The organism is Rhizobium sp. WW_1 (assembly GCF_003610155.1).
Lineage (GTDB): Bacteria > Pseudomonadota > Alphaproteobacteria > Rhizobiales > Rhizobiaceae > Rhizobium > Rhizobium tropici_A.
In genome coordinates, this window is sequence record NZ_RAIN01000007.1 from 335,997 (window position 1) to 390,304 (window position 54,308).

Annotated in this window: 61 protein-coding genes (2 of these 61 cut by a window edge); 28 read left to right on the plus strand and 33 right to left on the minus strand. The window is 61.3% G+C overall.

Going from position 1 to position 54,308, the window contains the following annotated elements; genetic code table 11:
* The 3 genes from sdhA to sdhC all read right to left on the minus strand — a co-directional run.
* Window positions 1–1,191, minus strand: partial view of a succinate dehydrogenase flavoprotein subunit gene (sdhA, locus tag BJ928_RS22335; protein ID WP_047630646.1) — the 5' portion only. Its footprint begins 666 nt before the window's first position; 1,191 of the gene's 1,857 nt are visible here — the first part of the coding sequence; its start codon is at window positions 1,189–1,191; its stop codon lies off the left edge, out of view.
* Between the two features lie 7 nt (window positions 1,192–1,198).
* Window positions 1,199–1,579 carry a succinate dehydrogenase, hydrophobic membrane anchor protein gene (sdhD, locus tag BJ928_RS22340; protein WP_047630645.1) on the minus strand — a complete coding sequence of 127 codons (381 nt, stop codon included), beginning with the start codon at window positions 1,577–1,579 and terminating at the stop codon, window positions 1,199–1,201.
* Between the two features lie 64 nt (window positions 1,580–1,643).
* The gene (gene sdhC, locus BJ928_RS22345; RefSeq protein WP_047630644.1) at window positions 1,644–2,042 is read right to left on the minus strand and encodes a succinate dehydrogenase, cytochrome b556 subunit; all 399 of its coding nucleotides are present in this window, start codon (window positions 2,040–2,042) and stop codon (window positions 1,644–1,646) included.
* 303 nt (window positions 2,043–2,345) lie between these two features.
* On the opposite strand from sdhC, the gene BJ928_RS22350 reads away from it, so the two are divergent.
* Window positions 2,346–2,747: a hypothetical protein gene (locus tag BJ928_RS22350; protein WP_047630643.1), complete on the plus strand. Its 402-nt coding sequence runs from the start codon at window positions 2,346–2,348 to the stop codon at window positions 2,745–2,747.
* A 7-nt stretch (window positions 2,748–2,754) separates the two neighbouring features.
* On the opposite strand, the gene BJ928_RS22355 is transcribed toward BJ928_RS22350, so the two are convergent.
* From BJ928_RS22355 to tsaD, 5 genes are read right to left on the minus strand one after another with little or no spacing between them, the layout of a single operon-like run.
* Complete coding sequence (locus BJ928_RS22355) at window positions 2,755–3,405, minus strand: methyltransferase (protein ID WP_047630642.1); 651 nt, start codon at window positions 3,403–3,405, stop codon at window positions 2,755–2,757.
* Window positions 3,406–3,423: 18 nt separating this feature from the next.
* The gene (locus BJ928_RS22360) at window positions 3,424–3,855 is read right to left on the minus strand and encodes an EVE domain-containing protein (RefSeq protein ID WP_047630641.1); all 432 of its coding nucleotides are present in this window, start codon (window positions 3,853–3,855) and stop codon (window positions 3,424–3,426) included.
* A gap of 3 nt (window positions 3,856–3,858) precedes the next feature.
* Window positions 3,859–4,152, minus strand: coding sequence for a YciI-like protein (locus BJ928_RS22365; protein WP_047630640.1), 294 nt, complete (start codon window positions 4,150–4,152; stop codon window positions 3,859–3,861).
* Between the two features lie 27 nt (window positions 4,153–4,179).
* Window positions 4,180–5,169 (minus strand): NAD(P)H-dependent glycerol-3-phosphate dehydrogenase, encoded by a 990-nt coding sequence (locus tag BJ928_RS22370; RefSeq protein WP_047630639.1) that lies wholly within the window; start codon window positions 5,167–5,169, stop codon window positions 4,180–4,182.
* A complete protein-coding gene (tsaD, locus tag BJ928_RS22375) occupies window positions 5,166–6,263 on the minus strand; it encodes a tRNA (adenosine(37)-N6)-threonylcarbamoyltransferase complex transferase subunit TsaD (RefSeq protein ID WP_047630638.1) in 1,098 nt (365 codons plus the stop codon). Before tsaD ends, BJ928_RS22370 begins: the two co-directional genes overlap by 4 nt.
* Window positions 6,264–6,347: 84 nt before the next feature.
* Here tsaD and hemC point away from each other — a divergent pair, with 84 nt between their 5' ends.
* The 6 genes from hemC to BJ928_RS22410 all read left to right on the plus strand — a co-directional run bounded on the left by hemC (window position 6,348) and on the right by BJ928_RS22410 (window position 12,429).
* Window positions 6,348–7,277 (plus strand): hydroxymethylbilane synthase, encoded by a 930-nt coding sequence (hemC, locus tag BJ928_RS22380; protein WP_047630637.1) that lies wholly within the window; start codon window positions 6,348–6,350, stop codon window positions 7,275–7,277.
* Between the two features lie 6 nt (window positions 7,278–7,283).
* Window positions 7,284–8,012, plus strand: coding sequence for a uroporphyrinogen-III synthase (locus BJ928_RS22385; RefSeq protein ID WP_047630636.1), 729 nt, complete (start codon window positions 7,284–7,286; stop codon window positions 8,010–8,012).
* An 80-nt stretch (window positions 8,013–8,092) separates the two neighbouring features.
* Entirely contained in the window at window positions 8,093–9,358 is a 1,266-nt protein-coding gene (locus BJ928_RS22390; protein ID WP_047630635.1) for a mitofilin family membrane protein, read from the plus strand.
* A gap of 128 nt (window positions 9,359–9,486) precedes the next feature.
* Window positions 9,487–11,094, plus strand: a complete 1,608-nt coding sequence (locus BJ928_RS22400; protein ID WP_047630634.1) for a heme biosynthesis protein HemY — start codon at window positions 9,487–9,489, stop codon at window positions 11,092–11,094.
* 113 nt (window positions 11,095–11,207) lie between these two features.
* On the plus strand, window positions 11,208–11,693 hold the full coding sequence (locus BJ928_RS22405; RefSeq protein WP_047630633.1) for a TerB family tellurite resistance protein: 486 nt from the start codon (window positions 11,208–11,210) through the stop codon (window positions 11,691–11,693).
* A complete protein-coding gene (locus tag BJ928_RS22410) occupies window positions 11,686–12,429 on the plus strand; it encodes a glutamine amidotransferase (RefSeq protein ID WP_047631004.1) in 744 nt (247 codons plus the stop codon). The genes BJ928_RS22405 and BJ928_RS22410 overlap by 8 nt, the downstream gene beginning before the upstream one ends.
* Here the strand turns inward: BJ928_RS22410 and BJ928_RS22415 are convergent.
* Window positions 12,415–13,035 (minus strand): poly-gamma-glutamate hydrolase family protein, encoded by a 621-nt coding sequence (locus BJ928_RS22415; protein ID WP_047630632.1) that lies wholly within the window; start codon window positions 13,033–13,035, stop codon window positions 12,415–12,417. The genes BJ928_RS22410 and BJ928_RS22415 overlap by 15 nt on opposite strands.
* Before the next feature lie 10 nt (window positions 13,036–13,045).
* On the minus strand, window positions 13,046–14,302 hold the full coding sequence (locus BJ928_RS22420; RefSeq protein ID WP_047630631.1) for an MFS transporter: 1,257 nt from the start codon (window positions 14,300–14,302) through the stop codon (window positions 13,046–13,048).
* Window positions 14,303–14,408: 106 nt separating this feature from the next.
* Between BJ928_RS22420 and BJ928_RS22425 the strand changes: the two genes are divergently transcribed.
* Complete coding sequence (locus BJ928_RS22425; protein WP_052227595.1) at window positions 14,409–14,732, plus strand: YggT family protein; 324 nt, start codon at window positions 14,409–14,411, stop codon at window positions 14,730–14,732.
* Window positions 14,729–15,046 carry a DUF167 domain-containing protein gene (locus BJ928_RS22430; RefSeq protein ID WP_047630629.1) on the plus strand — a complete coding sequence of 106 codons (318 nt, stop codon included), beginning with the start codon at window positions 14,729–14,731 and terminating at the stop codon, window positions 15,044–15,046. Before BJ928_RS22425 ends, BJ928_RS22430 begins: the two co-directional genes overlap by 4 nt.
* Here BJ928_RS22430 and ppa read toward each other — a convergent pair whose 3' ends face one another.
* From ppa to typA, 3 genes are all read right to left on the minus strand, one after another.
* Complete coding sequence (gene ppa / locus BJ928_RS22435) at window positions 15,047–15,583, minus strand: inorganic diphosphatase (RefSeq protein ID WP_047630628.1); 537 nt, start codon at window positions 15,581–15,583, stop codon at window positions 15,047–15,049. It abuts the gene before it with no gap.
* A gap of 161 nt (window positions 15,584–15,744) precedes the next feature.
* Window positions 15,745–16,251: an N-acetyltransferase gene (locus BJ928_RS22440; protein WP_047630627.1), complete on the minus strand. Its 507-nt coding sequence runs from the start codon at window positions 16,249–16,251 to the stop codon at window positions 15,745–15,747.
* A 199-nt stretch (window positions 16,252–16,450) separates the two neighbouring features.
* Entirely contained in the window at window positions 16,451–18,268 is a 1,818-nt protein-coding gene (typA, locus tag BJ928_RS22445; protein ID WP_047630626.1) for a translational GTPase TypA, read from the minus strand.
* A gap of 191 nt (window positions 18,269–18,459) precedes the next feature.
* On the opposite strand from typA, the gene BJ928_RS22455 reads away from it, so the two are divergent.
* The 3 genes from BJ928_RS22455 to chrA all read left to right on the plus strand — a co-directional run bounded on the left by BJ928_RS22455 (window position 18,460) and on the right by chrA (window position 20,800).
* The gene (locus BJ928_RS22455; RefSeq protein ID WP_047630625.1) at window positions 18,460–18,933 is read left to right on the plus strand and encodes a hypothetical protein; all 474 of its coding nucleotides are present in this window, start codon (window positions 18,460–18,462) and stop codon (window positions 18,931–18,933) included.
* A gap of 103 nt (window positions 18,934–19,036) precedes the next feature.
* Window positions 19,037–19,567 carry a hypothetical protein gene (locus BJ928_RS38575; protein ID WP_147413932.1) on the plus strand — a complete coding sequence of 177 codons (531 nt, stop codon included), beginning with the start codon at window positions 19,037–19,039 and terminating at the stop codon, window positions 19,565–19,567.
* A gap of 3 nt (window positions 19,568–19,570) precedes the next feature.
* The gene (gene chrA, locus BJ928_RS22460) at window positions 19,571–20,800 is read left to right on the plus strand and encodes a chromate efflux transporter (RefSeq protein WP_047630624.1); all 1,230 of its coding nucleotides are present in this window, start codon (window positions 19,571–19,573) and stop codon (window positions 20,798–20,800) included.
* A gap of 89 nt (window positions 20,801–20,889) precedes the next feature.
* Here chrA and BJ928_RS22465 read toward each other — a convergent pair whose 3' ends face one another.
* Window positions 20,890–22,953 carry a M3 family metallopeptidase gene (locus tag BJ928_RS22465; RefSeq protein WP_047630623.1) on the minus strand — a complete coding sequence of 688 codons (2,064 nt, stop codon included), beginning with the start codon at window positions 22,951–22,953 and terminating at the stop codon, window positions 20,890–20,892.
* 97 nt (window positions 22,954–23,050) lie between these two features.
* Window positions 23,051–23,692, minus strand: a complete 642-nt coding sequence (locus BJ928_RS22470) for a LysE family translocator (protein ID WP_047630622.1) — start codon at window positions 23,690–23,692, stop codon at window positions 23,051–23,053.
* A gap of 162 nt (window positions 23,693–23,854) precedes the next feature.
* Here BJ928_RS22470 and BJ928_RS22475 point away from each other — a divergent pair, with 162 nt between their 5' ends.
* Window positions 23,855–24,337 (plus strand): MarR family winged helix-turn-helix transcriptional regulator, encoded by a 483-nt coding sequence (locus tag BJ928_RS22475; RefSeq protein WP_047630621.1) that lies wholly within the window; start codon window positions 23,855–23,857, stop codon window positions 24,335–24,337.
* Between the two features lie 67 nt (window positions 24,338–24,404).
* Here BJ928_RS22475 and BJ928_RS22480 read toward each other — a convergent pair whose 3' ends face one another.
* On the minus strand, window positions 24,405–25,628 hold the full coding sequence (locus BJ928_RS22480; RefSeq protein ID WP_047631003.1) for an argininosuccinate synthase: 1,224 nt from the start codon (window positions 25,626–25,628) through the stop codon (window positions 24,405–24,407).
* 180 nt (window positions 25,629–25,808) lie between these two features.
* Here BJ928_RS22480 and BJ928_RS22485 point away from each other — a divergent pair, with 180 nt between their 5' ends.
* Complete coding sequence (locus BJ928_RS22485; protein WP_047630620.1) at window positions 25,809–26,663, plus strand: SDR family NAD(P)-dependent oxidoreductase; 855 nt, start codon at window positions 25,809–25,811, stop codon at window positions 26,661–26,663.
* A 64-nt stretch (window positions 26,664–26,727) separates the two neighbouring features.
* The gene (locus tag BJ928_RS22490; protein ID WP_047630619.1) at window positions 26,728–27,369 is read left to right on the plus strand and encodes a LysE family translocator; all 642 of its coding nucleotides are present in this window, start codon (window positions 26,728–26,730) and stop codon (window positions 27,367–27,369) included.
* Here the strand turns inward: BJ928_RS22490 and BJ928_RS22495 are convergent.
* On the minus strand, window positions 27,353–27,781 hold the full coding sequence (locus BJ928_RS22495) for a hypothetical protein (RefSeq protein ID WP_047630618.1): 429 nt from the start codon (window positions 27,779–27,781) through the stop codon (window positions 27,353–27,355). The two genes, BJ928_RS22490 and BJ928_RS22495, sit on opposite strands and share 17 nt — an antisense overlap.
* 5 nt (window positions 27,782–27,786) lie before the next feature.
* Window positions 27,787–29,022: a 23S rRNA (adenine(2503)-C(2))-methyltransferase RlmN gene (rlmN, locus tag BJ928_RS22500; RefSeq protein WP_047630617.1), complete on the minus strand. Its 1,236-nt coding sequence runs from the start codon at window positions 29,020–29,022 to the stop codon at window positions 27,787–27,789.
* Here rlmN and BJ928_RS38580 point away from each other — a divergent pair.
* Window positions 29,003–29,302: a hypothetical protein gene (locus tag BJ928_RS38580; RefSeq protein WP_147413933.1), complete on the plus strand. Its 300-nt coding sequence runs from the start codon at window positions 29,003–29,005 to the stop codon at window positions 29,300–29,302. The genes rlmN and BJ928_RS38580 overlap by 20 nt on opposite strands.
* 17 nt (window positions 29,303–29,319) lie before the next feature.
* Here the strand turns inward: BJ928_RS38580 and BJ928_RS22505 are convergent, their stop codons facing one another.
* The 3 genes from BJ928_RS22505 to BJ928_RS22515 form a co-directional block, all read right to left on the minus strand.
* Complete coding sequence (locus tag BJ928_RS22505) at window positions 29,320–29,868, minus strand: invasion associated locus B family protein (RefSeq protein WP_047631001.1); 549 nt, start codon at window positions 29,866–29,868, stop codon at window positions 29,320–29,322.
* Between the two features lie 334 nt (window positions 29,869–30,202).
* Entirely contained in the window at window positions 30,203–30,592 is a 390-nt protein-coding gene (locus BJ928_RS22510) for a YkvA family protein (RefSeq protein ID WP_047630616.1), read from the minus strand.
* Window positions 30,593–30,658: 66 nt separating this feature from the next.
* On the minus strand, window positions 30,659–30,964 hold the full coding sequence (locus tag BJ928_RS22515; RefSeq protein ID WP_047630615.1) for a 4a-hydroxytetrahydrobiopterin dehydratase: 306 nt from the start codon (window positions 30,962–30,964) through the stop codon (window positions 30,659–30,661).
* 35 nt (window positions 30,965–30,999) lie between these two features.
* Between BJ928_RS22515 and BJ928_RS22520 the strand changes: the two genes are divergently transcribed.
* Entirely contained in the window at window positions 31,000–31,482 is a 483-nt protein-coding gene (locus BJ928_RS22520) for a low molecular weight protein-tyrosine-phosphatase (protein WP_047630614.1), read from the plus strand.
* Here BJ928_RS22520 and thpR read toward each other — a convergent pair.
* Window positions 31,413–32,009, minus strand: coding sequence for an RNA 2',3'-cyclic phosphodiesterase (thpR, locus tag BJ928_RS22525; RefSeq protein ID WP_047630613.1), 597 nt, complete (start codon window positions 32,007–32,009; stop codon window positions 31,413–31,415). The genes BJ928_RS22520 and thpR overlap by 70 nt on opposite strands.
* A gap of 68 nt (window positions 32,010–32,077) precedes the next feature.
* Window positions 32,078–32,728 (minus strand): arylesterase, encoded by a 651-nt coding sequence (locus tag BJ928_RS22530; protein ID WP_047630612.1) that lies wholly within the window; start codon window positions 32,726–32,728, stop codon window positions 32,078–32,080.
* 82 nt (window positions 32,729–32,810) lie between these two features.
* Between BJ928_RS22530 and BJ928_RS22535 the strand changes: the two genes are divergently transcribed.
* From BJ928_RS22535 to BJ928_RS22550, 4 genes are all read left to right on the plus strand, one after another.
* Window positions 32,811–33,521, plus strand: coding sequence for an ABC transporter ATP-binding protein (locus BJ928_RS22535; protein ID WP_047630611.1), 711 nt, complete (start codon window positions 32,811–32,813; stop codon window positions 33,519–33,521).
* Window positions 33,518–36,064, plus strand: coding sequence for an ABC transporter permease (locus tag BJ928_RS22540; RefSeq protein WP_047630610.1), 2,547 nt, complete (start codon window positions 33,518–33,520; stop codon window positions 36,062–36,064). The genes BJ928_RS22535 and BJ928_RS22540 overlap by 4 nt, the downstream gene beginning before the upstream one ends.
* A gap of 194 nt (window positions 36,065–36,258) precedes the next feature.
* The gene (locus BJ928_RS22545) at window positions 36,259–36,999 is read left to right on the plus strand and encodes a Bax inhibitor-1/YccA family protein (RefSeq protein WP_047630609.1); all 741 of its coding nucleotides are present in this window, start codon (window positions 36,259–36,261) and stop codon (window positions 36,997–36,999) included.
* Between the two features lie 119 nt (window positions 37,000–37,118).
* Window positions 37,119–37,676 carry a GNAT family N-acetyltransferase gene (locus BJ928_RS22550; RefSeq protein ID WP_047630608.1) on the plus strand — a complete coding sequence of 186 codons (558 nt, stop codon included), beginning with the start codon at window positions 37,119–37,121 and terminating at the stop codon, window positions 37,674–37,676.
* A gap of 30 nt (window positions 37,677–37,706) precedes the next feature.
* Here BJ928_RS22550 and BJ928_RS22555 read toward each other — a convergent pair whose 3' ends face one another.
* The 3 genes from BJ928_RS22555 to acnA form a co-directional block, all read right to left on the minus strand.
* Complete coding sequence (locus tag BJ928_RS22555) at window positions 37,707–38,108, minus strand: DUF2794 domain-containing protein (RefSeq protein WP_047630607.1); 402 nt, start codon at window positions 38,106–38,108, stop codon at window positions 37,707–37,709.
* Window positions 38,109–38,438: 330 nt separating this feature from the next.
* Window positions 38,439–39,182 carry a thioredoxin family protein gene (locus tag BJ928_RS22560; RefSeq protein WP_047630606.1) on the minus strand — a complete coding sequence of 248 codons (744 nt, stop codon included), beginning with the start codon at window positions 39,180–39,182 and terminating at the stop codon, window positions 38,439–38,441.
* Window positions 39,183–39,440: 258 nt separating this feature from the next.
* Entirely contained in the window at window positions 39,441–42,131 is a 2,691-nt protein-coding gene (acnA, locus tag BJ928_RS22565; RefSeq protein WP_047630605.1) for an aconitate hydratase AcnA, read from the minus strand.
* Window positions 42,132–42,394: 263 nt separating this feature from the next.
* Here acnA and ccmA point away from each other — a divergent pair, with 263 nt between their 5' ends.
* The 5 genes from ccmA to BJ928_RS22590 all read left to right on the plus strand — a co-directional run bounded on the left by ccmA (window position 42,395) and on the right by BJ928_RS22590 (window position 45,582).
* Window positions 42,395–43,042 carry a heme ABC exporter ATP-binding protein CcmA gene (ccmA, locus tag BJ928_RS22570; RefSeq protein ID WP_047630604.1) on the plus strand — a complete coding sequence of 216 codons (648 nt, stop codon included), beginning with the start codon at window positions 42,395–42,397 and terminating at the stop codon, window positions 43,040–43,042.
* A 256-nt stretch (window positions 43,043–43,298) separates the two neighbouring features.
* On the plus strand, window positions 43,299–43,958 hold the full coding sequence (gene ccmB / locus BJ928_RS22575; protein WP_047630603.1) for a heme exporter protein CcmB: 660 nt from the start codon (window positions 43,299–43,301) through the stop codon (window positions 43,956–43,958).
* A gap of 79 nt (window positions 43,959–44,037) precedes the next feature.
* Window positions 44,038–44,799: a heme ABC transporter permease gene (locus tag BJ928_RS22580; RefSeq protein ID WP_047630602.1), complete on the plus strand. Its 762-nt coding sequence runs from the start codon at window positions 44,038–44,040 to the stop codon at window positions 44,797–44,799.
* A 1-nt stretch (window position 44,800) separates the two neighbouring features.
* Complete coding sequence (gene ccmD, locus BJ928_RS22585) at window positions 44,801–44,974, plus strand: heme exporter protein CcmD (RefSeq protein ID WP_047630601.1); 174 nt, start codon at window positions 44,801–44,803, stop codon at window positions 44,972–44,974.
* Window positions 44,971–45,582, plus strand: coding sequence for a DsbE family thiol:disulfide interchange protein (locus tag BJ928_RS22590; protein ID WP_047630600.1), 612 nt, complete (start codon window positions 44,971–44,973; stop codon window positions 45,580–45,582). Before ccmD ends, BJ928_RS22590 begins: the two co-directional genes overlap by 4 nt.
* Window positions 45,583–45,830: 248 nt before the next feature.
* On the opposite strand, the gene BJ928_RS22595 is transcribed toward BJ928_RS22590, so the two are convergent.
* From BJ928_RS22595 to dapF, 5 genes are read right to left on the minus strand one after another with little or no spacing between them, the layout of a single operon-like run.
* On the minus strand, window positions 45,831–46,421 hold the full coding sequence (locus BJ928_RS22595; RefSeq protein WP_047630599.1) for a DUF2585 domain-containing protein: 591 nt from the start codon (window positions 46,419–46,421) through the stop codon (window positions 45,831–45,833).
* The gene (locus BJ928_RS22600; RefSeq protein ID WP_047630598.1) at window positions 46,418–47,137 is read right to left on the minus strand and encodes a septation protein A; all 720 of its coding nucleotides are present in this window, start codon (window positions 47,135–47,137) and stop codon (window positions 46,418–46,420) included. Before BJ928_RS22600 ends, BJ928_RS22595 begins: the two co-directional genes overlap by 4 nt.
* Window positions 47,134–48,699, minus strand: a complete 1,566-nt coding sequence (ftsY, locus tag BJ928_RS22605) for a signal recognition particle-docking protein FtsY (RefSeq protein ID WP_047630597.1) — start codon at window positions 48,697–48,699, stop codon at window positions 47,134–47,136. Before ftsY ends, BJ928_RS22600 begins: the two co-directional genes overlap by 4 nt.
* Window positions 48,700–48,717: 18 nt before the next feature.
* Window positions 48,718–49,992 carry a tRNA (N(6)-L-threonylcarbamoyladenosine(37)-C(2))-methylthiotransferase MtaB gene (mtaB, locus tag BJ928_RS22610; RefSeq protein WP_047630596.1) on the minus strand — a complete coding sequence of 425 codons (1,275 nt, stop codon included), beginning with the start codon at window positions 49,990–49,992 and terminating at the stop codon, window positions 48,718–48,720.
* Complete coding sequence (dapF, locus tag BJ928_RS22615; RefSeq protein ID WP_047630595.1) at window positions 49,989–50,894, minus strand: diaminopimelate epimerase; 906 nt, start codon at window positions 50,892–50,894, stop codon at window positions 49,989–49,991. Before dapF ends, mtaB begins: the two co-directional genes overlap by 4 nt.
* A 389-nt stretch (window positions 50,895–51,283) precedes the next feature.
* Between dapF and BJ928_RS22620 the strand changes: the two genes are divergently transcribed.
* Window positions 51,284–51,727, plus strand: a complete 444-nt coding sequence (locus tag BJ928_RS22620; protein ID WP_047630594.1) for an SRPBCC family protein — start codon at window positions 51,284–51,286, stop codon at window positions 51,725–51,727.
* 78 nt (window positions 51,728–51,805) lie between these two features.
* On the opposite strand, the gene BJ928_RS22625 is transcribed toward BJ928_RS22620, so the two are convergent.
* Both BJ928_RS22625 and BJ928_RS22630 read right to left on the minus strand, forming a co-directional pair.
* Window positions 51,806–52,822, minus strand: coding sequence for an MBL fold metallo-hydrolase (locus BJ928_RS22625; RefSeq protein WP_047630593.1), 1,017 nt, complete (start codon window positions 52,820–52,822; stop codon window positions 51,806–51,808).
* Complete coding sequence (locus BJ928_RS22630) at window positions 52,819–53,808, minus strand: hypothetical protein (protein WP_047630592.1); 990 nt, start codon at window positions 53,806–53,808, stop codon at window positions 52,819–52,821. The genes BJ928_RS22625 and BJ928_RS22630 overlap by 4 nt, the downstream gene beginning before the upstream one ends.
* Before the next feature lie 376 nt (window positions 53,809–54,184).
* On the opposite strand from BJ928_RS22630, the gene ffh reads away from it, so the two are divergent.
* Window positions 54,185–54,308, plus strand: partial view of a signal recognition particle protein gene (gene ffh, locus BJ928_RS22635; protein WP_047630591.1) — the start only. It continues 1,451 nt past the right edge of the window; 124 of the gene's 1,575 nt are visible here — the first part of the coding sequence; it begins with the start codon at window positions 54,185–54,187; the stop codon falls past the right edge of the window.

Below are 54,308 nucleotides of genomic sequence, written 5' to 3' on the forward strand. Positions count from 1 at the left end.
CACGCGCTCGGGATTGTTGCTGTCGGCGTTGAGCACTTCGCCCCAGTAGTTGGTGGGAATGCCGCCCATGTTGTAGTGAACGGTCGGCAGCACCGGGATCGGGTCGCGCGTCACGTCGACGCCGGCGAAGATGCGGGCGCTCTCGGAAATACCCGGCAGACGCTCATGCAGCACGGCCGGATCGAGATGGTCGAGATGCAGGAAGATGTGATCCTTGTTCTTGCCGACGCCGCGTCCCTCGCGGATCTCAAGCGTCATGCAGCGCGAAACGACGTCGCGCGAGGCAAGGTCCTTTGCCGAAGGAGCGTAACGCTCCATGAAGCGCTCGCCCTCGGAATTGACGAGATACCCGCCTTCGCCGCGCGCGCCTTCGGTGATGAGACATCCCGAACCGTAGATGCCGGTCGGGTGGAACTGAACGAATTCCATGTCCTGCAGCGGCAGGCCGGCGCGGGCCACCATGCCGCCGCCGTCGCCGGTGCAGGTATGGGCCGAAGTGGCAGAGAAATAGGCGCGGCCGTAGCCGCCGGTCGCCAGCACCACCATCTTGGCGGCGAAGCGATGGATCGTGCCGTCATCGAGGCACCAGGCAACGACGCCGGTGCAGCGGCTGCCGTCATCCGACATGATGAGGTCGAGCGCGAAATACTCGATGAAGAATTCCGCGTTGTTGCGCAGCGACTGGCCATAGAGCGTGTGCAGGATGGCGTGGCCGGTACGGTCGGCGGCGGCGCAGGTGCGCTGCACCGGCGGTCCCTCGCCGAAATTCTGCATGTGGCCGCCGAACGGGCGCTGGTAGATCTTGCCTTCTTCGTTACGCGAGAAGGGCACACCATAGTGCTCGAGTTCGTAGACAGCCTTCGGCGCTTCCATGACCATGTACTGCATGGCGTCGACGTCGCCGAGCCAGTCGGAACCCTTGACGGTGTCGTAGAGGTGCCACTGCCAGCTGTCCGGCGTCATGTTCTGCAGCGAGGCGGCGATGCCGCCCTGCGCCGCGACGGTGTGCGAGCGCGTCGGGAAGACCTTGGTGATGCAGGCGGTGCGGAAACCCTGCTCGGCCATGCCGAGCGTGGCGCGCAGGCCGGCGCCGCCGGCGCCGACGACGATCACGTCATAGGAGTGATCGATATACTTGTAGGCTTTCCCGTTCTGGGCAGCCCCATTCTGAGCGGATGAGTTCGGTGCCATGATGCAATTATCCTACGAACGCGATCTTCAGAATGGCGAAAAGACAGAGCCCGGCCATGATGATCGCAAAGAACGTGTTGAGCATGAGAAGGACGATCTTGCCGAATTCGCCGTGGACATAGTCCTCGATGATGACCTGCATGCCGAGCTTCATGTGAATGACGCCGGAGATCACCATCAGGCCGAAGATGACGGCCACGATCGGGTTCGAGATCGCATGCACGACTTCCGCATAGGGCGCGCCGGCATAGATGATCAGGAAGATGACGAAGAAGAGAAAGAGGGGAACGTTGGCAACGGCGGTCAGGCGCTGACGCCAGAAATGATCGGTGCCTTCCTTGGCGGAACCGAGACCGCGGACTTTGCCCAGAGGAGTGCGCATATCCATGAGAACTATCCTTTAAAGCATGATCCCGAGAGGCCGCTAGCGCTTCCGGGAACGATCATGCCAATCAACCCAGCCGGATGACGATGCCGATAATCCAGACCAGCGCGGTCAGACAGATCGACGCGATGAGCGTGTACTTGGCCATCTTCGTCGAAACGGCGGGATCGAACCCGTGACCGAGGTCCCAGACGAAGTGGCGCAGGCCGCCGATCATGTGGTGCAGCAGCGCCCAGGTGTAGCCGAGCAGGATGATGCGGCCGATGATCGTGCCCATGATCCAGTTGACCAGTTCGAAATAGGCCTGCCCCGTCGCCGCGGCGATCAGCCACCAGGCAACCAGCACCGTGCCGAAGTAGAGCGCGCCGCCGGTGATGCGGTGGACGATCGACATGACCATGGTGGGAATGGGTTTGTAAATTTGCAGATGCGGCGACAGAGGCCGGTTTTGTGTGACGTTCGCCATCAGAACCTCGCGGCGTTACGATACGCTTAGAACCCGGATATCCGGGGCAACGCGCGCGCAGAGACGTGCAGTGTGCGTTGCATCATTGCGACCATTAATCACACAGACGCCCATCGACAAGCACAATTGATGCCTGCATCGAATTTAATCGATTCGGGTCGCTCTGCACTTTAGCGAGCATGCAACGACAAGCTTCCCATTCCGGGCTGTTTACCATTTCGGCAACCCTGACGTGGACTTGGCGCCGCTCTTGAGGCAATCTGCCGTTAAGATTTCATTAACGGATCGAAGCGGAGACGAATCATGACACCGCACCTTTTAAAGGCAGCAGCGCTCGTTTTAGCGGCAGCAGCCACCCTTTCCTTCACGCCGGCCTCGGCAGGCGACTATCGCCACTGGCATCACCACGACCGTTCCGGCATCGTGCGGCTGCACCAGATATATCAACCGCAGGCTGGCGGCCGGCAGCAACCGACGAGAATCCTGATGATGGAGCGCCGCGACGCTGCAAGCGCCGGCAGCTATGCCGGTTCGGCCGATGTCTATCGAGCCGATGGCGGCACCTACGTTATCGGCTATGGCGGCTACAATCCCTACGCTCGGTCTGTTGCAGCGCAACCAAGACCGAAAGCCAAGGTGATCGACGTTCGCTATGCCGGCAATCCCTGCTCTTATGAAGCCGGCGTCTGCATCATCCGTCACTGACGGGTTATCAATCGGCGAGAAAACGCCAAACCGTCGTTTTCTTGACCTCGCTATCCTCCAGCGCCCGCGTCACCGGCACCTGATAGGTCGCCTGCGCTTCCAGGCGATCCTTCGGAAGGTAGGCCCTGCCGGGATCGCCGACCAGAACGGTCTTCCCCTCCCCCGCCAAACGTCTGAACCAGGGAACGAGCTTCTCTGCAAAATCGCGATCGTAGAAGACATCGCCGGCAAGGACGACATCCGCATCGACGACCCGGCCGATGATATCGTCTCCGGCAAAGTCCAGATCAACGCTGTTTTCAACGGCATTTAACCGGATGGCGCTACCCGCCCACGGATCGATATCGATGGCCAGCACATGGCTTGCACCCGCCAGTCTGGCCGCAATGGCGACAAGCCCGGAGCCGCTGGCAAAATCCAGCACGGTCTTGCCGGCAACGGTCTCGGGATGATCGAGAATATAGCGCGCCAGCCCCTGGCCGCCCGCCCAGGCGAAGGCCCAGAAGGGCGGCGGCAGACCGATCTCCTCCAGCTCCTCTTCCGTCTTCAGCCAAAGCTCATGCGCCTCGCTTGCCAGATGCAGCCGGATTTCCGGCACATGCGGCGCCGCCATCAGGCTGGTATTGGCGCGGATGAAGCTTTCCGGATCGGTTTTCAATGAACTCCACCCACCGAATCAGGCCGGAGGGTTGTCCAGACCGCCCATACGGCAGACTTCGAGCCATTCGTCATCCGTCACCGGCTGCACGGAAAGCCGCATGGAGGTGACAAGCGCCATCTGCGAGAGCTTCGGATTGGCCTTGACGTCCTTGAGGGTCACGGGATTCGGCATGTCGCGAACGGCGCGGATATCGACGCACTCCCAGCGAAGATCGTCCTTGGCCGTCGAATCGGGATGCGCCAGCGCGCAGACCTCGACGATGCCGACGACTTCGAGCCCGTCATTGGAGTGATAGAAGAAACCCTTGTCGCCGATCTGCATGGCCCGCATGTTGTTGCGGGCGAGATAGTTGCGCACGCCGGTCCATTCGGTCCCCTTGTCGCCGGCATCCTTCTGCTGCTGCCACGACCATGAGGCCGGCTCGGATTTATAAAGCCAGTGCGCCATTTCTCATGCCTCCGGCTTGTTGAAGACCCAGTTGAACGGCTTGATCTCGACGCTCTCGAACAGACCGGCCTTCGTATAGGGATCGGCATCGGCAATCGCGACCGCCGCCTCGACATTTTCGGCCTCGACAATCACGAGACTGCCGTTCGGCTTGCCCTCGGCATCCAGGAAGGGGCCGGCCATCTTCAGCGTTCCCTCCGCATTGAGTTTGTTCAGATGCTCCACATGCGCCGGGCGCGTCTCCATGCGGACATTGAGGTAACCGGGCTTGTCCTTGCAGACAAAGGCGAACAGCATGATAGGGCTCCTTTGGATATCCAGAAATTATTCCGTCGTGATCGGCCGTGTCATCAATTGACCGATGGCTGTGGGAATGTCGAGCTTGCCGTCGATAATGGCGGAAACCGCGTCGGTTATCGGCATGTCGACGCCGAGCTCGTGGGCCAGCCGCGCGGCGATGGAGGCGGCATAGGCGCCTTCGACCAGCGTGCCGTGCGCCGGATCGACGGTCTCACCCTGACCGAGGGCGATGCCGAAGCGCAAGTTGCGGGATTGATGGCTGGTGGCCGTCAGCACGAGATCGCCGAGACCGGAGAGCCCGCGCACGGTCTCCGCCTTGCCGCCCTTGGCCGCAACGAAGCGCGACATCTCTGCGAGGCCGCGACTGATCAACGCCGCCCGGGCGGAATCGCCGATGCCCCGGCCCTCGACGATGCCGCAGGCAATGGCGAGGACATTCTTCAGCGCACCGCCGAGCTGCACGCCGATGCGGTCATCCGATGCGTAAAGACGGAAGGTCGGGCCGGAAATCGCCTGCGCAAGTCGTTCGGCGACAGCCATATCGGCAGCGGCGATCGCCATGGCCGTCGGCAGCCCCTTGGCGATGTCGGCGGCAAAACCCGGTCCGGAGAGCACGGCGATGGCGTGCTGCGGCAACTCCCGCTCCAGCATATTGGTCAGGAGATCGCCGGAGACCTTGTCGATGCCCTTGGCGCAGGTGACGACGATCGCATCCTTGCCAAGATAAGGCCCGTAGTGCCTGGCGGCGTCGGCCTGCGCCTGCGAGGGCATGGCGAAAAGGACAATGCCGGCATTGGAAACAGCATCCGGTGCAGCCGAGAACTGCAGCGAATCCGGCAGTGCGATCCCGGGCAATACCGAATCATGCATGCGATCGGCGGCAAGATCGGTCATCAACCCCGCCTTGCGGCCGACGAGGATCACATCACTGCGGCCGGTGAGCGCAATGACGGCGGCGAGCGCGGTGCCGAAAGCACCGGCGCCAATGACTGCGATCCGTTCGTTGCCGCTCATGCCTTCGCTCCTCGTTTGCCGTGACCCAGGAGAGTTTCGGCCTTCTGATCCAGCGGCCAGCGCGAACGCGGCTGCACATCGAGATCGTCAGGTGCCGCACCCGTCGCCATGCGCTCCAGTCCGGCCCAGGCGATCATCACGGCGTTATCCGTGCATAGTCTCAATGGCGGCGCGATGAAGCGGAAGCCGTTGGCATCGCAAAGCTCCTGCAGCGTTCGGCGCAGCTCGAGATTGGCCGCAACGCCGCCGGCCACGACGAGTGCCGGCATTTCCGCCGTCTTCGGGAATTCCGCCTTGAAGCGCTGTAAGCCGCGACCGATGCGGTCCTTCAGGGTGCGCGAGACCGCCTTCTGGAAGGAGGCGCAGATATCGGCAATATCCTGCTCTGTAACGGGCGCGATCGCCGTCGCCGCCTGCCGCACCGCCGTCTTCAGGCCGGAGAAGGAAAAATCGAGGCGCGTTTCGCCGACCAACGGCCGAGGAAGATCAAAACGGTCCGGATTGCCGTTTTTCGCGGCGGCTTCCACGGCAGGGCCGCCGGGATAGGGCAACCCTAAAAGCTTGGCCGTCTTGTCGAAGGCTTCGCCGAGTGCATCATCGATGGTCGTGCCCCAGCGCTCGTATTCGCCGACCCCGCGCACCAGGATCAGCTGCGTGTGGCCGCCGGAAACGAGCAGCATCAGGTAGGGAAAGGCAAGTCCGTCGGTCAGCCGCGCCGTAAGCGCATGGCCTTCCAGATGGTTGATGGCGTATAATGGCTTGCCGGTGGCGCGCGAGATCGCCTTGCCGGTCATCAGCCCCACGAGCAGCCCGCCGATGAGGCCTGGACCGGATGTGGCGGCAATGGCATCGACGTCTGAGAGCGACACATTGGCACGTTTCAATGCCTCGTCGATCAGCGTATCGAGCGCCTCGACGTGTGCCCGCGCGGCAATTTCCGGCACGACGCCGCCATAGGCGCTATGCTCGTCCAACTGACTGAGGACGACGTCGGAACAGACCGTGGGCGTACCGTCATCCCGGCGCTCGACAATGGCTGCAGCGGTTTCGTCGCAGCTTGTTTCGATGCCCAGAATACGAAGAACGGATGCCATGGAGAAAGTTCGTTGCCTACAGGTCGATTGCGGTAAAGCGGAAATATGGTTACGGGAACTGTCGGTAACAACGGATCAAAGCGGATGCAAACAAAACCTTTCCGGATCGGCACGCGCGGCAGCCCGCTGGCGCTCGCCCAGGCACATGAGGCACGCGACCGTCTGATGGCGGCACATGGCCTTCCGGAGGAGATGTTCGAAATCGTCGTTCTCACCACCAAGGGCGACCGCATAACCGACCGGTCGCTCGCGGCAATCGGCGGCAAGGGCCTGTTCACGGAAGAGCTGGAAGAGAAGCTGACTTCGGGCGAGCTCGACTTCGCCGTGCATTCCGCCAAGGACATGGCAACGAAGTTGCCGCAAGGCCTGGCGTTGAACGCCTATCTGCCCCGCGAGGATATCCGCGATTCCGTCATCGGCCGCACGGCGCCGAAATTGATCGAGCTTCCGCATGGCGCCACTGTCGGCTCGGCATCGCTGCGTCGCCAGGCGCTGATCCGCCGCCTGCGCCCCGATATCAATGTCATCACCTTCCGCGGCTCGGTCCAGACCCGACTGCGCAAGTTGGAAGAGGGTCAGGCGGATGCGACGCTTCTTGCCGTCGCCGGCCTGAAGCGTCTCGGCAATGTCGAAGTCATCACCGATATTCTCGATCCCGACGAGTTCCCGCCCGCTCCGGCGCAAGGCGCAATCGCCATCGAAAGCCGTATCGACGACAGCAGAATGAACGACCTGCTTGCCGCCATCAATGACCCGCCGACCTTCGACGCCGTGTCCTGCGAACGCGCATTCCTGGCCGCACTCGACGGCTCCTGTCGTACACCGATAGCCGGCTACGCAATTTGCGAAGGCGATCATCTGCGCTTCTTCGGCATGATTCTCACGCCGGATGGCACGCAGGTGCATACGACTACCATCGAAGGTCATCGCCGCGATGCCGAGGCGCTGGGCGTCAATGCCGGCCAGGCAATCCGCGCCGAGGCCGGCAGCACCTTCTTCGAAGACTGGACCTGACGAAAGATGCGCGTCGTCGTCACCCGCCCACAGCATTCGGGTGAACGCACCATGCGGCGGCTGGCACAGATGGGACACGAACCCCTGCTGCTGCCGCTCGCCGAACCCGTCCATCACGTCGAGGAAGCAGGACGGGCGCTGTTGGCGACACAGGGCGCCATCGCCATCACCAGCGCAGAGGCGATCCGGGCACTTGCGCCCCTGGCTTCCGATCTTGAGCCGCATTTCGCCCGGCCACTCTTTGCGGTCGGCAAGGCAACGGCGAAAGAGGCCGAAGACCTCGGATTCAGCAATATTGCCGTCTCGGAAGGCGGCGGCACCGAACTGGCTGCCCTGATTTCCAGCCGATCCCCCGGCTTGGATACCGCCCCGCTCCTCTATCTTGCCGGGTCTCCCCGCGCGGCCGGCTTCGAAGCCGGATTGGCGGAGCGCCGCCTGCCCTTCCTGACGGTCGAATGCTACCGGATGCGGGATATCGTCCCCGACGATGATGTTCTTCGCCGGCTTTTCGCCGATGTGAGCGCAGATGCCGTGCTGTTTTATTCTCACGAAACGGTCAGGCGCTTTTTCAGCCTGCCTTTCGTCCGGCACAACCCGGGCATCTTTGCCGAAACGCGATTTCTTTGTCTGAGTGAAGCCGTCGCCGCAGCCGTGCCGGAGCCGCTGCGATCCCATGTGGCAATCGCCGACATGCCGAATGAAGACAAGCTCATGGCGCGTCTGATCCATGAGTAAGGCCGCAATTTTGATGTAAGGCCTTTCCATAATCGCCTTGTCTGTCTAACTTCGTTGCAGCGCATGATAAAGAGGACCTCATGGTATCGCGAAAAACGCCTAACCATTCGAAGCCCAACGACGAACCGGTCACGATCGATCTGGAAGCCGAAAAAACTGCGCAGGACGCAGCTCCCGAAGATTTGACCGAACGCGGCCATGGCGAGCCAGGCAGCTCCCCGGTTGCCGAAGTGGAAATGCCGCTCGAAGCGGACAAGGAGCCGCTTCGCGACGAGGTTCAGGGACCGTCCACCTCGGCTGCCGCCGACGAGCCGGAAGCTGCACCGGCGCGTCAGGCGGCCGACGCCACGCCTTCTCATGCCGAGCGCCCGCAGTCGCACCAAGGTTCAACCTCCGGTCTTATCGCAGCCGGCATCACTGGCGGTTTGATCGCGCTCATCTGCGCCGGCGCCCTGCAATATGCGGGTTTCTTGCCCGGCGGCCGAGCCGCCAAGGACAGTTCTGCCGAGGTTGCCGCATTGAATGCGGAGATCGACGGCCTCAAGCAGAGCGTCGCCAATCTCGCCGCCGCACCGGCGGCCAAGCCGGACGAAACCCTTGCCGCCCGCATCTCAGCGCTTGAGGCGAGCGTGGCCAACGGCGCTTCGGCAAGTGGCTCGGGTGGGACAACAAGCGCCGCTTCCGATCAGAAGATCGCGTCGCTGACCACCGAAGTCGAGCAGTTGAAGGCCGATCTCAGCAAGACGACGCAGAGCCAGGCCACCGCCGACGCCGAAGTGAGCAAGCGTCTCGACGACGCCGAAAAGAAACTGAGCGGACCGAGCCAGGAAAGCGCGGTTGCCCGCGCCATCGCGGCTGCGGCATTGAAGGCCGCGATCGATCGTGGCGGCCCTTTCCAGCCTGAACTCGAAACCTTCGCCAATGTCGCGCCGGACGATCCGGCCGTTGCCGCGCTCAAGAACTTCGCCCAGACCGGCGTTCCCTCCCGCGCCGACCTGATCCGCCAGGTTTCCGATGTCGCGACGGCAATCGCCGCAACCGCACATAAGGACGATCCGAACCAGAGCTGGAGCAGCCGCCTGCTATCGAGCGCCGAATCGCTGGTCCAGGTCCGCCCTGTCGGCAATGTTCCCGGCGACAGCGTCGATGCCATTGCTGCCCGCTTCGAAGACAAGGTGAGGAACGGCGATCTGCCGGGCGCCGTGACGGAATGGAACAGCCTACCCGATGAAGCCAAATCGGCCTCGGCCGCCTTCAAGCAATCGCTGGAAGCGCGTATCCGCGTCGAGGATCTGGTAAGCGACGCCTTGTCGAAGGCAATCGCCAATACCGGGAAACAGAACTAGAGCATGATGCTGAAAAGTGTGAGCGGTTTTCGGACGACATCATGCTCTACCTATTTGATTTTAGAGCGGATTCAGATTTTAGATCGTTACGATCTAAAATCATCCGGCTCTAATGACGGAGCGCAGCAATGATCAGACTGCTTATCTTCGCCATTCTTGTCCTGGCTCTCGGCTATGGCTTTTCCTGGCTGGCGGATCGCCCCGGCGATCTCTCGCTCGTGTGGGAGGGCCAGTTATACCAGACCAAGTTGATCGTCGCCGCCGCGATCCTGATTGCGATCGTGGCCGCCGTGATGATCGTCTGGTGGTTCGTGCGACTGATCTGGACCTCGCCGCATTCCGTTACCCGCTATTTCCGCGCCCGCAAGCGCGACCGCGGCTATCAGGCGCTGTCCACCGGCCTGATCGCCGCCGGCGCCGGCAATTCGCTGCTGGCCCGCAAGATGGCGGCGCGCACGCGCGGCCTCATCCGCGCCGATCAGGAGCCGCTCATCAATCTCCTTGAGGCGCAGGCGGCATTGATCGAAGGCAAGCATGACGAGGCGCGCCAGAAATTCGAACTGATGGCCAACGATCCGGAAACGCGCGAGCTCGGCTTGCGTGGGCTCTATCTGGAAGCCAAGCGCCTGGGCGCCCATGAAGCCGCCCGGCAGTATGCCGAAAAGGCCGCCGACCATGCCCCTTACCTGCCCTGGGCGGCGCAGGCGACGCTGGAATATCGCAGTCAGTCCGGCCGCTGGGACGACGCGATCAAGCTTCTCGACCAGCAGAAGGTCGCCCATGTCGTAGACAAGGCCACAGCCAACCGCCAGCGCGCCGTGCTGCTGACGGCGCGCGCCACCGAGAAACTGGAAAGCGATCCCGCCGCCGCCCGCGACGATGCGCAGGCGGCGCTGAAGCTTGCGGCCGATTTCGTGCCGGCAGCGCTGATCGCCGCCAAGGCGCTCTTCCGCGAGGACAAGGTGCGCAAGGCCGCCGCCGTCCTCGAACAGGTATGGAAGGCGCAGCCCCATCCGGAGATCGGCAAGGCCTATGTGCGGGCACGCAGCGGCGATTCCGTCACCGACCGCCTGAAGCGGGCCGAGCGGCTGGAGGCCATTCGCCCGAACAATGTCGAAGCGCTGCTGCTGACGGCAAAGGCCGCGATGGATGCCGGCGATTTTGCCAAGGCCCGCGCCAAGGCGGAAGCCGCCGCACGGATCGACGCGCGGGAAGGCGCCTTCCTGCTGCTCGCCGACATCGAGGAAGCTGAAACCGGCGATCAGGGCCGCGTCCGCCACTGGATGGCGCAGGCACTGCGCGCACCGCGCGATCCGGCCTGGGTTGCCGATGGCTTCGTTTCAGAAAAATGGCTGCCGCTGTCACCGGTCACCGGCCGTCTCGACGCCTTCGAATGGAAGGCGCCCTTCGGCCAGATCGACGGTCCGGTGGAGGAAGGTTCGGCAGTATCGGTCGATGCGGCGCTGAAGTCGCTGCCGCCGGTGAGTACAGCCGTTTCCGCCCCCGTGCACGAGAAGGTGACTTCACCGAAAGTTGCACCGCCGGTCGCCGATACCTATGTCAAGGAATTGGAGCCCGCCGTGGCAAAACCGGCGTCAGGCACACCCGCCACAGCGCCAAAGCCGGCGCCGCAGGATGCCGAGCCCCGGCCCTTCTTCGGCGGTGCGCCTGATGACCCCGGCGTGAAGGATCACAAGCTTGAACCGGACCCCAAGACACGGCTCAAGTTGTTTTAGAGCAATTCCGGCAAAAGCGCGTCGCAGCTTTGCGTCCGGAATTGCGTGAGAACAAGAAGATGGAGCACGGTGCCCCAAGAACCCTGCTCAGCCCGCTTTAAGAATGGAAACGAATGTTCGAACGCTTTCAGGAATTCCTTCATAACCTGACCCAGGACCATCCAAAATCCGGCTTTGCACCCGATGACCCGCGCGTCGCCGTTGCGGCGCTCTGTATCCAGGTCATGGAGGCGGACGGCAAGATCGAGAACAGCGAAAAGAAGCGCCTGCGCAAGCTGCTGAAGGACCAATATGGTCTGGATGGACGCCAGCTCGACGCGCTGATCGCCGCCGGCGAGGAAGCCGAAAGCGAAGCAGTCGACTACTATCGCTTCACATCCGACCTGAAGCGCCATCTCGACAGCGCCCAGCGGCTGGAACTGCTCGGTATCCTCTGGGACATCGTCTATGCCGATGGCGAGCGCAGCGAGATGGAAGACCATGCGATCTGGCGCATCGCCGACCTAATGGGCATTTCCGACCGCGAGCGCATCATGAAGCGTCAGGAAGCAGCCGCACGCGCGCCCGGTCTGAGGGTGGAGACAGGCAATGATGATTGAAGCGCCGAAGAGCGCTGGCAGACCGATATTGATCGTACTTCACCAGGAGCGCTCCAGCCCGGGCCGCGTCGGCCAGATGCTGCTGGAAAAGGGCTTCGATCTCGACATCCGTCGCCCTGTGCTCGGCGACCGCCTGCCATCAACGCTGGAAGGGCACGCGGGCGCAGTCATTTTCGGCGGCCCGATGAGCGCCAACGACCCGGACGACTTCATCAAGGCCGAGACCGACTGGCTGAAGGTTCCTCTCAAGGAAAACCGCCCCTATCTCGGTATCTGCCTCGGCGCGCAGCTGCTTGCCCGCCATCTCGGCGCCAAGGTGAAAGCGCGCGACGACGGCAAGACCGAAATCGGCTGGTACGCGCTGCAGCCGACGGAAAAGGGCCGGCTGCTGATGCGCTGGCCGCAGATGGTCTATCACTTCCATCGCGAGGGCTTCGAGCTGCCGCATGGCGCCGATTTGCTGGCAACGGCCGAGACCTATCCCAACCAGGCCTATCGCTACGGTGCCAATGCCTGGGGCCTGCAATTCCATGCCGAACTCACCCGCGCCATGATGCAGCGCTGGGTCGTTCATGGCGAACACCGCTTCTGCATGCCGAACGCCCAGCAGGGCCGCGAGCACCTGGAAGGCCGCATGATCTTCGACGCCGCGCTCAAGGCATGGCTTTCCGAATTTCTCGACATGATTTTCGCAGGCAAGCAGGCAATGCCGGCCGATGTCTTAGCCCGCTGCTAGAATTCGATCATATTGCTCGATCGCCCCGCGCACCGACCAGGCATATCGTCGTAGCCGCCCTGCATCCGCCAAGAGCATATCCCTGATGTGCCTTGGAATCTCCAGCTGAACGCCGGCACCGCGCCTGCCGCGATTGCATATGTTGCCGACGCCTGCCCCCGCCAGAGCTTCCCCCTTCGCCCTCGCAACCGCCGCGAAATCATTCTGGCGCAATGCTTGAACGATCCGATCGCCAAGCGAGGTATCGAGGCCGCCAACCCAGCTTGTTTCCGGATCACCCCTGTCCAACCGGCCATGAACGGCGATGACGATCAGCGATTGGGAAACAAGGCTAAGGCCAATCGGCTCGTCGAAATGCCCAGAAGTCAGGTGCAGCTCATGATGCAGCCTGTCCGCGCTGAGCCCTTCGAAGCAGTAGAAAGAAAAGCTCTCCGCCGCGATTTCCATGGCGATCTCGGAGGTGGCGGGCTCGATGAAGCCACCATGGGGAGCGATGACAGCGACACGCGACGATCGATCCTCGATACGGATACGATAGTCGACGCCCTCGGTCTCATGCTCGCGGAGCGCTGAAAACGAAGTGTATCGATCCGCCGGCCTCGTCATTCCGCACGCCTCAGGCCGGCTGCGGCTCGCCGTCACGGTCCGGCGCATTAAGACTATCGATCTGGCGGAGCTGCGGGAAACCTGTAGCCCAGAGAATCGCGACGGTGAGCGTGCCGAGCCCGCCTATGACGACGGCAGGGATCGCGCCGAAATAGTGCGCCATGGTGCCGGCGCGGAATTCGCCAAGCTCGTTCGAAGCGCCAACGAAGACCATGTTGACGGCATTGACGCGGCCGCGCACATGATCCGGCGTCCAGAGCGTGATCAGCGTTTCGCGGACATAGACGGAGATCAGGTCGGATGCGCCCATGACCGCGAGAGCTGCGATCGATAGCCACGGCGTATGCGAGATGCCGAAAACCAGCGTGCCCACGCCGAACATGGCAACGCCGACGAACATGCAGATGCCGGCGCGATTGCGGATGGGATAGGTCGCCAGAAACAGGCCCATGGCGATCGCACCGAAGCTCGGCGCGGCACGCAGCATGCCAAGCCCCCAGGGTCCGAGCGTCAGGATATCGCGCGCATAGATCGGCATCAGCGCGACAGCGCCGCCGAGCAGCACGGCGAAGAGATCGAGCGAGACCGCGCCGAGCACCACCTTTTCCGACCAGATGAAACGGAAGCCGGCAAGCATCTCGTTCAGGCTGCGCCGTTCATGCGCAACACGCTGCTGCGGCTTCGGGATCAGGAAGGTCAGCACCGAACCAGCCGCAAAGAAAAGAACGGCCACGATATAGGCGACATTGGCGCCGACACCGTAGAGCAGACCGCCGGCGACGGGACCAAGGATGGCAGCGGCATCCCAGGACATCGAGTTCCAGGTAATGGCATTCGTCAGATCCGCGGGCGGGATCAGATTGGGCGCCAGCGACTGCATGGCCGGCGTCATGAAGGCGCGTTCGATGCCGAAGACCGTGAGGATTAGAAACACCGGCAGCGGCGCGAAGGTGCCCGATACCGTCAGGAACAGCAGAGCGGCCGCGCAGAGGGTGCCGACGAAAATGCAGATCGCGGAAATCAGCCGTCTGTTGTAGCGGTCTGCAGCCGTGCCCGTCACCAGGATCAGCAACAGCGACGGCAGGAACTGCACCAGGCCGATCAGACCGAGATAGATCGGTTGCCCGGTGTGCTCATACATCTGCCAGCCGACCGAGACGCTGACGACCTGTGTGGCAAAGGCTGTCAAGAACCGCGCGAAGAAGAAATAAGTATAGGCAATGTGCCTGAAGGCGGCAAACCGGTCTCCGCTGGCAGCGAACGACATGGGACGAGACTTTCCGACGCGGCCGCTAACGCAAACATCGGCCTTTTAAACATGATTCAACACGCTTCGGAGCATGGGACTTGCCCGTTTAGTCGCCAATGTCTACATGTCTGTCAACCGCGAATTGGAGACGGACATGCTCGCCTTATTTCAAACCATTGATCTGGCTTTGAATCTTTATACCTGGATCTTGATCGCCAGCGCCATATTTTCCTGGCTTTATGCATTCAACGTCATCAATTCGAGCAATCAGTTCGTCAATTCCGTCGGCAACTTCCTTTATGCGGTCACCGAGCCGGCCCTGCGACCGATCCGCCGTATCCTGCCGAATCTCGGCGGCATCGACATCTCGCCAGTCATCCTGCTGCTCATTATCTTCTTCATCCGCTCGCTGATGTGGAATTCGATCGTCCCGCTATTTCTGCGGTGAATACGGCCTGGCGGGCCTTTCCGGATCATCTCCGGCTTTCCGTGCGGCTCACGCCCAATGGCGGGCGTGACGCAATCGACGGGCTGGAAGCCGCCAGCGACGGCGAATGCTATCTGAAGGCGCGTGTTTCGGCAGCGCCCGAAAAGGGCAAGGCCAACAAGGCGCTGATTGCGCTGCTTTCAAAGAGCCTCGGCATCCCCAAATCCACGCTTGCTTTCGTCAGCGGCGACACCGCGCGCAAAAAAATCCTCCGGATCGAGGGCGAACCGGAGGATTTGATTAAAAGGCTTGGCGCCGTCATCGATGGCGGCTGATCAGCCCTTGGTGTTCTTGGCGCGCTCGATGGCTTCGAGAATGAGTTCGCCAGCTTCCTTCGAACCCTTCCAGCCGAAGATCTTGACCCACTTGCCGGGCTCCAGATCCTTGTAGTGCTCGAAGAAGTGCTCGATCTGCTTCAGCGTGATCTCGGGCAGGTCGGTATATTCCTTCACCTTTTCATAGCGCAGCGTCAGCTTCGGCGAGGGAACGGCGATGATCTTTTCGTCCTTGCCGGAATTGTCTTCCATCATCAGCACGCCGATCGGGCGGACGTTGATGACACAGCCCGGGATCAACGGACGGGTGTTGGCGATCAGAACGTCGATCGGGTCGCCGTCGTCGGAGAGCGTGTGCGGAACGAAGCCGTAATTGCCCGGATAGGTCATCGGCGTATAGAGGAAACGGTCGACGACCAGCGTGCCGGCGTCCTTGTCCATTTCATACTTGATGGGATGACCGCCGACCGGTACTTCAACGATGACGTTGACGTCTTCGGGCGGGTTCTTGCCAATGGAAATCGCGTCGATACGCATGCTTGTCCCCTAAATAAGGATGGTTGCCGCCAGCCAAATAATAGGATTCATCCCGCAACGCAACAACGCATCGGGAAACAGGCGGATTTACTGCATAATTCCATAGATCGGAATCGAGTTCAGGAAAATTATGCGGCAGGTTTGAAGTGCTACAGCGCCGCTCAGGGCCAGACGAAGCCGATCTTGCGGAGCTGCCGGTGATCGAAAGTCTCGATGCCCTCACAGAAATCCGCGCCACCCTGACCGCGATAGAAACGATAGGCGTTCTCGTTCTCCTCGAGGCACCAGACGACCAGCCCCTTGCAGCCGAGAGATTTCAGAAGCCGGCGCGCCTCGCCGAAAAGCATGCGCCCGAGGCCGAGGCCCTGGTACTGCGGGCGCAGATAGAGTTCGTAGATTTCGCCTTCCTGCGGCAGAGCACGGGCGCGATTAAGCCCGAGCGTGGCATAGCCTGCGATCTCGCCGGCGACATCTAGAACCAGCAGCGTGGCCGGACCGCTGGTCGCCTTGCGCCACCACGCTTCGCCGCGGCGCTCGATCATCTGGCCGAGAGCGCGATGCGGAATGATGCCGGCATAGGTATACTGCCACGCCTGGCGGTGCACCTCCGAAATGGCTCGGGCATCATGGGGTTCTGCCCGCCGAACATCAATCGACAACGTCTTCATAACGTCTACTCTGGTCTTACCAACGCGAATTAACCATCCTCATTCATAAAGATGGCAGACTTGCCCACAGGCTTTATCCGTGGATCATTAACAAAAATTAACGACTTTTTAACCTTTAGGACAAGGGCTCAAAAACCGAACATGCAAATAAAAACCCCGGCACGATGGCCGGGGTCGAATGCATCGAAGCGGTAGGCGATCAGGCCAGACGGGCCTTCTCGTAACGCTTGCGCTCGTTCGGATCGAGATACATCTTGCGCAGGCGGATCGACTTCGGCGTCACTTCCACCAGCTCGTCGTCCTGAATCCAGGACAGCGCGCGGTCGAGCGTCATGCGGATCGGCGGGGTCAGCTTCACGGCTTCATCCTTGCCGGCGGCGCGGATGTTGGTGAGCTTCTTGCCCTTCAGCACGTTGACTTCCAGGTCGTTGTCGCGCGAGTGGATGCCGATGATCATGCCGGCATAAACCTTCTCGCCGGCGTCGATGATCATCGGGCCGCGGTCTTCCAGGTTGAACAGGGCGTAGGCCACGGCTTCGCCGGCTTCGTTGGCCAGCAGAACGCCGTTGACGCGGCCACCGATTTCGCCCTTGTAAGGCTGGTAGTCATGGAACAGGCGGTTCATGACGGCCGTGCCGCGCGTATCTGTCAGAAGTTCCGACTGATAGCCGATGAGGCCGCGGGTCGGCGCCCAGAAGACGAGACGGACGCGGTTGCCACCCGAGGGACGCAGCTCGACCATTTCAGCCTTACGCTCGGACATCTTCTGCACGACGATGCCGGAATGCTCTTCATCGACGTCAATGACGACTTCTTCGATCGGCTCGAGAACCTGGCCGCTCTCGTCCTTGTGCATGACGACGCGCGGACGCGACACGGCAAGCTCAAAGCCTTCGCGACGCATGGTTTCGATCAGAACTGCGAGCTGCAATTCGCCGCGGCCGGAAACGTAGAACGAATCCTTGCCTTCGGCTTCTTCGATCTTCAGCGCGACGTTGCCTTCGGCTTCCTTGAAGAGGCGGTCGCGGATGACGCGCGAGGTGACCTTGTCGCCCTCGGTGCCTGCATAGGGGCTGTCGTTGACGATGAAGGACATGGTGACCGTCGGCGGGTCGATCGGCTGCGCGATCAGCGGTTCGGTGACCTGCGGATCGCAGAAGGTATCGGCAACCGTGCCCTTGGACAGGCCGGCGATGGCGACGATGTCGCCTGCCTGCGCTTCTTCGATCGGCTGACGCTCGATGCCGCGGAAGGCGAGGATCTTCGAGATACGGCCGGTTTCGATGAGGTTGCCGTCAGCACCGAGAACCTTGACGGCCTGGTTCGGCTTGATCGAACCGGAATGGATGCGGCCGGTGATGATGCGGCCAAGGAAGGGGTTGGCTTCCAGAATGGTGCCGATCATGCGGAACGGGCCTTCGCCGACGGTCGGCTCCGGAACGTGCTTGACGACGAGATCGAGAAGCGGGCCGAGACCTTCGTCCTTCGGGCCTTCCGGCGAATAGTTCATCCAGCCGTTACGGCCGGAACCGTAGAGGATCGGGAAGTCGAGCTGCTCATCGGTGGCGTCGAGATTGGCGAAGAGGTCGAACACTTCGTTGATGACTTCTTCGTGGCGAGCGTCCGGGCGGTCGATCTTGTTGATCGCTACGATCGGGCGAAGACCGACCTTCAGCGCCTTGCCGACAACGAACTTGGTCTGCGGCATCGGGCCTTCGGCGGCATCGACGAGAACGATCGCACCGTCCACCATCGACAGGATGCGCTCGACTTCACCGCCGAAGTCGGCGTGGCCGGGTGTGTCGACGATGTTGATGCGTGTATCCTTCCAGACGACGGAGGTCGCCTTGGCAAGAATGGTGATGCCGCGTTCCTTTTCGAGATCGTTGGAGTCCATGACGCGTTCTGCAACGCGCTGGTTCTCGCGGAAGGAGCCGGACTGCTTCAAAAGCTCGTCGACGAGGGTGGTTTTCCCATGGTCAACGTGCGCGATGATCGCGATGTTGCGAAGTGCCATATGTCTTAATCTCTGAGGCTGGGGCGCGGTGTTTTGGTAAACACGCCAATTGCATTTGGCGCGCTCATACCCTTTTTTTCGCGAATGCGAAAGGGGGGAGGCAAGAAAGCAGCCGCATGGCTGCCATCCCACCTCTCTGATATGTTAATTTCAGGCTGATCGACAGAAATTGCCAACCTATCGAGGCACATATGTCTAACACCCTGTATGAGGGCAATCTCTTTGCCGACTACTTCCAAATATATCTGCGTGACGCGGCCCATCCCGACCTGCCTGACGATTATACCGATGAGGTAGTCACGCGCCGCATAGCAGTCAGCCCTCATGCGATCATTCTCCACACGGCGCGCAATATGACTGTACCGGTGCGCGTCGAGTGGCACGACGAACGCCCGGCGCTCGACCTCGACGCCTTCCAGCATGTGGTTGAAACTCGTTTTGACTGCCCTTCAGGCGAACTCGTTCTGGCCGGCTTGACGGACTACGATCCGACCGCTCCACGTCTTCCGGTGCAAGCCGGGCCGCTCGGCGTCCGAGTGACCATGTCCGGTCTCGATACTCTCAGCGAAGATGGGCTTGAGGGAGATGACCAGTATGTTTTCGAGCTTTGGCCCGGAACGGAATCGGAAACCGTGCGCGTGTTGAAATCATGGGCCGACAAATAGCTCGCCGTCAGAAATCCAAGGCTTCTTGCGCCGCGGGATCCGGTTGCAAAATGTGCCGCAGATTGCAGGATTTCCGTAATTTGTTTTGCTTGGGTGGCACATATTGAGCAAATTTCCATGGGCTGTACGAGCGAGGGATGTCGAGGAAGCGCGAAAAGCCATCAATGCTTCTCCACGAACGCATGAGTTGGTTGAACGTTTTCATAGTGCCGTCGAGGCAGCTTATCCACCAGACTTTTGGGAGCATTATGACCGGCTCAAGGGCGGCGACGCGCGCGGTGTGGAAATGGCCATCGAATTCCTCGAAGCCGACCCCTGGTTCTTTCGATCAGGCTACATCAAGGCGAATCTTGCAAGATTTCTGAAGCGTGTCCCCTTATCGAAGCAGCGGGTTCGTCGGCTGGAAAGCGTCTTGCTTAAAATTGTCGATGAAAGAAACACCGAGGAGTTCCGTAATTATTGCCGTCTGGCACGCGTTATTGCCACACCGGCTTTGCAGGAGGCTCTTATAGAGCGCCTAACAGATGAAAATTTGGGTCGCCGGCTTAGAGCGACATGGATGCTCTCCTGTATAGGAGAGCATCCTATTTTGCGGGAATCTCGGCGTCCAAGCCAGCCAAAACCAAGGAGTTGATTGGTGAAATCGTCGGCAGCAGCAACTCCAGAGACTGCTACCAGCCAGCCCCACGGTACGGCTGGCGAAGTTTTCCTTGCCTTCCTCAAACTTGGCCTCACCTCGTTTGGCGGTCCGATCGCTCACCTCGGGTATTTCCGCAATGAGCTGGTCATGCGCCGGAAATGGATAAGCGAGGAAGGCTATGCGGATCTGGTCGCTCTCTGCCAGTTTCTGCCGGGTCCTGCTTCGAGCCAGGTCGGCTTTGCTCTCGGCCTGCTGCGCGGCGGCTTCGGCGGCGCGTTTGCCGCATGGACGGCTTTCACGCTTCCCTCCGCGATCCTGCTCGTCGCCTTTGCGATGGCGGCAACCGCGTTTGGCGGGTCGGTCGGCGGTGGCTTGCTGCACGGCCTCAAGATCGTCGCCGTCGCCGTGGTCGCACAGGCAGTCTGGGGCATGGCGCGCACTTTGACGCCGGATAGGGAGCGGGCAAGCATTGCTCTGGGTGCCGTGCTGATCGTCGTCTTTGTGCCGAGCGCGATCGGCCAGATCGTGGCGATCGCAGCCGGCGCCTTCGCCGGACTGCTGGTTTGCCGCAGCGAGGTGGCGTCCACCGCCCACCGCGTCTCATTCCGCGTTCCCAGATGGATCGGGCTTCTATGCCTGGTGTGCTTCGTTGCGCTGCTCGGCCTGTCGCCGATCCTATCCGCCGTCAGCGGGTCGCAAGGCGTGGCATTGTTCAGCGCCTTCTATCGTTCCGGTTCGCTTGTTTTTGGCGGCGGCCATGTCGTGCTGCCGCTGCTGCAGACCGAGGTGGTCAATACCGGTTGGGTCAGTGCCGATGCGTTCCTGGCCGGCTATGGCGCCGCGCAGGCAGTCCCCGGGCCGCTCTTCACCTTCGCGGCCTATCTCGGCGCAGTCATGGGGCCGGCGCCGCACGGCCTTGCCGGAGCGGCCATCGCGCTCGTCGCAATTTTCCTTCCCGGCCTGCTGCTCCTGGTCGGCACATTGCCATTCTGGGATGACTTTCGCCGCTATCCTCTGGCCCAAGCCGCCATGCGCGGCGCGAGCGCGGCAGTCGTCGGCATTCTTGCCACGGCGCTCTATAACCCGGTCTGGACGAGCGCGATCCTGCGGCCCTATGACTTCGCCGCCGCCTTGGTGGGCTTCGTTTTGCTCGTCGCCTGGAAGGCCCCGCCTTGGGTCGTCGTTGTCTTGATGGCGCTCGCGGGAATAGGGCTCGCCTTCATTTGAAGCTCAGCTGAAAGAGAACGGTCGTCACGGATGGCAATTGCTCTACGATATAGGCAATCGCGCCATCCGGACACTTGTGAACAGCCCGATCAGGCCGCCAGCCCCTTCTTCTTCAGCATCGCATCCGGGCTCGGCAGCTTGCCGCGGAAGGCCTTGTAGGTTTCTTCCGGGTCGATCGAACCGCCGACGGAATAGATGTTGGCCTTCAGTCTCGCGGCCATATCCGCATTGAAGGCATCGCCGGTTTCCTCGAAGGCGGCGAAGGCATCGGCGTCGAGCACCTCCGACCACATGTAGGAATAATAGCCGGCCGAATAGCCGTCGCCGGAAAACACGTGCTGGAAGTGCGGCGTCGCATGGCGCATGACGATCGACTTCGGCATACCGATCTCGGCCAACACCTCGGCCTGCACCGCCATCGGGTCCTCGACCGCGCCGCGGGTATGAAAGGCCATGTCGACCAGTGCCGAGGAGGTGAACTCGACCGTGTTGAAGCCGGCATTGAAGGTGCGCGCCGCCAGCACCTTGTCGAGCAGCGCCTGCGGGATCGGCGCGCCGGTCTCGTAGTGAACGGCATATTCCTTGAGGATGGCCGGCACGGTCAGCCAGTGTTCGTAGAGCTGCGACGGCAGTTCGACGAAATCGCGGGAGACGCCGGTGCCCGAAACCGAGGGATAGGTGACGTTGGACAGCATTCCGTGGAGCGCATGGCCGAATTCGTGGAACAGCGTGCGGGCATCGTCGAGCGACAGCAGCGCCGGCTTACCTTCGGCCGGTTTGGCGAAATTGCAGACATTATAGATGATCGGCAACTCGCCGACATGGCCGTTCTTCAGCGACAGCTTGTGCTGCGACTGGAACGAGCTCATCCAGGCGCCGGAACGCTTCGATGAGCGGGCGAAGTAATCACCGAGGAACAAGGCGACGAGCTTGTCGGACCGGTCGCGGATCTCGAAGACGCGCACATCGGGATGGTAGCCGGGAACGCCCTTCTGCTCGACGGCCTTGATGCCGAAGAGGCGTCCGGCAACGTCGAAGCAGGCGGCGATGATCTTTTCGAGCTGCAGATAGGGCTTCAGCTCCGTTTCGGAGAAATCGAACTTCCGCGTGCGGATCTTCTCGGCATAGTGCCGCCAGTCCCAGGGCATGACCTCGTGATTGCGGCCTTCCTCTGTTATCAGCGCGGCAATATCCCTTTCTTCCTCGCCGGCACGCGCCGCCGCCTTGGCCCATACCGCCATCAGCAGTTCATTGACCGCTGCCGGCGTCTTCGCCATGGTGTTGTCGAGCTTCAGCTCCGCGAAGTTGGCATAGCCGAGCAGCTTGGCCTTCTCTGCCCGCAGCGCCAGCGTCTCGCGGATGATCTCGCGATTGTCGGTCTTGCCGCCATTGGCGCCGCGCGCCACCCAGGCATTGAATGCCTGTTCGCGCAGATCGCGCCGTTCGGACGAAGTCAGGAAAGGCTCGATGATCGAGCGCGACAGGGTGACGGCATATTTGCCCTCTTCGCCGCGTTCGCGCGCGGCAGCGGCCATCGCATCGCGCAGATAGTCGGGAAGCCCGGCAAGATCGGCCTCTTCCGACAGCAGCAGCGCCCAGCTCTTTTCATCCGCCAGCACGTTCTGACCGAACTGCGCGCCAAGGCCGGCAAGCTTCTCGTTGATCGCGGAAAGCCGATCCTGCTCGGCCTTCGGCAGCTTCGCACCCGCCTTGACGAAGCCCTTCCAGTGTCGCTCCAGCACGCGGGTCTCTTCCAACGTCAGACCGAGCGTGTCACGGCTGTCCCAAAGGGTATCGATGCGTGCAAAGAGCGCGGCATTCGTACCGATCTTAGAATAGTGACGCGCCATCTTCGGCGCGATCTCGCGCTCCAGCGCCTGGATCGTCTCGTTGGTGTGGGCACCCGCCTTGTTCCAGAAGAGCGCCGAGATGCGCGACAGCTCGTCGCCGGCGATTTCGAGCGCGGTGACGGTATTGGCGAAGGTCGATGGCTCGCTGTTGCCGGCAATCTTATCGATCTCGGCCTCATGCAAAACAAGCGCGGCATCGAAGGCAGGTGCGAAATCCGTATCCTTCACCGCATCGAAACGTGGCAGCCCCTGATGTCCGGTCCATTCGGTGAGCGCGGGATTGACGGCAGTAGGAGAAGACATGCGGGGCATCCTTTCGACAGACATCTGATCGAAGCACGATATAAGGCTAGCTCCGCCGGATTGGTATGGCGGGGCCGAACAAATTGATGTGGCTGGATCAGGCCCTGCGCCAGCCGAGCAGGCCCGGCGTGGCATGCCAGAGCGCCTGTGCCGCAAAACCCATGAAAAGCACACCGGAGCAACGCACGATCAGCCGCTCATGCGCGCGATAGAAACGCCGCACGGCACCCGCTCCAATGATGCTGATGAGGATGAGATCAGCCGTTATGAAGCCGACGAAGGAGACGACGAGCAGCAGCGGCAACGCGCTGAAGGTTAATGCGCTGGCGGAGCCGGCGACAAGCGCCGTAAAGGTCGCAAGCGCCACGGGATATCCCTTCGGATTGGTGATGCCGAAGATCAGACCGCGACGGAACGGGCGCTCGACATTGACGAGCGCCTTGCCGTCACCCTTCGGCTTGGCTGTCACCGCCTTCCAGCCGATCCAGGCAAGATAGAAGCCGCACAGCAATCCGAGCAGATCGAAGACGAACGTGCCGATGGTCTTGGCACCGACGATCGCAACCAGCGCAAGCGTGGACCAGACGAGATCGCCGAGCAGATGGCCGCTGACGAAGAATGCGCCCGCTTTGCGCCCCTGACCGGCGCCGATGCCGAGCAAAGCCAGAAAAGCGGGACCAGGAATGAGCACATAGAATAGTGCTGCGAGAAAAGCGCCAACAACAAGGGATTGTGTCATGATGGATGTTCCGGCTGGTAATCGCGCGAGAGTAGCAATCTGCCAAAATCGGTCAAGCATGTGTTCGTTTTAGGTCTGAAGAAGTCGTTGTGTTCACGAGACTAAATCAATAAGAACGTTGTGGGGCCCCAAAAATCAAAGAGCGTAGGTAGGGAAACGCTTATGAACAGCAGGATTAATACGGACTCACTCGCTTTTCTAGTAAGCGATTGTGCCCGACTGATCAGGGCGGCCTTCGAGCGACGGATTCTTGTCGCCGGGCTAGGGCTGACGGCGGGCGAAGCACGGACGCTGATGCAGGTCGCCGCTATTAATGGCAGCCGTCAGCTCGACATCGCCTCCCGCATGGGGTTGGAACCGATGACGGTCAGCGCTTTTCTGGACAAATTGCAGGCACGCGGCTTGATCGAGCGCCAGCCAGACCCGCTCGACCGCCGCGCCAAGCGGATCGTATTGTCGGAAGCCGCCGATGCGAAGCTGAGGCAGATAGATCGCGAAGTCTGCGAAGTCGAACGCAATGCAACGCAGGGCTTCGACAAGGATTTGCAGGTGCAATTGCACGATGCGCTTTGCTCTTTCCGCAGCAATCTGCAGAAGGCCGAGGCGCCTGCGGAAATCGAACGCGAACTGAGACCGGTGGATTAATTCCAGGTCGCCGTAAAAGACAAGCCCGCCTCCGGCGACCGGAAGCGGGCTTTTTGTATGTCGCGAATTACTTCGACAGGTTGCGCTTGCCGAGGGTACGCAGGCGCAGGGCGTTGAGCTTGATGAAGCCGGCCGCGTCCTTCTGGTCGTAGGCGCCCTGGTCGTCTTCGAAGGTAACGAGCTTGTCGGAATAGAGCGACTTCGGGCTTTCGCGGCCGATGGTCATGACGTTGCCCTTGTAGAGCTTCAGCGTCACTTCGCCTTCGACATGCTCCTGGCTCTTGTCGATCAGGGCCTGCAGCATCTCGCGCTCCGGCGAGAACCAGAACCCGTAGTAGATCAGCTCGGCATAGCGCGGCATCAGCTCGTCCTTGAGGTGCGCGGCACCGCGGTCGAGCGTGATGGATTCGATGGCGCGATGGGCTGCAAGCAGGATCGTACCGCCGGGGGTTTCGTAAACGCCGCGCGACTTCATGCCGACGAAACGGTTTTCGACGAGATCGAGACGGCCGATGCCGTTGTCGCGGCCGTATTCGTTCAGCTTGGCAAGCAGGGTTGCCGGGCTCAGGCGCTGACCGTTGATCGAAACGGCATCGCCCTTTTCGAAACCGACCTTGATGATCGTGGCCTTGTCGGGAGCAGCCTCCGGAGAAATCGTGCGCATGTGCACGTATTCCGGTGCTTCGTGAGCCGGATCTTCCAGAACTTTGCCTTCGGAGGAGGAGTGCAGCAGGTTGGCGTCGACGGAGAACGGCGCTTCGCCCTTCTTGTCCTTGGCAACCGGGATCTGGTGCTTCTCGGCGAATTCGAGCAGGTCGGTACGGCTCTTGAACGACCAGTCGCGCCACGGAGCGATGATCTTGATGTCCGGATTCAAAGCATAGGCCGAAAGTTCGAAGCGGACCTGGTCGTTGCCCTTGCCGGTCGCGCCATGCGCGATGGCGTCAGCGCCGGTCTTCTTGGCGATCTCGATGAGATGCTTGGAGATCAGCGGGCGAGCGATCGAGGTGCCGAGCAGGTAGACGCCTTCGTAGACGGCATTGGCGCGGAACATCGGGAAGACGAAATCGCGCACGAACTCTTCGCGCACGTCCTCGATGTAGATTTCCTTGATGCCTAGCAACTCGGCCTTCTTGCGCGCCGGCTCCAGCTCTTCGCCCTGCCCGAGATCGGCGGTGAAGGTTACGACTTCGGCGCCCAGCTCCGTCTGCAGCCACTTCAGGATAATCGAGGTGTCGAGGCCGCCGGAATAGGCGAGAACGACTTTCTTCACGTCTTTATGTGATGCCATGATGAGTTCCATTTCAAGGCGAGCCAGGGGAGAGGCCCGCAAATCTGCGTCGCGAAACTTTTAGCGAGATTATCGTGAGGCGCAAGGGGAGGCCCTGTAACGCTACCTCCGACGGGTTTGACACGCTTTCGGAAAGCGCCATATTCGCCGGCGAGCAAGCAATGCCTGGAGGGCACGCCTTTGACCGATATTCAAGCTATTTTCAAAAAAACCAATGTTGCCGTCATCACCGGAGGCGCATCCGGCATCGGCTTTGCCGCAGCAAAATACTTCGCCTCGCTCGGCATGAGCGTCGTGATCGCCGACCTCGGTGGCGACCGGCTGGCGCAAGCGGCGAGCGAACTCAAGGTGATCGCTGGCGAAGAACACGTCCTGGCCGTCGAGACCGATGTCTCAAGCAAGGACGCACTGGAAGCTCTGGAGCGCACCGTCCTGCAGCGTTTCGGCCGCGTGCATGTGCTGATGAACAACGCCGGTATCGGCCCGGAAACCTCGATCTTCAGCGCCCAGGCCGGCTGGGACGCCATCCTCGGCGTCAACCTGCTGGGCGTCATCAACGGCACGCGCGTCTTCGGACCCGGCATGTTGGCGCATGGCGAGCCGGGTGTCATCATCAATACCGGCTCGAAGCAGGGCATCACCACGCCTCCGGGCAATCCCGCCTATAACGTTTCGAAGGCCGGCGTGAAGGTTTTCACCGAAGCGCTGCAGCATGAGCTCCGCAATACGGACGGCGCGAAGATTTCGGCCCACCTTCTCATCCCTGGCTTCGTCTTCACCGGCCTGACCAAGGGCGAGCGGAAGGAAAAGCCGGCCGGCGCCTGGACACCGGAGCAGACGGTCGAGTTCATGGTGGAAAGCCTGAAGCGCGGCGATTTCTACATCCTTTGCCCCGACAATGACGTCGCCCGTCCCGTCGACGAACGCCGCATGCTCTGGGCCGCCGGCGATATCGTCGAGAACCGGCCGCCGCTGTCGCGCTGGCATCCCGACTACGCCGATCAATTCAAGGCTTTCCTTGAAAAGAAGGATTGATTTGCAATCCCCCGAAAGCCGGATAAGAGCAAATGCATCCCCTATCCGGCTTTCGGAGCATCTAATGGACTTCATACCCAGCCTGCCGACCCTCCTTGCCTTTTCGGCGGCAAGCCTCCTGCTGGCGATGACGCCCGGGCCTGACATGACGCTGTCGATCAGCCGCGCGCTCGCACAGGGCAAGAAGGCAGCGCTCTTCGTCGTGCTCGGCACCACCCTTGGCGTCGTCGTCCATACCTGCCTGGTGGCCTTCGGCATTTCCGCGCTGATCACGGCCTCGCCCGTCGCCTTCACCGTGCTGAAGACTGGCGGCGCCGCCTATCTGCTCTGGCTGGCGATCCAGGCGATCCGCTTCGGCTCAAATCTGTCGGTCAAGAAAGTCGATACCGTCGGCAAGACGCCTTTCGCCAACATCTCGAATGGCTTCTGGGTCAACCTGCTGAACCCCAAGGTCATCATCTTCTTCATGACCTTCCTGCCGCAGTTCGTGACCGCCGGCGATCCCGCCGTCACGCACAAGCTGCTCTTCCTGGGCTTCTTCTTCATCGTCATCGGCATCCCGATCAACGTGCTGGTCATTCTCGCCGCCGATGGCCTGTCGTCCTGGCTGCAGAAAAACCGCAGCGTGATGCGCGGGCTGGATTACACCTTCGCCAGCGTCTTCTCGATCTTCGCGGTGAAAATCTTCTTCACTCAGGCTCGCTGAGTATGGACCATCGCCCCGCAAACCGGCCGGCGATCCACCAATAGACGGTGGCGCTTGCAGCACCCAGGAAGGCGAAGCAGACGGCAACGGTGATCAGATTGAGTGTCTGCGGCCGTTCTATGCCGCCCGAAATCAGGATGGACGCGACCGCCGACAGGATCGCCCCGAAGATCGCATAACCATACCATCGGCGCATGCCGCGCCATTCGAGAATGGGGATGACCACCAACGACGGCAGGATGCTGACGATCATCGCCACCTTCGTCAGAGCGATGGTCAGGACGAAAAGCTCGGGCGCCGCCGTCTCCGGCACCGTCCATGCGGCAACGCAGGCCAGCACGAAGCCCATCAGAGCGCAAGCGGCAACATAGCCCCAGACGAGGCGTATCGGCTTGCGCAGTCCAAGGAGCATCGATCTCAATCCTCGCCGTGATTGGCGATCATCATCGCTTCGAATGCCAATCGCTCCGTCTTGCGCATGCGCTCGGATTCCGACTTCAGCTGGCCGCAGGCGGCAAGAATATCGCGGCCGCGCGGCGTGCGGATCGGCGAGGCATAGCCGGCCGAATTGATGAAATCAGCGAACTTCTCGATCTGCTCCCAGTCCGAACACTGGTAGTTCGTGCCGGGCCATGGGTTGAAGGGGATGAGGTTGATCTTGGCCGGAATGCCCTTCAGGAGCTGGATCAGCCCCTTCGCGTCCTCAAGGCTGTCGTTGACGCCCTTCAGCATGACATATTCGAAGGTGATGCGGCGCGCGTTGGAAAGGCCGGGATAGGCGCGGCAGGCGTCCATCAGTTCCTTCAGCGGATATTTCTTGTTGATCGGCACCAGCATGTCGCGCAGATCGTCGCGCACGGCATGCAGCGAGATCGCCAGCATGACGCCGATCTCGTCGCCGGTGCGATAAATTTCCGGCACGACACCCGAGGTCGAAAGCGTGATGCGCCGCTTCGAAAGAGATAGGCCGTCGCCATCGGAGGCGATCAGCAGCGCCGTCTTGACGCTGTCGAAATTATAGAGCGGCTCGCCCATGCCCATCATGACGATGTTGCTGACCTTGCGACCCTCGGCCGGCATGATCGTCCCCTGCGGCGCTTCGCGATCCGGAAAATCGCCAAGCCGGTCACGCGCCAGCAGCAACTGCGACAGGATTTCCTCCGCCGTCAGATTGCGCACCAGGCGCTGCGTACCGGTGTGACAGAAGGAACAGGTGAGCGAACAGCCGACCTGGCTGGAAATGCAGAGCGTGCCGCGCCCTTCTTCCGGGATGTAGACGGCTTCGATCTCAACGGGACGGCCAGCGCCGCGCGGCGGGAAGCGCAGCAGCCATTTGCGGGTGCCGTCGTTGGAGACCTGCTCCTCGACGATCTCGGGGCGCGCGATGGTGAAATGCGTCTTCAGCATCTCGCGCATGTCCTTCGACACGTTCGCCATGTCATCGAAATTAGAGACGCCGCGCACGTAGATCCAGTTCCAGAGCTGGCTGACGCGCATCTTGATCTGCTTGTCGGCAACGCCCTTTTCCTTGAGCGCGGCCGCCATTTCCTCGCGCGTCAGGCCAATCAGCGACGGCTTCGGCGCAAGCTCGACCGGCTGCGATACCGGCATCGGCTTGAGCCTGGAGGGAGTTATGACATCAGTGGCGGACATAGGATCGTTCCAACGGTTCACATCGGCGATGCCGCAAAAGCTGGCGAAAGCTGCGGATGCGGGCAAGGCACGGAAATCTGAAGATTCATGCGGTGGCCGGACCAGCTATCTTCAAGCTATCTGCCGCACACCTATCGTTGGCGCGGCCTTTAGCATTAATTTCCGCTCGCGTCATCCCTTTCCCTTAAAAGCGAAGATCGGCCCTCAAAAGCGAAAGGCCGGTCAGTCTGACCGGCCTCATCATTGCGGTCGCGGCGACGGCGGGATCACATTGTCGTGATCTCTCGGTCCTCGATCTTATTTGCAGTTTTCGATCTGCTTCAGCGCGGCGGTCACACCCTTCAGGGAATAGGTGTAGGAGGTGGCCGTGCCCTTCTTGGAGGTCGCCGAAACCTTCAGTGAATGCCCGGACTTCAGCGCGGCAACCAGTGCCGGCTCCTGCGCTGCGTTCTCGACCCAGGCAGCCTTGTCCTTGGTGAACATCACGAAGGTCTTGTTGTCGATGACGACGTTGACCTTGGAATTGTCCTTGAGGGAATAGCCCATCATCGCCTGCGGCTCATAGGAAATGTTCTGGCCCGGGCGCTGCGAGACGATGAAGAAATTGTCGCCATGGTCGATGCCGGTTGCCGGCGTCTTCGTGGTCGGCACGGAGAGAACGTAGCAGACCTTGCCGCCGGCGGACTGGTAGGAGTAGGCGCCCCAGGCGTCGAACTGCTGAATACGCGTCGGAGCCGCCGGCGCTGCTGCTGCCGCTGCCTGCGTCTGCTTCTTGGTCTGCGCGGACGCTATGCCGGTTCCGGCCAGAACGAGCGAGAGGGCGATTGCGAAGCTTTTTACAAACATGGTTTCCTGCCGATTTTTTGCGGTCCAGAGCTCATGGCGATTCGATTGACGCACGCCGATGCTCGTGAGCTGCCTTATTTTGACTTTATTCAGGTTACCAAACCGTCAACGGAGCGCTGCCCGCCATTGGCTCCGTGCCATTTCAACCCAGATATCGCACAAAGCTTGAAAAGCACCAGAAGGAATTGGAAAACCTGGATGGTGGAGTACCACCCAACGGATTCGATTTAAGACAGAAAGATTCAGGCAAGAATTTGACCTCGCTAAAATCAGGGAGGTCTCATAAATCCATGGAAACCCGAGAGGATTCAGGTCAACCATCGCAAAGTGGGCATCAGGCCGTCTTCATGGCCTCCGGCTCGCTCTCCAGAGCCCGATCAGCCGCATCGTAATGTTCCTGGCGGATATGGCCCCGGATCATGCTGAAGGCGAGCGTCAGCACCGCGACATCGTCCGTATAGCCGATGACGGCAAAGAAATCGGGGATGATATCGACAGGCATGACGAAATAGCCGAGCGCCGCCAGCAATATGCCGCGAACGCGAGTCGGCGTCGGCGGGTCGAGCGCGCAATAAAAGGCGGCAACGACGTCGCGGGAAAAGGGAATATGGCGAGCCGCCTTTCGCAAGGTCGGCCAGAATTTTCTGCGCACCGATTTCTCCTGCTCTTTTTGGGTCTCGTCATCACCAGGCATCAGGATTTCCCCGTACTTGATGTCATCCATTCCATTCGCCTCTGTTCGCACCCGTCCCGCGGGCCGTGTAAACATATGGTGATCGCATGGCGCGATTCAATCGAGCCGGCGCGCCGCCGCCTTCTCCATCGCCTTGGCCAGCTTGACGTCATGGTCGGTCAGGCCGCCGACATCGTGCGTCGTCAGCTTCACCTCGACGCGGGAATAGACGTTGAACCATTCCGGATGATGGTTGAGTTTTTCCGCGGCAAGGGCGGCTTCCGTCATGAAGCCGAAAGCCTCGACGAAATTGCGGAACTTGAAGGTCTTCGACATCGAAAGCCCGTCGGCGGCAAGCGCCCAGCCTCCGAGTTCCGCAAGATTTTCATCGATTGCCGCGCGGTCCAGCTTCTCGTATTTCATGGCAGGTCACTCCTCTCTAGCGGTGAAACGATAGCATGGTTCGTCACAGGGTTCTTTTCGTCTGCGCCGGCAATATCTGCCGGTCGCCCCTCGCCGAAGGCATATTCAGGCATCTGGCGAGCGAAGCCGGCCGCGGCCACGAATTCGAGATTGATTCGGCCGGCATCGGCGGTTGGCATCAGGGCGAGCCGCCGGATCGCCGCTCGATCGCGGTTGCGGCCGATCATGGAATCGATATTTCAGCCCAGCGCGCCCGCCGCATCGAACCATCAGATTTCAGCCGGTTCGATTTGATCCTGGCAATGGATCAAGACAATTTGAAGAACTTGCGGAAGACGGCGCCCGCCGATGCTCTCGGCAAGCTGCATCTCTTCAACACCCTTGCGCTTGGCAGCAGCAAGGACATCCCCGATCCCTATTACGGCGAGCGCAAGGATTTCGAGGCTGTCTATACCATGCTCTTAGCCGGCTGCAGCGAACTGTTGCCCAAGGACGGGAACGTGCTGCGGGGCTCGTGAAGCGGGAAGATCTCTTCGGTGAGGTAGGGACCGCCGCCGACCGATTCGCGCGAGGACAGAAGCACGAAGCGCCCGACAGTGAACGGCGCAGTATAGAAATTGCCGCGGCCGGAGAGATAATGCACGACATCATCGACCCGCGAGGATTTCAGCCTGGCGAGCGTCACATGCGGCGTGAACTTGCGGGGGTCCGGCTGAAGACCGATGCGTTGGCAGATCCGCTCGATCTCGCCTTGCAGGGCGAACATGTCAGGCGTTTGCGAGACCCCGGCCCAGACCGAGTGCGGCTTTTTGGAGCCGAAGGAACCGATGCCCTCCAGCCGGAGCTGGAATTCAGGTCGATCTATCCGGTCCAGCCGGTCGACGATCTCATCGGCCGTGCGGCCATCGACATCGCCGATGAAGCGCAAGGTGATGTGATAATTTTCAACGTCGATCCACCTGGCTCCCGGGAGACCACCGCGCAACAATGACAGGCTCATGGCCGCATTGCGCGGAATTTCGAGGGCGGTAAAAAGTCTCGGCATGACGAGCACTCCCCGAATCTCTTGCAGGTACTAGCAGGGAATCACGCATTTGCAGTCGGTGCAAGCATCTATTTCGCACCTGCGTCAATCATCCCTACAAAACTCATAACATCAGCCAACATACGCTCGACCATGACATCGACCCCTTTCGGATTGGGATGCATGCCATCCGAGAGTTGCAGATCGGCATGCGCGGCGACGCCGTCGAGGAAGAACGGATAGAGCGCAAGCTGGTATTTATCGGCCAGACGCTTGTAGATCGGATTGAATTTATCGGCATAGTCGGCTCCCATATTTGGAGGCGCCAGCATGCCGGCGAGGAGGATCGGGATCTTTCTGTCCTTCAACCGCTCGATCATCGTCTCGAGATTCTTTTCCGTCTGCTCCGGCGGAATGCCACGCAACGCATCGTTGGCGCCGAGTTCCAGGATCACGCCATCCGTGCCGTCAGGCACGGACCAGTCGATCCGGGAAAGCCCACCAGAGGTCGTGTCGCCGGAAACGCCGGCATCGGCAACCGCCACATCCAGCCCCTTCGCCTTCAGCGCCGCCTCAAGCTTGGCCGGAAATCCGTCGCCTGGTGGCAACTGGTAGCCGGCCATCAGACTGTCGCCGAGGCCGACCAGCTGGATGGTCCTGGCGTTTGCAGCGCCGACCATGCCAAACAAAAGACCGAAAGTGATGACAGCGAATTGAAGTGCGGCAACTTTAAAACCCATGATCCATTCCCTAAATTCGCTGCTCGGGCCGGATTGCGCCCGCCATGACCTCTGATGTTCTCTGGTATATAGGGCGTTCGCATTGGCAAAAACCATCATCGAGCTGAAGAAGGCGGATTTGACGCTTGGCAACGCCGCCGCTTCTGTCCACGTGTTGAAGGGCATCGACCTCACGATCATGGAAGGTGAGGCCGTCGGCATCGTCGGCCCGTCCGGCTCCGGCAAGTCCACCTTGCTGATGGTGCTAGCCGGCCTCGAAAAGCTCGACAGCGGCGAACTTCTGATCCGCGACACGCCGCTGCATAGCCTCAGCGAAGACCGTATCGCCGATTTCCGCGGCCGCAATATCGGCATCGTCTTCCAGTCCTTCCATTTGATCGCCAATATGACGGCGCTGGAAAACGTCGCCGTGCCGCTGGAACTTGCCAATGTCCGCGACGCCTTCGACATCGCCCGGCGCGAGCTGGAAGCGGTGGGCTTGGGCGAGCGGCTTAGCCATTATCCAGGCCAGCTTTCCGGTGGCGAACAGCAGCGCGTGGCGATCGCTCGTGCGCTGGCGCCCTCTCCTGCAGTGCTGATCGCCGACGAACCCACCGGCAATCTCGACACTGACACCGGCCGGCAGATCGCCGACCTGCTCTTTGCCCAGCAGGCGGAACGCGGCACGACCATGCTGCTCGTCACTCACGATCCCGCCCTTGCCGCACGCTGCTCGCGCCAGATCCGCGTCCGCTCCGGCGAAATCGAGAACGACAGCACCCGCACGCGCGCCAGCCAGGCGGCGATTGCATGAGCGCGGCGGGATCGCGCCTGCCGCTCGCTTTCCGCCTTGCCATGCGCGAACTGCGCGGCGGCCTTGGCGGCTTCTACATCTTCCTCGCTTGCATCGCGCTCGGCACCGGCGCGATCGCCGCCGTCAATTCCGTTTCCCGCTCGATCACCGACGCGATCTCGACGCAGGGGCAATCGCTGCTATCAGGCGACGCCCGTTTCGAGCTGCGCAATCGCGAGGCGACGCCGGAAGAGTTTGCCTATCTCCAAAGCTTGGGGAAGGTCTCCCGCTCCACCGGCCTGCGCTCCATGGCACGCCTGCCCGACGGCTCGGACCAGGCGCTGGTCGAGGTCAAGGCCGTCGACGACGCCTATCCCCTCTACGGCACCTTCGAGGCCGACCCCAATCAGCCGCTCCCAACGCTGCTGGCCGCCAAGGACGGCACCTATGGCGCTGTCGTGGCTCCACTGCTGCTCGAACGCCTGAATCTCAAGGTTGGCGGCGATCTGCTGCTGGGCAACGCCAGGCTGCGCATCACGGGAACGATCACGACCGAGCCCGACGCTGTCTCCGAAGGTTTTGGCTTCGCGCCCCGCCTGCTCACCAGCCGCGACGCCCTGATCGCCTCCGGCCTGATCACGACGGGCAGCCTCGTCGAGCAGTCCTACAAGATCCGCATGGCCGATCCCGCAACCGGCCTTCGCAATCTCGGCGACCGTGCCAATGCCGCCTTCCCGCAGGCGGGCTGGTCGATCCGCAGCAGCGACCGTGCCGCTCCACAGCTTGCAGACAATGTCACCCGCTTCTCGCAGTTCCTGACGCTCGTCGGCCTGGCGGCGCTCATCGTCGGCGGCGTCGGCGTCGCCAACGCGGTCCGCGCCTTCCTCGATTCGAAGCGCACGACCATCGCCACCTTCAAGTGCCTGGGCGCGCCCGCCTTCGTCGTCGTGCTGATCTATCTCATCCAGATTGCCGTCATTGCATTGGCCGGCATAGCGGTCGGTCTCGTTCTCGGCGCCATCGCGCCGATGATCGCGTCGCGGTTCATGGCGGAATTCCTGCCGATTTCGACCGCGCCGCGGCTCTATCCCGGCGCGCTGACGCTGGCTGCCCTCTTTGGCCTGCTGACGACGCTGGCCTTCGCAATCCCGCCGCTCGGCCATGCCCGCGAGGTGCCGGCGACGGCGCTGTTCCGCGAACAGGGCTTCGAAGCCCGCCGGCTGCCCGGCTGGCCCTATCTGCTGGCCGCCGGCCTACTGATGGCGGCCCTTGCGGCCCTGGCGATCGTAACAGCCTATGACCGTTTCATCGCCATCGTCTTCGTCGTCTCGATCGCAGGCGCTTTCGTCGTGCTGCGCGTCGTTGCCGCCGCGCTTTCATGGCTTGCCCGCCGCAGTCCGCGGGTGCGCTCGCCGGCCCTTCGCTTGGCGATCGGCAACATCCATCGACCGGGCGCGCTCACCTCGTCCGTCGTGCTGTCGCTCGGGCTCGGCCTGGCACTGCTCGTGACGCTGACCTTGATCGACGGCAATATGCGTCGCGAGCTGATGGGGCGCATGAGCGAACAGGCACCGAATTTCTTCTTCGTCGATATCCAGGGACCGGAGCTGGAAGGCTTCCGCAAGATCGTCCTCGATATCGATCCCAAGGGCAAACTCATCGAGGCACCGATGCTGCGCGGCCGGATCGTCGCCTTCAACGGCGAGGATGTCACCAAGATGAAAGTGCCGGCCGCCGGCCAATGGGTGCTGCGCGGCGATCGCGGCATCACCTATGCCGATACGGTGCCGGAAAACGCCTCGGTCACGGAAGGTAAATGGTGGGACAAGGATTATAGCGGCGAGCCGCTGGTCTCCTTCTCCGAAGAGGAAGGCAAGGCGCTCGGCCTGAAGCTCGGCGACAAAGTCTCGGTCAACGTGCTCGGCCGCAACGTCACCGCCAAGATCGCCAGCTTCCGCAAGGTGCAATGGCAGTCGCTGTCGATCAATTTCGTGATGATCTTCTCGCCCAATACCTTCAGGGGCGCGCCGCATGCCTGGCTGGCGACCCTGACGGACACATCCGCCACCTCGGAACAGGAGGCCGCGATCCTGCGGAAAGTCACCAATACCTATCCGACCATCACAAGCGTCCGCGTCAAGGACGCGCTCGATGTCGTCAATACGCTGGTGGGACAGCTGGCGACGGCTATCCGCTCCGCCGCATCGGTGGCGCTGATCGCCTCGGTGCTGGTTCTGGCCGGCGCGCTCGCCGCCGGCAACCGCGCCCGCACACACGACGCCGTGATCCTCAAGACGCTCGGCGCGACGCGGGCGACGCTGATCCGTGCTTTCAGCTATGAATATCTGATCCTCGGTGCAGCGACCGCCGTCTTCGCACTGATCGCCGGCTCGGCATCCGCATGGTATATCGTCAGCCGTATCATGCACCTGCCTTCGGCCTTCCTGCCCGACGTCGCCTTCTCCACACTGATCATCGCCCTGGTTTTGACCGTCGGGATCGGCTTGATCGGCACCTGGCGCATCCTCGGCCAGAAGGCGGCACCCGTCCTGCGCGAGCTCTGATCCGCTCCGAGACGATTGCTGCGCCGTCCGGATGGCCCGATGTTACATCGATTTAACATGGGTCAGACCGCTTGACCCTTGTCTACAAGGCCGGAAAGCCTCATATTCTGTGCAGGCATGCTGGAGCTCCGCAGCGGCGCCTGGACCTGAAAGGCCCGACACCGTACCCAAATCGGAGCTTGAAAGAGGAAAACATGGCTGACTTTCGCAATTACCAAAACCGGGCGCAGAGCGGTGCGCAATCCGGTGCGATGATAGACGAGGGCCTTCGAGCCTACATGCTCAAGGTCTATAACCTGATGGCGCTGGGTCTGGCGATCACGGGTGTAGCCGCTTATCTCGCTTTCTCTCTGGCTTTCGCAAACGGACAGATCACGGCTTTCGGCCAGGCGATCTATCTCAGCCCGCTGAAGTGGGTTGTCATTTTCGCCCCGCTGGCGATGGTCTTCTTCCTGAGCTTCAGGATCAACCGCATGAGCGTGGCCGCCGCGACGACGACCTTCTGGGTCTACGCCGCGCTGGTGGGCCTGTCGCTGTCGTCGATCTTCATCATCTACACCGGCCAGAGCGTCGTGCAGACCTTCTTCGTGACCGCCGCCTCGTTCGGCGCGCTGTCGCTCTACGGCTACACGACCAAGCGTGATCTCTCCGCGATGGGCTCGTTCCTGATGATGGGTCTGTTCGGCCTGATCATCGCGTCGCTGGTCAACATCTTCCTGGCTTCGTCCGCCATGCAGTTCGCCATCTCCGTGATCGGCGTGCTCATCTTCGCAGGCCTCACCGCCTACGATACGCAGCGGATCAAGGAAATGTACTATGGTGCCGACGATGCGACCGTGGCTGGCCGCAAGGCCATTATGGGCGCCCTGTCGCTCTACCTGGACTTCATCAACCTGTTCCTGTTCCTGCTGCGCTTCATGGGCAACAGAAACTAATCGAACGGCTTGAACAATGAACGGAAAGGCGGCTTCGGCCGCCTTTTTTATTTGCCTGGTCATCAGCGCTGCGATTTGATGACCGCCGTCACAATCACAGATCAGGCAATCACAAGCAGATGTCCGTCAGCCTTCGCAGCGCCACCAAAGACGATCTTTCCCACATCACGGCAATCTATCGCGACTCCGTTTTGAACGGCACGGCAAGCTATGAGATCACGCCGCCAACCCGGGAGGAAATGGCGGCTCGGTTCGAAGCAATCCGTGACAAGGGCTATCCCTATCTCGCCGCCGAAGACGAAACCGGCACCTTCCTAGGCTATGCCTATGCCTCCGCATTTCGCACCCGGCCGGCCTATCGCTGGATCGTGGAGGATTCGATCTACCTGGCACCGGAGGCGCGTGGACGCGGCGTCGGCAGGCTGTTGCTGGACGCCCTGGTCGAAAGCTGCCAGACGCTTGGCTTCCGCCAAATGATCGCCGTCATCGGCGGCGCCCATCCGGCCTCCATCGCCGTGCATCGTGCCGCGGGATTTACCGAAACCGGTCTGCTGAAAGGTACGGGCTACAAGCACGGCCGCTGGCTGGATACAATGCTGATGCAGAAGACACTCGGCGAGGGAACTGGCACCGATCCCGATCCCTCGGTTTATCCTGGTACATTGTTTGGGGAATAGATCCCGCATTTTCCGCCCGATGACGGAAAGCTACTTCTCCACCAGCTTCAGCTGCTTGTCGAAAACCTTCAGCACCTGGCTCAGCTCGTGTCCCCGCTTCAGGATCATGCCATTGGTATTGACGACCGAAAAAGCGCCCTGCTTGGCGGCCAGTTTGGGGTTCTTTTCGATGCGGAAGAGCGGCATCTCGCCGGAGCGCTTGAAGACGGAAAAGACCGCCTTGTCCTTCAAATGGTCGATGGCATAGTCACGCCACTCGCCCTCACCGACCATGCGGCCGTAAATCCAGAGAATCGCATCCAGCTCCCGGCGATGGAAGGTCACCGGCAGCGGGTCCTTGCTCTGTCTGTATTCCCTGAGATCGACGACAACGGAGGAACTGGTATCGGTGGAGCGGCTTTCGCCGTGTCGCAAATCCGGCTGATCAGTCATCAATCCCCCAGGGGTTATCTCATGACAGGAGAATGACAGTTTGCCTCAGCCGCATCAAATTGCAAGACGGCTAGGGGCTCACAATTTCTTTCCCAAGATGGAAAGCACCTCGTCAGTGCCGCATTTCAGCCAAAACGACGCCCAATTTACAGGAAGTATAGGGAGCCGTTTGACGCCGCCGCGTCAAACGGCCCGGCCGGGGCGCATCGATTAAACCCCAGCCCCGAATGCGTCCTCGCCGGGCACCTCCCCTTTTTGGCACAGGCCAAAACAGGGACCCTTTCGGCCTAGACCGAAACTGGAATGCGCCGGCAAAGCTTGAAAGGCCGTTCAGCCGTCCGAGCCGACAGTCAGAACGGTTGCGCCGAGAATGGCGGCGGGATCGCCCGCAGGCGTCGACGACTGCAGGAGAATTGCAAGACCCCGCCGTCCGGCCTTGTCGAGCACGGTGGAGGGCAATACGAGGCTCATCGCCTTGCCGTCCCACATGCCAACCGTTTCGACATCCGACACCGCGTGCATATAGGCGATCTGCTGGCCGTTGTTCTCGCCGCCCTTCGGCGCCACCATCTGCTCCTTGTCGAAATAGACGGCAACCACATTGGCCCTGCCCTGCCCGGCCCCGATCTTGATCTCGAGCTCATCGCCCTTCATCGCGGCATTGACCGGAACGGTCAGCCCTTCACCCTGGCGCTGGAAGTCATCGAGCTTGACGTTGATGGCATTGAGATCGGCGCCGTTCATATGGTCCCGGCCGTTGACAACAGCCTGCGGCGTATAGACCCCGCTGCGTCCCATCGTACGGGCATAGGCATATTGGCGAGCCGTGTTGTCCTTGGACGCCATGGTGTCGTTCCAGCCAAGGTAGTTCCAATAATCGACGTGATAGGCAAGCGCCACGACATTGCCCTGGCGAATCAGCTTGCGGAAAGCCGCATCGGCCGGAGGGCAGGAGGCGCATCCCTGTGCGGTGAAAAGCTCGACAACGCCTTTGATCTTCGGGGCTTCCTGCGCATGCAGCGAACTTGCGAGCGCAATGCCTGCCAGAAGTGGAACCAAAAATCGAAGGCGCATTTCTATCTTACCTCTGCATCCAATCATAAGCACCGTCTGCCTACACGGGCTCCGAAACACTCGCGCTTCTTGGGGCGATCAGGCCATATCAAGCCCGAAAAATCTGAAACAAGAGATAATAGTTTCGCGCGATGACGCAAAGTCACGATGGGGTGAGGCCGTGGTGAGCCCGAGGGCTCGCCGTACACATCACCGTGAAAAACAGGAGGCCGCCGGAAGAGTTTTCCGGCGGCCCACAGGAATGGCATTGAATGCCTATCAGGCAGCGAGATCGCGCAGAACGGTCTGCAGGATGCCGCCATTGTTGACGTAGACGACCTCATCCAGCGTATCGATACGGCAGATGATCGGGATATCGCGAACCGTGCCGTCACCATAGGTAACCTTGGCGATCTTGCGCTCGCGCGGCTTGATGTCTGCCAGGCCTTCGATCGTGACGAGTTCGTCGCCCTTCAGCTCCAAGCTGGCCCAAGTCGTGCCGTCCTCGAAGACGAAGGGAATGACGCCCATGCCAACCAGGTTCGAACGGTGGATACGCTCGAAGGACTGGGCGATCACGGCGCGTACGCCGAGCAGGTTCGTGCCCTTGGCAGCCCAGTCGCGCGACGAGCCGTTGCCATATTCGACACCGGCGAAGATGACGAGCGGAACGCCTTCGGCCTTGTACTGCATGGCCGCATCGTAGATCGAAGTCTCCTCCTTGGACGGATAGTGGATGGTGTAGCCACCTTCCTTGCCGTTCGGGCCGAGCATATGGTTGCGGATGCGGATGTTGGCGAAGGTGCCGCGCATCATGACTTCATGATTGCCGCGGCGCGTGCCGTACTGGTTGAAGTCGGCAACGCCGACGCCATGACCGATGAGGTAGGCACCGGCCGGCGAGGCAGCCTTGATCGAACCGGCCGGAGAAATGTGGTCGGTGGTGATCTTGTCGCCGAAGAGGCCGAGAACGCGAGCGCCCTTGATGTCGGAAACGCCGGCACCCTTCTTGCCCATGCCCACGAAGTAAGGCGGATTCTGAACGTAGGTCGAGTTGTCGTCCCAGGCATAGGTCTGGCCCGGCGGAACCTGAACCGCCTGCCAGTTGGCATCGCCCTTGAAGACGTCGGCATACTTGCTCTCGTAGAGCTCGCGGGTGACGTATTTCTGGATGAATTCCTGAACCTCATGCGAGGTCGGCCAGATGTCCTTGAGATAGACCGGCTTGCCATTCTGGTCTTCGCCGATCGGCTCCTTCGTCAGGTCGAGCTGCACCGTGCCGGCGAGCGCGTAGGCGACGACGAGCGGCGGCGAAGCCAGGTAGTTTGCCTGGACGTCAGGCGAAATACGGCCTTCGAAGTTGCGGTTACCGGAGAGAACGCCCGATACGATCAGACCCTTGTCGTTGATCGTCTTCGAAATCGGCGCCGGCAGCGGGCCGGAGTTGCCGATGCAGGTGGTGCAGCCGAAGCCGACGAGATTGAAGCCGAGCTTGTCGAGATCAGCCTGCAGACCGGACTTGGCGAGGTATTCGCCGACGACTTGGCTTCCCGGTGCCAGCGAGGTCTTGACCCACGGCTTGGTCTTCAGGCCCTTGGCAACGGCGTTGCGGGCAAGAAGGCCGGCAGCGATCAGCACCGACGGGTTGGAGGTGTTGGTGCACGAGGTGATGGCGGCAATGGCGACGTCGCCATGGCCGATATCGAAATCCGTGCCTTCAACCGCGTAGCGGTTGGAAAGCTGGCCGGGCTTCTTGTATTCGGTTTCCAGCGAAGTGGCGAAACCGGAAGCGATGTTTTCCAGCGCGATACGGCCTTCCGGACGCTTCGGACCAGCCATCGACGGCACGACGTCGCCGAGGTCGAGTTCCAGCGTGTCGGTGAAGACGAGGTCGGAACCGTCATTGTCGCGCCACATCCCCTGAGCCTTGGAATAGGCTTCGACGAGCGCGATGCGATCCTTGGCGCGGCCGGACATGTTGAGGTAGTTCAGCGTTTCCTTGTCGACCGGGAAGAAGCCGCAGGTCGCGCCGTATTCCGGACCCATGTTGCCGATGGTGGCACGGTCGGCGAGCGGCATGTTGTCGAGGCCGGGGCCGAAGAATTCGACGAACTTGGAAACGACGCCCTTCTTGCGCAGCATCTGCACGACAGTCAGCACGAGGTCGGTCGCGGTGACGCCTTCCTTGAGCTTGCCGGTGAGCTTGAAGCCGATGACTTCAGGCAGCAGCATGGAGACCGGCTGGCCGAGCATGGCAGCCTCAGCTTCGATACCGCCGACACCCCAGCCCAGAACGCCGAGACCGTTGATCATGGTCGTGTGCGAATCGGTGCCGACGCAGGTGTCGGGATAAGCGATCGTTTCGCCGTCTTCTTCCTTCGTCCAGACGGTCTGGCCGAGATATTCGAGATTGACCTGATGACAGATGCCGGTGCCGGGAGGAACGACGCGGAAGTTCTTGAATGCCTGCTGGCCCCACTTCAGGAAGCGGTAGCGCTCGCCGTTGCGCTGGTATTCCAGCTCGACGTTGCGGGCGAAGGCCTGCGGCGTGCCGAATTCGTCGACGATGACGGAGTGGTCGATGACGAGATCGACGGGAACGAGCGGGTTGATCTTTTCCGGATCGCCGCCGAGCGAAACCATCGCGTCGCGCATGGCAGCAAGGTCGACAACGGCGGGAACGCCGGTGAAGTCCTGCATCAGCACGCGTGCCGGGCGGTAAGCGATTTCGTTCTCGACGGTGCCCTTGTTGGTCAGCCATTCGGCGACGGCAAGGATATGTTCCTTCGTGACCGACTGCCCGTCTTCAAAACGCAGCAGGTTTTCCAGAAGCACCTTCATGGAATAAGGCAGCTTGGAAACGCCGGGCAGACCATTGGCTTCAGCCTTGGGCAGGCTGAAATACACATAGTCTTTCCCGCCCACGGTCAGCGTGGAACGACAATTGAAACTGTCAAGAGATTTAGACACGAGATACCCCGTTTCTGATAGCCAACACAGTCGTGCGAACGCCTATGCACTTTATGCACATCAGGATGCGGGTACGGCCATTTCCGCTGTCCGCACGTAAGGCAAAATACCTTAAGTTCGGCGCAAGGATGAAATTCACGCCGACCGCTGGCGTGGTTGCAGGTCTTATAGATAATTTCGTAAAGACTTGCCAGAGTGACAAGATGCAAATTTGGACAATTTTTTGCGCACTGCGGCAAAGACAATAGGGGAAGCCTGAGCGAATGCATCTAAGCGCTGAAAATCTGGCGGCAAGGCGGGGCGAAGACCTGATTTTCTTGAATGTTTCCTTCAACTTGGCAGATGGCGACGCACTCGTTCTAACGGGGCGCAACGGGTCGGGAAAATCGACACTTCTGCGCGTTGTGGCGGGCCTTCTCAGGCAGGAGAAAGGTGCTGTCACATTCACCGGAAATGACGGAGAATCGGGACGGCCGGCAGGCGAGGCCAGCCACTATCTCGGCCACCGCAACGCGATGAAATCCGAGCTGACGGTCGCCGAAAATCTGACCTTCTGGAAAACCTTTTTTGGCGACATGGCAGGCGGCCGTGGCCTTGATGTCGATGAAGCCATCGACGCGGTCGGCCTTGCCGGCATCACGCATCTGCCCTTCGGCTACCTCTCCGCCGGCCAGCAGCGGCGAATCGCTTTCGCCAAGCTTCTGGTCGCCCATCGCCCGATCTGGATCCTCGACGAACCGACGGCGGCGCTCGACAGCTCCGCCGACCGGCTCTTCGCTGATCTCATTACCGCGCATCAGAAGAATGGCGGCATTATTCTTGCTGCAACGCACCAGCCGCTGGGTTTGGAGAATGTGCAGGAGATGCGGATGACGGGGTTTGCCGGGGTGAGCGAGGGGGTGTGGGGATGAGTTCGATGCTTTTACCTATGCCGCACCTTCGATACCCCCCTCTGTCCCTTCGGGACATCTCCCCCACAAGGGGGGAGATTGTTGGGAGTTCGCTGCACCTGCTTATAAAACCAACGAGCTCTGTCTCTGCGGATTCGATGTTGGATGAGGGCGTGTGTACGCCACAAGTTACCAATCCCCCCCCTTGTGGGGGAGATGTCGCGAGAGCGACAGAGGGGGGTATCCCGGGTATCTCTCAGCATGAAAGAGTCTGCCCATGACCGCCCTCTTCCTCCGCGACCTCAGGCTTTCGGTGCGCGCCGGCGGCGGGGCGTTGATCGGCATTCTCTTTTTCCTCACCGTCGTCGCCGTCATTCCCTTCGGTGTCGGGCCTGATCTGAAGCTCCTCTCGCGTATCGGTCCGGCTATCGTCTGGATCGGCGCGCTGCTCGCAAGCCTGCTCGGCCTCGACCGGCTGTTCCAGGCCGAACGCGACGACGGCTCGCTCGATCTGCTCATCATGCAGGAAACACCGCTGGTGCTGACGGTCTTCATCAAATGCACCGCGCATTGGGTGGCAACCGGCCTGCCGCTCGTCATCGCCTCGCCGCTGCTCGGCCTCTTCATGAATATGAACGAGACGGCGATCGGCGCGACGGCGCTCACCCTGCTCGTCGGCTCGCCGGCGATTACCTTCATCGGCGCGGTCGGTGCCGCCGTCGCCGTGGCGCTCCCGCGCGGCGGGCTGCTGGTCTCCATCCTCGTGCTGCCACTGACCATCCCCGTGCTGATCTTCGGCGTCAGCGCTACCTATGCCGCGGTCGAAGGGCCGCAACCCTTCCTGCCGCCGTTCCTGATCCTGATCGCGCTCACTTTATTCTTCGCCGCTCTCGGCCCGGCCGCCGCCGCCCTTGCGCTGCGCAACACGACAGATTGATCTTGATGAGATACTGTTTCGCCAGTCTGAGACAATGCGGTCGATTGCCGGAAAAGCCATATCGGGTTAAACAAGCCGCATGAGCGATATCAGCCCTGCGATCAGCCGTTTTTCCGACCTCGCCAACCCCACGCGGTTTCTGGCCTTTTCGGCGCGTCTCATTCCATGGCTGGCGGTCATCTCGGCCGCGCTTTTCGCAATCGGCCTCTATCTCTCCTTTACGACGGAGGGCGACTACCAGCAGGGCGATACCGTCCGCATCATGTATATTCACGTGCCCTCGGCCTGGCTGTCGATGATGTGCTACACGATCATGAGCATGTCGGCGATCGGCACGCTCGTCTGGCGCCATCCGCTCGCCGATGTCGCCGGCAAGACGGCGGCCCCGCTCGGCGCCGCCTTCACGCTGATCGCGCTCGTCACCGGCTCACTCTGGGGCAAGCCGATGTGGGGCACCTATTGGGTCTGGGATGCGCGCCTGACCTCGGTCTTCATCCTCTTCCTGATGTATCTCGGCCTGATCGCGCTCAACCGCGCCATGGATGATCCATCCAAGGCCGCCCGCGTCGCCTCGATCCTGACGCTGGTCGGCTTCATCAATATCCCGATCATCAAGTTCTCCGTGGACTGGTGGAACACGCTACATCAGTCGGAAAGCATCATGCGCATGGATGGCCCGGCCATCGACGCGGAATTCCTCTGGCCGCTCTTCACCATGGCGCTGGCCTTCACGCTGTTGTTCTTCACGCTGCACCTGATGGCGATCCGCAACGAAATCTGGCGCCGCCGCATCGCCGCCCAGCGACGCATCGCCGCGCGCATGGCAAGCCGGGAGGAATAGCATGTCGCATCCCTTCTACGTCTTCGGCTCCTATGGCTTTGCCGCCTTCATGATCCTCGCCATCATCGCCTGGACATGGATCGACGGACGCCTGCGCCGCCGCGAACTCGCGGCCCTCGAAGCCTCCGGCATTCGCCGCCGCTCGCAGCGCGCGCCCGAGGGCGAGACGAAATGACTGCCGATACCGACAACAAGGATCAGCCGAAATCAGGCGGCACCGCGCGCTATCTGCTGGCGCTGATCCCGCTCATCGTCTTTGCCTGCATAGCCTTTGCTGTCGGCAAGGTCATGTACGACCAGGAAGTCCACGGGACCGATATCGCAGCCATTCCTTCGGCGTTGATCGGCACCAAGGCGCCCAAACTCGCGCTGCCGCCGCTTGCAGGCTCCAACCTGCCAGCGCTGACCGATGATGCCATCAAGGGCAAACTGACGCTGGTCAACGTCTTCGCCTCCTGGTGCATCCCCTGCCGCGACGAGCACCCGGTGCTGAAGGAACTCGCCAAGGGCGGCCAGCTCAATATCGTGGCGATCAATTACAAGGACACGAGCGAGAACGCGCTGCGCTTCCTCGGCGAACTCGGCAATCCCTATAACGCCATCGGCATCGACCCCAACGGCTCGGCCGCCATCGACTGGGGTGTCTACGGCATTCCTGAATCCTATCTCGTCTCGCCCGACGGCACGATCCTCTACAAGCAGGTCGGCCCCTTCACGCCGACCAGCCTCAAGGAAGGGCTCTATCCGGCGATAGCGAAGGCGCAGGGGAAGCCTGCGTCCTAGGTTCCTCGCTTCATCGAAGAGCAACCACCCGCCCTCGTGGTTCGAGGCTCCGGCCCCTTCGACAGGCTCACGAGCCTCCGCACCTCACCATGAGGGCTGATCTGCCCTGCTTCGTCTGACGCTGAGCTACCGTTCAATCGCCGCAAAAGCCACTCCACCTCATGGTGAGGTGCCCGATTGCCGAAGCATAGCGCAGGCAATGGAGCCTCGAACCACGAGGTGGCCACAGGGCCAGCTTCAAAACTCTCTTAAATCCCGCCCTGCCAGGTCTTGATTGCATCGACCGGCCAGACCAGCATCAACACGTTGAGCGTGAGATTGTCGCGGATCAGCCAGCCGGTGAGCAGCTCGAAGAAGATGGCGATGGCAACCGTCACCAGCACCGGCGCGCGCCAGGCGAAGAGGAAGCCAACCACCATGAACACCGCATCCATCGCCGAGTTGAGGATACTATCGCCGACATAATCGAGCGAGATCGTCGCCGCGCGATAGCGGTTGATGATGATCGGGGAATTTTCCAGCAACTCCCAGCCGGATTCGATCAGCATCGCAACGAAGAGCCGCATCGACAGCGGCTTACGGCGCATGATCAGATGCGTGAGCCCGAAGAAGAGGAAACCGTGGATGATGTGCGAGGGCGTGTACCAGTCGGCGATATGCTGCGAATTGCCACTCGATTTCACAACCGGCTCGAAGAGCTTCACGTAGCCGCATGTGCAGATCCACACGCGGCCCATCATGTGTTCCGCGACGATCTGTACGAGCAGAACGACGGCGCAGGCGATGAACCAGAAGCTCTGCTGCCGGTGGCGATCTTGGCCGTCGAGGCTCGCGTTCATTTATCGCCGCCTACCGGCGGTTCGACCGTGTGCTTCATGATCAGCGGCATCTGCGACAGGGTGAAAATAATGGTGATCGGCATCGTTCCCCAGACCTTGAAGTTGACCCAGAGATTGTCGGCAGCATGGACATCAGGGAGATAAAGCCAGTTCGAGCCGCGCCAGACAACTTCATTCAGCACGGCGAGAACGAAGAAGAAGATGCCCCAGCGCAGCGTCAGCTTGCGCCAGCCTTCTGCATCGAGCTGGAACGCGGCGTTGAAGACATAGCCGAGCAACGACTTGCCGAAGGCAAGGCCGCCGAGCAGCACGACGCCAAAGAGCGCGTTGACGATGGTCGGCTTCATCTTGATGAAGGTTTCGTTCTGCAGGTAGATGCCGAGCGCGCCGAAGACGACGACCACGATGCCGGAGACGAAGGGCATCAGCGGCAGATGGCCGAGCATGACCTTCGAGACGACAAGCGAGATCACCGTTGCGGCCATGAACAGGCCGGTGGCGACGAAAAGCGGGCCGCCGAGCGTTGCGAGCTGCGGAAAATGCTGCACCAGCCATTCGCCGCGCAGATTGCCGAAGAAGAATACCAGCAAAGGCCCGAGTTCCAGCACCAGCTTGAGCATGGGGTGATGCTTGTCGGCGGCGCTCGGAGTGAGATCGCGGTCACTGGTCGTCATTGCAGCATTTTCCCTGTCATCGAACTTGTTGTTGTCGTTCATTGGCCGTTTCCAGCCCCCGTGCCCGCGATGGCATTGGCGAAATCCTCGGCCTCGAACGGCTCAAGATCGTCTACACCCTCGCCGACGCCGATGAAATAGACCGGCAGCTTGTGCTTGGCCGAGATGGCCACAAGGATGCCACCTCGCGCCGTGCCGTCAAGCTTGGTCATGATCAGCCCGTTGACGCCGGCGACATTGCGGAAGATTTCCACCTGGTTCAGCGCATTCTGGCCCGTAGTGGCATCGAGCGTCTGCAACACCGTATGCGGCGCATCCGGATCGAGCTTGCCGAGCACGCGCACGATCTTTTCGAGCTCGGCCATCAGCTCCGCCTTGTTCTGCAGGCGGCCGGCCGTATCGATGATCAACACGTCACTCTTGTTGGCCTTGGCCTGCTGGAAAGCATCGAAGGCGAGGCCTGCGGCATCTGCGCCGAGCTTCGTCCCGATGAATTCCGACTTGGTGCGATCGGCCCAGATCTTCAATTGCTCGATGGCGGCGGCGCGGAACGTATCGCCGGCGGCAACCATGACTTTCAAACCTGCGCCGGAAAGCTTGGCCGCCAGCTTGCCGATCGTTGTCGTCTTGCCGGTGCCATTCACGCCGACGACGAGGATGACATGCGGCTTGTGGCTGAGATCGAGCTGCAGAGGCTTTGCCACAGGCTTCAGCACCTTGGCGATTTCCTGCGCCATGATACGGCCGACGTCCTCGCTGGTCACATCCTTGCCGTAGCGCTCGGAAGCCAGCGTATCCGTGACGCGCATCGCGGTTTCGACGCCGAGATCGGCCTGGATCAGCAAATCCTCCAGATCCTGCAGCGTCTGGTCGTCGAGCTTGCGCTTGGTAAAGAGCGCCGCGATCTGGCCGGTCAGCTGCGACGAGGTGCGCGCAAGCCCGGCGCGCAGGCGCTGGAACCAGGAGAGTTTCTGCTTTGGGGCCTCCGGAACAGGCGCAGGGGCCGAGGCAGCGGTGGAGAAGCCTTTGGGGAGAATGGGGGTTGCGGCTGGGGGCTCGGTGGCCTCAGAAGTAGGTTCGGAGGTCGTTGAGGTTTCCGCGCTTTCCGACGAAGATTTCGAATTTGCTGAAGCTTCTTCACCCCCCTCTGTCCTGTCGGACATCTCCCCCACAAGGGGGGAGATTGGTGCGATGGGGTGCTCTTCCGAAACTAGATTGGCTTCGGTATCTGCAGGTTGCTCCGGTTCAATCGCCTGAAGGTCTTCATGCTGCTGCGACCCGGATTCGAGGGAACCGGGAGCCTCAGCGGCCTCAATCTCTTTTGCAGCGAAAGCATCCGCCCCGCTTTCAGCCTGCTTCTCTTGCTCAACCGGCGCGGCATCCTCCAAACGATCTCCCCCCTTGTGGGGGAGATGTCCCGCAGGGACAGAGGGGGGTAACGCAGGCTCAACAAACTCGGAAGCCGGCGAAATATCTACAACGGGCGGCGCTTCCTGCTCCACAGCAGACGTTTCAACCTTCGTCAAATCCTCCGCAGGCGCCTGCTCCTCGGCCGGCTTTTCACGGCCGAAGGTGAAGACTTTTTTGATGAAACCGAGCGCCATGAAGTGTCCGTTGAAGCATTAGGCCGCGTCGGCGGCCAGAAGTTGCATGTCGAGGTGCTTGCCATTGTGGCCAGTGATTGCGACCTGCACAAGGTCGCGCGGCCGGAGGCCGGGGGCGGCGACAAGCGTGAAGTTTTCCGTATGCGCCAGCCCGCCATTCTCCACAAGCAGCCATTGCCGCGTGCCGACCATCTTGTCCAGATGGGCCTGGTGCAATCTTTGTCCGGCCTCGCGCAGGCGGGCGGCGCGTTCCTTGATCAGGCCGCGGTCGAGCTGCGGCATGCGGGCCGCAGGCGTGCCGGGGCGCGGGCTATACGGGAAGACATGCAGATGCGCGATGCCGGCTTCTTCCGCCAGACCAACCGCATTGGCAAACATCTCTTCCGTTTCCGTCGGAAAGCCGGCAATCATATCGGCGCCGAAGCTGGTCTCGGGGCGCAAGCGGCGCACATCCTCGATAAAGCGAAAAGCATCGGCGCGCGAGTGCCGCCGCTTCATGCGCTTGAGGATCATGTCGTCGCCATGCTGCAGGGAGAGATGCAGATGCGGCATGAAGCGCGGCTCGTCGGCGATGAGATCCATCAGATGCCGATCGGCCTCGATGCTGTCGATGGAGGACAGCCGCAGCCGGCGGATCTCCGGGATCTGCTTCAAAAGCGTCTTGGCAAGCAGGCCGAGCGTCGGCGCGCCCGGCAGGTCGGCGCCATAGCTGGTCGCGTCGACGCCGGTGAGAACGATTTCGCGATAACCGCTCTCGACCAGATTGCGGGCTTGATCGACGACAGCGCCCATCGGTACTGAGCGCGAATTGCCGCGGCCATAGGGAATGATACAGAAGGTGCAGCGATGGTCGCAGCCGTTCTGCACCTGAATGAAGGCGCGCACATGGCCATCGATATGGCGGATCATCTGCGGCGCGGTCGCCCGCACGCTCATGATGTCGTTGACGCGCAGCTTTTCTTCCGCCGAAACGCCAAAATCCGGCAAGGCGCGATACGAGGAGCTCTTCAGCTTCTCCTCGTTGCCGAGCACGGCATCCACTTCGGCCATCTCGGCAAAGGTCTGTTTCTCGGTCTGCGCGGCGCAACCCGTCACGATAATACGCGCATGCGGATTGTCGCGGCGTGCGCGGCGGATCGCCTGGCGCGCCTGACGCACGGCCTCGCCCGTCACGGCGCAGGTATTGACGAGAATAGCGTTGTTGAGCCCGGCCTTCTCAGCCTCGGCCCTCATCACTTCGGATTCATAGGTATTGAGGCGACAGCCGAAGGTAATGACCTCGACCCCGCTCACAGCGCCTGAGCCCCCTGCTCTTCATCGCGCGAGAAGCTGCCCGTCACCGGATCGACCATGCCGGACCATTCCCATTCGGCAGGCCCTGTCATGACGACATGGTCATTGCTTTCAACCCATTCGATGGTGAGCTTGCCAGGCGCAGGCGCGGAGGCAACCTCGATCGTCACCTTGCGCCCGGTGCGGCCGGTGCGGGCGGCGCTGACGGCGGCGGCACAGGCGGCCGAACCGCAGGCAAGCGTCAGGCCGGCGCCGCGCTCCCAGGTGCGGGTGCGCAGCGACGAAGGCGACAGCACCTGCGCCAGCGTGATATTGGCGCGCTCGGGAAACATCGGATGGTTCTCAAGCAGCGGGCCGAAGCGATCGAGATCGAAGGACATCGGGTCCTTGTCCACCCAGAAGATCGCATGCGGATTGCCCATCGAGGCGACCGAAGGCGAATGGAGGATCGGATTGTCGATCGGCCCGATCTGCAGCTCGATGCGGCTGGTATCGGCAAATTCCTCGGCAAGCGGGATCTTGTCCCAGGCAAAGACCGGCTTGCCCATGTCGACGGAAATCGTGCCGTCCTCATGCTCCCTGGCATTCAGGATGCCCGCAACGGTCTGGAAGGTGAAAACCTTCTTGCCCGTTTCCGCCGCCAGCGCCTGCACGACACAGCGCGTGCCATTGCCGCAGGCCTGCGCCTTCGTGCCATCGCAGTTCAGAATATCGATCCAGGCATCGGTGCCCTCGATCTTCGGATCGTGGATCGCCATGATCTGATCGAACTGGGTCGCCGGATCGGCATTGAGCGCGATCGCTGCAGCAGGCGTCACCACATCCTTGCGGCCGCGCATGTCGACAACCAGGATCTTGTTGCCAAGCCCGTTCATCCTCGCGAATTCGACCGTATTGCTCATGATGCCATGTCCGTCAGTGTTTTCGAGCTGTATATGGCGGAATTGCGGGGGAATTACCAGTGGAACGTGAAGGACGAACTATTAAGGACTGGACTGGCCGGGCCATCCGGGCCACCCTGATCCTTCGACAGGCTCAGGATGAGGGCGGAGCGAGTTGCGCGCCGGTAAGGGCGGCAGCCCTCATGGTGAGGAGGCCTGCAGGGCCGTCTCGAACCACGAGGGCGGATGGCTCGTCTTGCTATTGAATCACCTTATATGATCTCGGGACAAATCTGGCCGAGAAGCCTTGACGCAATCCATTTTGAGAAAAAATCATTCCCGATGTCGGATTGCCGAAAGCTACCGCGTCCTAGGCTCGTCCACTCCGTCAAACCAGAAGGATTTTGACAATGCCGAATACCATACGCCTGCACCGCGTCCTGGCCACCAGCCCGGAAAAGGTCTATCGCGCATTCATCGAAGCGGATGCGCTTGCCAAGTGGCTGCCGCCGAACGGCTTTGCCTGCACCGTGCATCATCTGGAGCCGAGCGTTGGCGGCACGTTCAGGATGTCGTTCCGCAACTTCACGACCGGCGAGAGCCATTCCTTCGGCGGCGATTTCCGCGAGCTGATCCCGGGCGAGCTGGTGCGCTACACCGACAAGTTCGACGATCCGAACCTGCCGGGCGAAATGGAAGTGACCGTGACGTTGAAGAAGGTTCTCGTCGGAACCGAAGTCAACATCACCCAGGCCGGCGTGCCCGACGTCATTCCGCGTGAGGCCTGCTATCTCGGCTGGCAGGAATCCCTGGTCAATCTGGCGAAACTCATCGAGCCTGACATCAAGCAGTAAGCTGCGACGACCCGCACAAGGCTTCCGGACACCCCTCTCCCCTCGGGGAGAAGGGGTTTTCTACCTGCGCAACGGCGTTCAGATAACCGGCACGTCGAAGACTTCGCCTGCCCTGAGCGGGCGAAAGCGATCCGGCTCCACGCCCTCTGCCTTCAGCGCCGCATCAAGCGCGTGGACGGGCTCGTCGATGCCTTCGTCCGTCAGCTGGAAGGTCGCGAAGTGATGCCCGGCGACGTAGGCGGCATTGCAGAGCTTCATGCCCTTCACCGCCTCTTCCGGATTCTGGTGCTGGCCCTTCATGAACCAGCGAGGCTCGTAGGCGCCGAAGGGCAGGATCGCGAGGCGGAAACCGCCATGCTTGCGAGCGGCCGCTTCATAATTGATGCCGCCGTGAAAGCCAGTGTCGCCGACATGATAGATCTTGCCCGCTGGCGTTGTCAGTACGAATGCCGCCCAGAGCGCCATGCGCCGGTCGCCCATGCCGCGCGCCGACCAGTGATGGCAGGGCTCGACATCGATGGTCACGCCGGCCCTGAACGCGATGCGGTCACCCCAGTCGACCAGGGTAATATCGGCGTCGGGAACAGCGCGGCGGATGATCGTGTCGTTGCCAAGCGGCGTGACGATGTCAGGCCGATGCGTCTGCTGTAGGCGCGCAAGTGTAGCGATGTCGAGGTGGTCGTAGTGATTATGCGTCACCAGCACGAGGTCAATATGCGGCAGATCCTCGAAGCGGATGCCGGGCGGCACCACGCGCTTCGGCCCCAGGGACCGGAAGGGGCTGACCCGTTCCGACCAGACCGGATCGGTCAGGATGTTCAGCCCGGCAATCTGCACCAGCATCGAGGCATGGCCAACCATCGTCACCCGCATCTGCTCGCCGAAGACATGCCGGTCAGGTCTCGCTGGAGGAAAGGCGCTGATGACGGGATTAGGCCAGCGCACCCGGCCGCCGCCGAGCTGCCAGCGCAGGAGATCGAAGGCGCCGCCCGGCTCGACGCCGCCGGGATTGAAAAAGCGTTGGCCGTCGAAGTGATCTGAAACCGGACCCTGATAATAGGGATTCTTCTTGGCCGAGCCGGATGTGCTGGTCATGCCTTGTCCGCCCCATCAGCATCCGTCACTTCGCCGGCTGGCAAGCCGGCCTTGGCGAACCATTCCGCGGCCTCTTGCACCGTCAATGTCCCTTCAAGCAAGACATTCGCCGGCATGGCGAAGAGCTGCGGCGTGAAAAAGCTTGTATCCCACAGCGCCGCGCCTTCGACGGCAGGCGAAAGCAGGATGATCTGCCGGCCATCGATACGGGAAATGGTCTCGACAGATGCCTCGCCGGAAATCTCGACAAGGCGTGGCGCATCCGGCTGCACCGTCTGATAACGCCACCACGGCTCGTCATTGCCCTCTTCGGCCACGGTCACGCAGCGCGCCATGTCGACGATGAACCGGTTGGGCGCGCGACCGCCGGGAAGCCGCTCGCCGAAGGCTGCCTGGATGAGCGTGAACAGATGAAAGCCGTTGACGATATTCTCATAGCGAAGGCGAAAGCCCTGGCGGCTCGGCAAATGCAGCACCAGCAGGTCGTCGCTGCGGCTTAGCAGCACCTGGCGGACCCAGGCAGCCCCCGGCGTATAATCCTGCAATTCCGCAAGCTGCGCCATCAGCGCCTTGTTGCCGGCAGCAAGTGCGCGCTCCCGCGGCATAGCGGAGAGATGCGAAACCGCCGACTGGCTGAGCAACTGGAAGGCATCGAGTAGCTGCCTTTGCCGCGGGCTCAGTTCCTTGCGGCCGGCAAAGCCGCGATGGATCTGCGGCAGCCATGCCAGATAAAGCTCCCACACGGCCGGACCGCTGCGCTCCACCGCGCCGCCCTTTTCGACGATGGTGCCGAGCATATTGGCGAGAACGGCCGCCCCCGGCGGCGGCAGGCGGCTGAGCTCACGCGCCGCTCGCGCTGCGATCTTCGGCTGCGTCTTGGCGCTGGCGTAGAAGGCTTGCGCCGCCTCGTTGAAACGGGTGTCGACCCGGCCGCCGGTGTAGGTACGACAGGCAGCAAGAAGATCGGTCAGGGCTGCATCATTCATTCGGAACGGTCTCGGGGAATCACTTGACGGCGGGGGATCGATACAACAATTGGAAGACGATGGTACGGTCAAAACGACATTGATCCAGCAATATCGCCAGTGCAATTGCGGCATTTCCGCCGCCTTGGGTTGACTTTACCGGCCTTTTCCTGTTTATCGCCCGCAATCTGCGACGAGCACAAGCCTCCGAGCCACCGACCGGGACCCATAAGGTATAAAGAGATCCCGGAGGTCAACACCCGACAGCGCGATGCGCCCTCGGGTGCTTTTTGGCTTTGCGTCTTGTTTTCGTCATGGAAAAGCACGACGTTTTCGGGCGAGGAACCGCGCAAATCACGCCAGGTCCAAATCCCGGACGATCGATAAGGAAGAACCGATGTTTGAAAACCTCCAGGACCGTCTTGGTTCCATTCTGAATGGACTGACAGGCCGCGGCGCGCTTTCGGAAGCTGATGTTTCCGCAGCCCTTCGCGAGGTTCGCCGCGCGCTTCTCGAAGCCG

Excerpts from the sequence above, each read along its gene's own strand:
- sdhD (WP_047630645.1), bottom strand. The coding sequence starts at position 1,579 with ATGGATATGCGCACTCCTCTGGGCAAAGTCCGCGGTCTCGGTTCCGCC.
- sdhC (WP_047630644.1), bottom strand. The coding sequence starts at position 2,042 with ATGGCGAACGTCACACAAAACCGGCCTCTGTCGCCGCATCTGCAAATT.
- BJ928_RS22350 (WP_047630643.1), top strand. The coding sequence starts at position 2,346 with ATGACACCGCACCTTTTAAAGGCAGCAGCGCTCGTTTTAGCGGCAGCA.
- BJ928_RS22360 (WP_047630641.1), bottom strand. The coding sequence starts at position 3,855 with ATGGCGCACTGGCTTTATAAATCCGAGCCGGCCTCATGGTCGTGGCAG.
- BJ928_RS22365 (WP_047630640.1), bottom strand. The coding sequence starts at position 4,152 with ATGCTGTTCGCCTTTGTCTGCAAGGACAAGCCCGGTTACCTCAATGTC.
- BJ928_RS22370 (WP_047630639.1), bottom strand. The coding sequence starts at position 5,169 with ATGAGCGGCAACGAACGGATCGCAGTCATTGGCGCCGGTGCTTTCGGC.
- tsaD (WP_047630638.1), bottom strand. The coding sequence starts at position 6,263 with ATGGCATCCGTTCTTCGTATTCTGGGCATCGAAACAAGCTGCGACGAA.
- hemC (WP_047630637.1), top strand. The coding sequence starts at position 6,348 with ATGCAAACAAAACCTTTCCGGATCGGCACGCGCGGCAGCCCGCTGGCG.
- BJ928_RS22385 (WP_047630636.1), top strand. The coding sequence starts at position 7,284 with ATGCGCGTCGTCGTCACCCGCCCACAGCATTCGGGTGAACGCACCATG.
- BJ928_RS22390 (WP_047630635.1), top strand. The coding sequence starts at position 8,093 with ATGGTATCGCGAAAAACGCCTAACCATTCGAAGCCCAACGACGAACCG.
- BJ928_RS22400 (WP_047630634.1), top strand. The coding sequence starts at position 9,487 with ATGATCAGACTGCTTATCTTCGCCATTCTTGTCCTGGCTCTCGGCTAT.
- BJ928_RS22405 (WP_047630633.1), top strand. The coding sequence starts at position 11,208 with ATGTTCGAACGCTTTCAGGAATTCCTTCATAACCTGACCCAGGACCAT.
- BJ928_RS22410 (WP_047631004.1), top strand. The coding sequence starts at position 11,686 with ATGATTGAAGCGCCGAAGAGCGCTGGCAGACCGATATTGATCGTACTT.
- BJ928_RS22415 (WP_047630632.1), bottom strand. The coding sequence starts at position 13,035 with ATGACGAGGCCGGCGGATCGATACACTTCGTTTTCAGCGCTCCGCGAG.
- BJ928_RS22420 (WP_047630631.1), bottom strand. The coding sequence starts at position 14,302 with ATGTCGTTCGCTGCCAGCGGAGACCGGTTTGCCGCCTTCAGGCACATT.
- BJ928_RS22425 (WP_052227595.1), top strand. The coding sequence starts at position 14,409 with ATGTCTGTCAACCGCGAATTGGAGACGGACATGCTCGCCTTATTTCAA.
- ppa (WP_047630628.1), bottom strand. The coding sequence starts at position 15,583 with ATGCGTATCGACGCGATTTCCATTGGCAAGAACCCGCCCGAAGACGTC.
- BJ928_RS22440 (WP_047630627.1), bottom strand. The coding sequence starts at position 16,251 with ATGAAGACGTTGTCGATTGATGTTCGGCGGGCAGAACCCCATGATGCC.
- typA (WP_047630626.1), bottom strand. The coding sequence starts at position 18,268 with ATGGCACTTCGCAACATCGCGATCATCGCGCACGTTGACCATGGGAAA.
- BJ928_RS22455 (WP_047630625.1), top strand. The coding sequence starts at position 18,460 with ATGTCTAACACCCTGTATGAGGGCAATCTCTTTGCCGACTACTTCCAA.
- BJ928_RS22465 (WP_047630623.1), bottom strand. The coding sequence starts at position 22,953 with ATGTCTTCTCCTACTGCCGTCAATCCCGCGCTCACCGAATGGACCGGA.
- BJ928_RS22470 (WP_047630622.1), bottom strand. The coding sequence starts at position 23,692 with ATGACACAATCCCTTGTTGTTGGCGCTTTTCTCGCAGCACTATTCTAT.
- BJ928_RS22475 (WP_047630621.1), top strand. The coding sequence starts at position 23,855 with ATGAACAGCAGGATTAATACGGACTCACTCGCTTTTCTAGTAAGCGAT.
- BJ928_RS22480 (WP_047631003.1), bottom strand. The coding sequence starts at position 25,628 with ATGGCATCACATAAAGACGTGAAGAAAGTCGTTCTCGCCTATTCCGGC.
- BJ928_RS22490 (WP_047630619.1), top strand. The coding sequence starts at position 26,728 with ATGGACTTCATACCCAGCCTGCCGACCCTCCTTGCCTTTTCGGCGGCA.
- BJ928_RS22495 (WP_047630618.1), bottom strand. The coding sequence starts at position 27,781 with ATGCTCCTTGGACTGCGCAAGCCGATACGCCTCGTCTGGGGCTATGTT.
- BJ928_RS38580 (WP_147413933.1), top strand. The coding sequence starts at position 29,003 with ATGACATCAGTGGCGGACATAGGATCGTTCCAACGGTTCACATCGGCG.
- rlmN (WP_047630617.1), bottom strand. The coding sequence starts at position 29,022 with ATGTCCGCCACTGATGTCATAACTCCCTCCAGGCTCAAGCCGATGCCG.
- BJ928_RS22505 (WP_047631001.1), bottom strand. The coding sequence starts at position 29,868 with ATGTTTGTAAAAAGCTTCGCAATCGCCCTCTCGCTCGTTCTGGCCGGA.
- BJ928_RS22510 (WP_047630616.1), bottom strand. The coding sequence starts at position 30,592 with ATGGATGACATCAAGTACGGGGAAATCCTGATGCCTGGTGATGACGAG.
- BJ928_RS22515 (WP_047630615.1), bottom strand. The coding sequence starts at position 30,964 with ATGAAATACGAGAAGCTGGACCGCGCGGCAATCGATGAAAATCTTGCG.
- BJ928_RS22520 (WP_047630614.1), top strand. The coding sequence starts at position 31,000 with ATGGTTCGTCACAGGGTTCTTTTCGTCTGCGCCGGCAATATCTGCCGG.
- thpR (WP_047630613.1), bottom strand. The coding sequence starts at position 32,009 with ATGCCGAGACTTTTTACCGCCCTCGAAATTCCGCGCAATGCGGCCATG.
- BJ928_RS22530 (WP_047630612.1), bottom strand. The coding sequence starts at position 32,728 with ATGGGTTTTAAAGTTGCCGCACTTCAATTCGCTGTCATCACTTTCGGT.
- BJ928_RS22540 (WP_047630610.1), top strand. The coding sequence starts at position 33,518 with ATGAGCGCGGCGGGATCGCGCCTGCCGCTCGCTTTCCGCCTTGCCATG.
- BJ928_RS22545 (WP_047630609.1), top strand. The coding sequence starts at position 36,259 with ATGGCTGACTTTCGCAATTACCAAAACCGGGCGCAGAGCGGTGCGCAA.
- BJ928_RS22550 (WP_047630608.1), top strand. The coding sequence starts at position 37,119 with ATGTCCGTCAGCCTTCGCAGCGCCACCAAAGACGATCTTTCCCACATC.
- BJ928_RS22555 (WP_047630607.1), bottom strand. The coding sequence starts at position 38,108 with ATGACTGATCAGCCGGATTTGCGACACGGCGAAAGCCGCTCCACCGAT.
- BJ928_RS22560 (WP_047630606.1), bottom strand. The coding sequence starts at position 39,182 with ATGCGCCTTCGATTTTTGGTTCCACTTCTGGCAGGCATTGCGCTCGCA.
- ccmA (WP_047630604.1), top strand. The coding sequence starts at position 42,395 with ATGCATCTAAGCGCTGAAAATCTGGCGGCAAGGCGGGGCGAAGACCTG.
- ccmB (WP_047630603.1), top strand. The coding sequence starts at position 43,299 with ATGACCGCCCTCTTCCTCCGCGACCTCAGGCTTTCGGTGCGCGCCGGC.
- BJ928_RS22580 (WP_047630602.1), top strand. The coding sequence starts at position 44,038 with ATGAGCGATATCAGCCCTGCGATCAGCCGTTTTTCCGACCTCGCCAAC.
- ccmD (WP_047630601.1), top strand. The coding sequence starts at position 44,801 with ATGTCGCATCCCTTCTACGTCTTCGGCTCCTATGGCTTTGCCGCCTTC.
- BJ928_RS22590 (WP_047630600.1), top strand. The coding sequence starts at position 44,971 with ATGACTGCCGATACCGACAACAAGGATCAGCCGAAATCAGGCGGCACC.
- BJ928_RS22595 (WP_047630599.1), bottom strand. The coding sequence starts at position 46,421 with ATGAACGCGAGCCTCGACGGCCAAGATCGCCACCGGCAGCAGAGCTTC.
- BJ928_RS22600 (WP_047630598.1), bottom strand. The coding sequence starts at position 47,137 with ATGAACGACAACAACAAGTTCGATGACAGGGAAAATGCTGCAATGACG.
- ftsY (WP_047630597.1), bottom strand. The coding sequence starts at position 48,699 with ATGGCGCTCGGTTTCATCAAAAAAGTCTTCACCTTCGGCCGTGAAAAG.
- dapF (WP_047630595.1), bottom strand. The coding sequence starts at position 50,894 with ATGAGCAATACGGTCGAATTCGCGAGGATGAACGGGCTTGGCAACAAG.
- BJ928_RS22620 (WP_047630594.1), top strand. The coding sequence starts at position 51,284 with ATGCCGAATACCATACGCCTGCACCGCGTCCTGGCCACCAGCCCGGAA.
- BJ928_RS22625 (WP_047630593.1), bottom strand. The coding sequence starts at position 52,822 with ATGACCAGCACATCCGGCTCGGCCAAGAAGAATCCCTATTATCAGGGT.
- BJ928_RS22630 (WP_047630592.1), bottom strand. The coding sequence starts at position 53,808 with ATGAATGATGCAGCCCTGACCGATCTTCTTGCTGCCTGTCGTACCTAC.